This window comes from Streptomyces sp. NBC_00212, assembly GCF_045206365.1.
Taxonomy (GTDB): domain Bacteria; phylum Actinomycetota; class Actinomycetes; order Streptomycetales; family Streptomycetaceae; genus Streptomyces.
Window position 1 is genome coordinate 8,297,529 of the sequence record NZ_CP108115.1, and the last position, 55,803, is coordinate 8,353,331.

Annotated in this window: 55 protein-coding genes and 1 pseudogene (2 of these 56 running past the window's edge); 34 read left to right on the forward strand and 22 right to left on the reverse strand. The window is 70.3% G+C overall.

The annotated features are described in order from the left end of the window. Window positions 1–516, reverse strand: partial view of an alpha/beta hydrolase fold domain-containing protein gene (locus tag OHA17_RS37930; protein ID WP_406510309.1) — the 5' portion only. It extends 453 nt beyond the left edge of the window; 516 of the gene's 969 nt are visible here — the first part of the coding sequence; it begins with the start codon at window positions 514–516; its stop codon lies beyond the left edge, outside the window. Window positions 517–824: 308 nt separating this feature from the next. Between OHA17_RS37930 and OHA17_RS37935 the strand changes: the two genes are divergently transcribed. The 10 genes from OHA17_RS37935 to OHA17_RS37980 all read left to right on the forward strand — a co-directional run bounded on the left by OHA17_RS37935 (window position 825) and on the right by OHA17_RS37980 (window position 11,590). Further along, window positions 825–1,292 carry an ATP-binding protein gene (locus OHA17_RS37935; protein WP_406510310.1) on the forward strand — a complete coding sequence of 156 codons (468 nt, stop codon included), beginning with the start codon at window positions 825–827 and terminating at the stop codon, window positions 1,290–1,292. Window positions 1,293–1,435: 143 nt separating this feature from the next. Then, on the forward strand, window positions 1,436–3,061 hold the full coding sequence (locus tag OHA17_RS37940; protein WP_406510311.1) for a benzoate-CoA ligase family protein: 1,626 nt from the start codon (window positions 1,436–1,438) through the stop codon (window positions 3,059–3,061). 64 nt (window positions 3,062–3,125) lie between these two features. Further along, on the forward strand, window positions 3,126–3,599 hold the full coding sequence (locus tag OHA17_RS37945) for an acyl-CoA thioesterase (protein ID WP_406510312.1): 474 nt from the start codon (window positions 3,126–3,128) through the stop codon (window positions 3,597–3,599). An 87-nt stretch (window positions 3,600–3,686) separates the two neighbouring features. Continuing rightward, a complete protein-coding gene (locus OHA17_RS37950) occupies window positions 3,687–6,074 on the forward strand; it encodes an FAD-dependent monooxygenase (RefSeq protein WP_406510313.1) in 2,388 nt (795 codons plus the stop codon). A 13-nt stretch (window positions 6,075–6,087) separates the two neighbouring features. Next, window positions 6,088–7,128: a carbon-nitrogen hydrolase family protein gene (locus OHA17_RS37955; protein WP_406510314.1), complete on the forward strand. Its 1,041-nt coding sequence runs from the start codon at window positions 6,088–6,090 to the stop codon at window positions 7,126–7,128. After that, the gene (locus OHA17_RS37960) at window positions 7,125–8,237 is read left to right on the forward strand and encodes a cupin domain-containing protein (RefSeq protein WP_406510315.1); all 1,113 of its coding nucleotides are present in this window, start codon (window positions 7,125–7,127) and stop codon (window positions 8,235–8,237) included. The genes OHA17_RS37955 and OHA17_RS37960 overlap by 4 nt, the downstream gene beginning before the upstream one ends. Before the next feature lie 158 nt (window positions 8,238–8,395). Further along, complete coding sequence (locus OHA17_RS37965; RefSeq protein ID WP_406510316.1) at window positions 8,396–9,301, forward strand: fumarylacetoacetate hydrolase family protein; 906 nt, start codon at window positions 8,396–8,398, stop codon at window positions 9,299–9,301. Between the two features lie 85 nt (window positions 9,302–9,386). Continuing rightward, window positions 9,387–10,130, forward strand: a complete 744-nt coding sequence (locus tag OHA17_RS37970) for an Asp/Glu racemase (protein ID WP_406510923.1) — start codon at window positions 9,387–9,389, stop codon at window positions 10,128–10,130. 81 nt (window positions 10,131–10,211) lie between these two features. Further along, a complete protein-coding gene (locus OHA17_RS37975) occupies window positions 10,212–11,075 on the forward strand; it encodes a PaaX family transcriptional regulator C-terminal domain-containing protein (protein WP_406510317.1) in 864 nt (287 codons plus the stop codon). A 77-nt stretch (window positions 11,076–11,152) separates the two neighbouring features. After that, window positions 11,153–11,590 (forward strand): cytidine deaminase, encoded by a 438-nt coding sequence (locus OHA17_RS37980; RefSeq protein ID WP_406510318.1) that lies wholly within the window; start codon window positions 11,153–11,155, stop codon window positions 11,588–11,590. Here OHA17_RS37980 and OHA17_RS37985 read toward each other — a convergent pair. Then, window positions 11,577–12,191, reverse strand: coding sequence for a TetR/AcrR family transcriptional regulator (locus tag OHA17_RS37985; protein ID WP_406510319.1), 615 nt, complete (start codon window positions 12,189–12,191; stop codon window positions 11,577–11,579). The genes OHA17_RS37980 and OHA17_RS37985 overlap by 14 nt on opposite strands. A gap of 41 nt (window positions 12,192–12,232) precedes the next feature. Between OHA17_RS37985 and OHA17_RS37990 the strand changes: the two genes are divergently transcribed. Then, window positions 12,233–13,144: an alpha/beta fold hydrolase gene (locus OHA17_RS37990; protein ID WP_406510320.1), complete on the forward strand. Its 912-nt coding sequence runs from the start codon at window positions 12,233–12,235 to the stop codon at window positions 13,142–13,144. Window positions 13,145–13,195: 51 nt separating this feature from the next. Here OHA17_RS37990 and OHA17_RS37995 read toward each other — a convergent pair whose 3' ends face one another. Further along, entirely contained in the window at window positions 13,196–13,777 is a 582-nt protein-coding gene (locus OHA17_RS37995) for a helix-turn-helix domain-containing protein (protein WP_406510321.1), read from the reverse strand. Window positions 13,778–13,892: 115 nt separating this feature from the next. Between OHA17_RS37995 and OHA17_RS38000 the strand changes: the two genes are divergently transcribed. Beyond that, window positions 13,893–14,543, forward strand: a complete 651-nt coding sequence (locus tag OHA17_RS38000; RefSeq protein WP_406510322.1) for a class I SAM-dependent methyltransferase — start codon at window positions 13,893–13,895, stop codon at window positions 14,541–14,543. 76 nt (window positions 14,544–14,619) lie between these two features. Here OHA17_RS38000 and OHA17_RS38005 read toward each other — a convergent pair whose 3' ends face one another. The 3 genes and pseudogenes from OHA17_RS38005 to OHA17_RS38015 form a co-directional block, all read right to left on the reverse strand. After that, window positions 14,620–15,537 (reverse strand): endo-beta-N-acetylglucosaminidase H, encoded by a 918-nt coding sequence (locus OHA17_RS38005; RefSeq protein ID WP_406510323.1) that lies wholly within the window; start codon window positions 15,535–15,537, stop codon window positions 14,620–14,622. 135 nt (window positions 15,538–15,672) lie between these two features. Then, a pseudogene (locus OHA17_RS38010) lies at window positions 15,673–16,274 on the reverse strand (TetR/AcrR family transcriptional regulator). A gap of 26 nt (window positions 16,275–16,300) precedes the next feature. Next, window positions 16,301–17,146, reverse strand: coding sequence for an SDR family oxidoreductase (locus OHA17_RS38015; protein ID WP_406510324.1), 846 nt, complete (start codon window positions 17,144–17,146; stop codon window positions 16,301–16,303). A gap of 82 nt (window positions 17,147–17,228) precedes the next feature. On the opposite strand from OHA17_RS38015, the gene OHA17_RS38020 reads away from it, so the two are divergent. After that, window positions 17,229–17,834, forward strand: coding sequence for a TetR/AcrR family transcriptional regulator (locus OHA17_RS38020; protein WP_406510325.1), 606 nt, complete (start codon window positions 17,229–17,231; stop codon window positions 17,832–17,834). A 26-nt stretch (window positions 17,835–17,860) separates the two neighbouring features. Here the strand turns inward: OHA17_RS38020 and OHA17_RS38025 are convergent, their stop codons facing one another. The 3 genes from OHA17_RS38025 to OHA17_RS38035 all read right to left on the reverse strand — a co-directional run bounded on the left by OHA17_RS38025 (window position 17,861) and on the right by OHA17_RS38035 (window position 20,000). Next, a complete protein-coding gene (locus tag OHA17_RS38025) occupies window positions 17,861–18,646 on the reverse strand; it encodes an alpha/beta fold hydrolase (RefSeq protein WP_406510326.1) in 786 nt (261 codons plus the stop codon). Window positions 18,647–18,726: 80 nt separating this feature from the next. After that, window positions 18,727–19,206 (reverse strand): cupin domain-containing protein, encoded by a 480-nt coding sequence (locus OHA17_RS38030; RefSeq protein ID WP_406510327.1) that lies wholly within the window; start codon window positions 19,204–19,206, stop codon window positions 18,727–18,729. Window positions 19,207–19,412: 206 nt separating this feature from the next. After that, entirely contained in the window at window positions 19,413–20,000 is a 588-nt protein-coding gene (locus tag OHA17_RS38035; protein ID WP_406510328.1) for a DUF1062 domain-containing protein, read from the reverse strand. A 307-nt stretch (window positions 20,001–20,307) separates the two neighbouring features. On the opposite strand from OHA17_RS38035, the gene OHA17_RS38040 reads away from it, so the two are divergent. The 4 genes from OHA17_RS38040 (at window position 20,308) to OHA17_RS38055 (ending at window position 24,485) form a co-directional block, all read left to right on the forward strand. Further along, the gene (locus tag OHA17_RS38040) at window positions 20,308–21,120 is read left to right on the forward strand and encodes a DUF6585 family protein (protein WP_406510329.1); all 813 of its coding nucleotides are present in this window, start codon (window positions 20,308–20,310) and stop codon (window positions 21,118–21,120) included. A 147-nt stretch (window positions 21,121–21,267) separates the two neighbouring features. Beyond that, on the forward strand, window positions 21,268–22,488 hold the full coding sequence (locus tag OHA17_RS38045; RefSeq protein WP_406510330.1) for a GNAT family N-acetyltransferase: 1,221 nt from the start codon (window positions 21,268–21,270) through the stop codon (window positions 22,486–22,488). 284 nt (window positions 22,489–22,772) lie between these two features. Next, window positions 22,773–23,762 carry a phospholipase gene (locus OHA17_RS38050; RefSeq protein WP_406510331.1) on the forward strand — a complete coding sequence of 330 codons (990 nt, stop codon included), beginning with the start codon at window positions 22,773–22,775 and terminating at the stop codon, window positions 23,760–23,762. A gap of 111 nt (window positions 23,763–23,873) precedes the next feature. Further along, window positions 23,874–24,485, forward strand: coding sequence for a DUF402 domain-containing protein (locus OHA17_RS38055; RefSeq protein WP_406510332.1), 612 nt, complete (start codon window positions 23,874–23,876; stop codon window positions 24,483–24,485). Between the two features lie 23 nt (window positions 24,486–24,508). Here OHA17_RS38055 and OHA17_RS38060 read toward each other — a convergent pair whose 3' ends face one another. The 4 genes from OHA17_RS38060 to OHA17_RS38075 all read right to left on the reverse strand — a co-directional run bounded on the left by OHA17_RS38060 (window position 24,509) and on the right by OHA17_RS38075 (window position 28,224). Continuing rightward, entirely contained in the window at window positions 24,509–25,459 is a 951-nt protein-coding gene (locus tag OHA17_RS38060) for an NAD(P)-dependent oxidoreductase (protein WP_406510333.1), read from the reverse strand. Window positions 25,460–25,611: 152 nt separating this feature from the next. Beyond that, on the reverse strand, window positions 25,612–26,214 hold the full coding sequence (locus OHA17_RS38065) for a phosphoribosylanthranilate isomerase (RefSeq protein ID WP_406510334.1): 603 nt from the start codon (window positions 26,212–26,214) through the stop codon (window positions 25,612–25,614). Between the two features lie 129 nt (window positions 26,215–26,343). Continuing rightward, window positions 26,344–27,636: a YhgE/Pip domain-containing protein gene (locus OHA17_RS38070; protein ID WP_406510335.1), complete on the reverse strand. Its 1,293-nt coding sequence runs from the start codon at window positions 27,634–27,636 to the stop codon at window positions 26,344–26,346. Window positions 27,637–27,750: 114 nt separating this feature from the next. Continuing rightward, window positions 27,751–28,224, reverse strand: coding sequence for a MarR family winged helix-turn-helix transcriptional regulator (locus OHA17_RS38075; RefSeq protein ID WP_406510336.1), 474 nt, complete (start codon window positions 28,222–28,224; stop codon window positions 27,751–27,753). A 132-nt stretch (window positions 28,225–28,356) separates the two neighbouring features. On the opposite strand from OHA17_RS38075, the gene OHA17_RS38080 reads away from it, so the two are divergent. From OHA17_RS38080 to OHA17_RS38100, 5 genes are all read left to right on the forward strand, one after another. Beyond that, window positions 28,357–29,226, forward strand: coding sequence for a 4Fe-4S domain-containing protein (locus OHA17_RS38080; protein ID WP_406510337.1), 870 nt, complete (start codon window positions 28,357–28,359; stop codon window positions 29,224–29,226). A gap of 250 nt (window positions 29,227–29,476) precedes the next feature. Next, the gene (locus OHA17_RS38085; RefSeq protein ID WP_406510338.1) at window positions 29,477–30,019 is read left to right on the forward strand and encodes a hypothetical protein; all 543 of its coding nucleotides are present in this window, start codon (window positions 29,477–29,479) and stop codon (window positions 30,017–30,019) included. A 107-nt stretch (window positions 30,020–30,126) separates the two neighbouring features. Then, complete coding sequence (locus OHA17_RS38090) at window positions 30,127–31,233, forward strand: sensor histidine kinase (RefSeq protein ID WP_406510924.1); 1,107 nt, start codon at window positions 30,127–30,129, stop codon at window positions 31,231–31,233. Beyond that, window positions 31,230–31,895, forward strand: a complete 666-nt coding sequence (locus OHA17_RS38095; protein WP_406510339.1) for a response regulator — start codon at window positions 31,230–31,232, stop codon at window positions 31,893–31,895. Before OHA17_RS38090 ends, OHA17_RS38095 begins: the two co-directional genes overlap by 4 nt. Window positions 31,896–32,193: 298 nt before the next feature. Next, window positions 32,194–33,807: an FAD-dependent oxidoreductase gene (locus OHA17_RS38100; RefSeq protein WP_406510340.1), complete on the forward strand. Its 1,614-nt coding sequence runs from the start codon at window positions 32,194–32,196 to the stop codon at window positions 33,805–33,807. Window positions 33,808–33,955: 148 nt separating this feature from the next. Here OHA17_RS38100 and OHA17_RS38105 read toward each other — a convergent pair whose 3' ends face one another. The 3 genes from OHA17_RS38105 to OHA17_RS38115 all read right to left on the reverse strand — a co-directional run bounded on the left by OHA17_RS38105 (window position 33,956) and on the right by OHA17_RS38115 (window position 37,437). Next, complete coding sequence (locus OHA17_RS38105; RefSeq protein ID WP_406510341.1) at window positions 33,956–34,585, reverse strand: polysaccharide deacetylase; 630 nt, start codon at window positions 34,583–34,585, stop codon at window positions 33,956–33,958. A 226-nt stretch (window positions 34,586–34,811) separates the two neighbouring features. Next, on the reverse strand, window positions 34,812–36,149 hold the full coding sequence (locus OHA17_RS38110) for a lipase family protein (protein WP_406510342.1): 1,338 nt from the start codon (window positions 36,147–36,149) through the stop codon (window positions 34,812–34,814). Between the two features lie 229 nt (window positions 36,150–36,378). After that, window positions 36,379–37,437 (reverse strand): VWA domain-containing protein, encoded by a 1,059-nt coding sequence (locus OHA17_RS38115; RefSeq protein ID WP_406510343.1) that lies wholly within the window; start codon window positions 37,435–37,437, stop codon window positions 36,379–36,381. A gap of 213 nt (window positions 37,438–37,650) precedes the next feature. Between OHA17_RS38115 and OHA17_RS38120 the strand changes: the two genes are divergently transcribed. Then, the gene (locus OHA17_RS38120; RefSeq protein ID WP_406510344.1) at window positions 37,651–38,574 is read left to right on the forward strand and encodes a hypothetical protein; all 924 of its coding nucleotides are present in this window, start codon (window positions 37,651–37,653) and stop codon (window positions 38,572–38,574) included. A gap of 170 nt (window positions 38,575–38,744) precedes the next feature. Continuing rightward, the gene (locus OHA17_RS38125) at window positions 38,745–38,936 is read left to right on the forward strand and encodes a hypothetical protein (protein ID WP_053730406.1); all 192 of its coding nucleotides are present in this window, start codon (window positions 38,745–38,747) and stop codon (window positions 38,934–38,936) included. On the opposite strand, the gene OHA17_RS38130 is transcribed toward OHA17_RS38125, so the two are convergent. Then, a complete protein-coding gene (locus OHA17_RS38130) occupies window positions 38,926–42,042 on the reverse strand; it encodes an AfsR/SARP family transcriptional regulator (protein ID WP_406510345.1) in 3,117 nt (1,038 codons plus the stop codon). The two genes, OHA17_RS38125 and OHA17_RS38130, sit on opposite strands and share 11 nt — an antisense overlap. Window positions 42,043–42,379: 337 nt before the next feature. On the opposite strand from OHA17_RS38130, the gene OHA17_RS38135 reads away from it, so the two are divergent. The 4 genes from OHA17_RS38135 (at window position 42,380) to OHA17_RS38150 (ending at window position 46,785) form a co-directional block, all read left to right on the forward strand. Then, complete coding sequence (locus OHA17_RS38135) at window positions 42,380–43,444, forward strand: DMT family transporter (protein WP_406510346.1); 1,065 nt, start codon at window positions 42,380–42,382, stop codon at window positions 43,442–43,444. Between the two features lie 100 nt (window positions 43,445–43,544). Beyond that, window positions 43,545–44,726, forward strand: coding sequence for a M20/M25/M40 family metallo-hydrolase (locus OHA17_RS38140; protein ID WP_406510347.1), 1,182 nt, complete (start codon window positions 43,545–43,547; stop codon window positions 44,724–44,726). Between the two features lie 354 nt (window positions 44,727–45,080). Continuing rightward, window positions 45,081–45,977, forward strand: a complete 897-nt coding sequence (locus OHA17_RS38145; RefSeq protein ID WP_406510348.1) for a Rieske 2Fe-2S domain-containing protein — start codon at window positions 45,081–45,083, stop codon at window positions 45,975–45,977. 415 nt (window positions 45,978–46,392) lie between these two features. After that, the gene (locus tag OHA17_RS38150) at window positions 46,393–46,785 is read left to right on the forward strand and encodes a hypothetical protein (protein WP_398876859.1); all 393 of its coding nucleotides are present in this window, start codon (window positions 46,393–46,395) and stop codon (window positions 46,783–46,785) included. Window positions 46,786–47,080: 295 nt separating this feature from the next. Here OHA17_RS38150 and OHA17_RS38155 read toward each other — a convergent pair whose 3' ends face one another. Further along, the gene (locus OHA17_RS38155) at window positions 47,081–47,908 is read right to left on the reverse strand and encodes an SCO6745 family protein (protein ID WP_406510349.1); all 828 of its coding nucleotides are present in this window, start codon (window positions 47,906–47,908) and stop codon (window positions 47,081–47,083) included. Between the two features lie 719 nt (window positions 47,909–48,627). Here OHA17_RS38155 and OHA17_RS38160 point away from each other — a divergent pair. Beyond that, window positions 48,628–48,966, forward strand: coding sequence for a hypothetical protein (locus OHA17_RS38160; RefSeq protein ID WP_406510350.1), 339 nt, complete (start codon window positions 48,628–48,630; stop codon window positions 48,964–48,966). A 76-nt stretch (window positions 48,967–49,042) separates the two neighbouring features. Here the strand turns inward: OHA17_RS38160 and OHA17_RS38165 are convergent, their stop codons facing one another. Further along, complete coding sequence (locus OHA17_RS38165) at window positions 49,043–49,531, reverse strand: MarR family winged helix-turn-helix transcriptional regulator (RefSeq protein ID WP_406510351.1); 489 nt, start codon at window positions 49,529–49,531, stop codon at window positions 49,043–49,045. Window positions 49,532–49,644: 113 nt separating this feature from the next. Between OHA17_RS38165 and OHA17_RS38170 the strand changes: the two genes are divergently transcribed. After that, a complete protein-coding gene (locus OHA17_RS38170) occupies window positions 49,645–49,989 on the forward strand; it encodes an EthD domain-containing protein (protein ID WP_406510352.1) in 345 nt (114 codons plus the stop codon). A 236-nt stretch (window positions 49,990–50,225) separates the two neighbouring features. Here OHA17_RS38170 and OHA17_RS38175 read toward each other — a convergent pair whose 3' ends face one another. After that, entirely contained in the window at window positions 50,226–50,948 is a 723-nt protein-coding gene (locus OHA17_RS38175) for a hypothetical protein (protein WP_406510353.1), read from the reverse strand. 271 nt (window positions 50,949–51,219) lie between these two features. Between OHA17_RS38175 and OHA17_RS38180 the strand changes: the two genes are divergently transcribed. Then, window positions 51,220–51,735: a putative immunity protein gene (locus tag OHA17_RS38180; protein WP_406510354.1), complete on the forward strand. Its 516-nt coding sequence runs from the start codon at window positions 51,220–51,222 to the stop codon at window positions 51,733–51,735. Between the two features lie 140 nt (window positions 51,736–51,875). On the opposite strand, the gene OHA17_RS38185 is transcribed toward OHA17_RS38180, so the two are convergent. After that, window positions 51,876–52,565, reverse strand: a complete 690-nt coding sequence (locus tag OHA17_RS38185; protein ID WP_406510355.1) for a TetR/AcrR family transcriptional regulator — start codon at window positions 52,563–52,565, stop codon at window positions 51,876–51,878. 53 nt (window positions 52,566–52,618) lie between these two features. Between OHA17_RS38185 and OHA17_RS38190 the strand changes: the two genes are divergently transcribed. Beyond that, complete coding sequence (locus OHA17_RS38190; RefSeq protein WP_406510356.1) at window positions 52,619–53,740, forward strand: FAD-dependent oxidoreductase; 1,122 nt, start codon at window positions 52,619–52,621, stop codon at window positions 53,738–53,740. A 129-nt stretch (window positions 53,741–53,869) separates the two neighbouring features. Here the strand turns inward: OHA17_RS38190 and OHA17_RS38195 are convergent, their stop codons facing one another. Further along, window positions 53,870–54,631 (reverse strand): endonuclease/exonuclease/phosphatase family protein, encoded by a 762-nt coding sequence (locus OHA17_RS38195; protein WP_406510357.1) that lies wholly within the window; start codon window positions 54,629–54,631, stop codon window positions 53,870–53,872. A 405-nt stretch (window positions 54,632–55,036) separates the two neighbouring features. Here OHA17_RS38195 and OHA17_RS38200 point away from each other — a divergent pair, with 405 nt between their 5' ends. Both OHA17_RS38200 and OHA17_RS38205 read left to right on the forward strand, forming a co-directional pair. Then, a complete protein-coding gene (locus OHA17_RS38200; protein WP_398881446.1) occupies window positions 55,037–55,222 on the forward strand; it encodes a hypothetical protein in 186 nt (61 codons plus the stop codon). A gap of 217 nt (window positions 55,223–55,439) precedes the next feature. Further along, on the forward strand, window positions 55,440–55,803 hold the start of the coding sequence (locus OHA17_RS38205) for a molybdopterin-dependent oxidoreductase (RefSeq protein WP_406510925.1). It continues 923 nt past the right edge of the window; only the first 364 of its 1,287 coding nucleotides appear in the window; it begins with the start codon at window positions 55,440–55,442; its stop codon lies beyond the right edge, outside the window.

The window sequence follows — 55,803 nt, forward strand, 5'->3', positions numbered from 1 at the left end:
GTCCGGGCGGGCGAGCCCGGCGAGGGCGGCCAGATGGCCTCCGGCCGACTCGCCCCAGACGCCGATGCGGTCCTTGTCGATGCCGAAGGCGTCGGCGAAGCGCCGCACGTACCGGATGGCGGCCTTCACGTCGTGCAGTTGTGCCGGGAACGGGGCTTCCAGGCTGTGCCGGTAGTCGACGCTGACGAGGGCGAGGCCCGCCCGCAGGACCGCGCCGTGCAGCAGCTCGACGGGCACGGTCGGCGGCGGGTAGCGGCGGTCGCCCTCCAGCCAGCCGCCGCCGTGGATCCACACCACCGCCGGGACCGGGCCGTCGCCGGGCGGTACGTGCACGTCGAGCAGCCGGGGCCGGTAGCCGGGGGTGGTCGCATACGTCACGCCGCCGAAGCCGCGCACCCCGTCCTGCCCGACCCGGGGCGGGGCGGGGGTGCGAAAGGGGGGCGGCGGCCATTCGAGACCGGGCCCGGCCGCCGGGTCGGCCGGGGGCTGCTGGGCCACTGCCGGGGATTGCGTCATGTGTCCGCCTCTTTCTGCTGGGTGTGGGGCCGGTGGGCGACGTGGCGCACAGGCGTCGTGCCAGGTGGTCACGTCGGCGCGGGCGCCGGGCCGAGACTCCTCGGCCTTCGGACCGCGCTTCGAGCTCATGCGGCGTATGTCCGAAATGCCTTGCCAGGATCGAATGAAGCCTCTAGGGTGTTACACGTGTAACGAAATGCCTTGCGACGCATTATGCATCAACTCCAGGGAAACCCCAAGGACTCGATCGCGGGCAGTTACACGAGTGAACAGCGGATGCCATCACCCTCCTCGTAGGGGAGTTCGCCATGCTCAACACCATCCCCATTCCCATACCCGCCCGGCGCGTGAGTGTCCCGCGGCCCTCGTCGCCGGGCTGTCGCCGCGCCCGCTGGGTGGCGCGACCGACGGTCGCCGTCGTCCCGAGGCTCCGCGTGTCGGTCCGTGTCGTCCTCGATGACTGGCGCGTCGCGCCGGAACGCGGGGAGCTGCTGCTCCTCGCCGCGAGTGAGCTCGTCACGAACGCCGTATGTCATGCCGGTGCGGTCACGAGCCGGCTGAGTGCCACGCTCGCGCTCGGCGGCGGCTGGCTGCGGTTCGAGGTGGCCGACGGCGATCCCGCTCTGCCGGATTTCGGCCAGGGCGGCGATGTCGAGGCCGAGGGTGGTCGCGGACTCATGATCGTCGGCCTGCTCGCCGCCGAGGCCGGTGGGGGCCTGGTGGCGTTCCCCGTCGGTGCGGGCAAGGTCGTCGGGATTCGCGTCCCCGCTGTGTGACTTCTCGGCGCCGGGCCCTCGGTCGCCGGATTCTGTGTGACGCACCGTCAGTAAAAATCTCTATCGCGAAAGATTGACGGTCGCCATTTTAGCGCCATACTGGCTCCACTCCCTCTGCTGCCCCCGAGATTGAGGTGCGCCCCATGGAGCTCTCCCCGTCCGCCCATGTGGACACGTTCTGCCGCGACCGGCTCCCCGCCTTCCACCTCTGGCCCCAACTGCACTACGACCTGCCGGAGTTGGCGTATCCGGACCGCCTCAACTGTGCCCAGCATCTGCTCGACGATGCCATCGAACGCTGGGGTGCCGACCGGCCGTGCCTGCTGACGCCCGCCGGTTGCTGGAGCTACGGCGACCTCCTGCGGCGCGCCAATCAAGTGGCACGGGTCCTCGTCGAGGACTTCGGACTGCGCCCCGGAAACCGAGTCCTGCTGCGCGGCCCCAACAACCCGTGGCTCGTGGCGGCCTGGTTCGGGGTGCTCAAGGCGGGTGGTGTCGCCGTCACGACGATGCCGCTGCTGCGCGCCGCCGAGCTCGCCCAACTGCACGACATCAGCCGCCCCGCCGTCGCCCTGTGCGACCACCGCTACGTCGGCGAACTGGGCGCCGCGGACACGCCGGGCCTGCCCGTCCTCGCCTACGGCGGAGACGGCGACGACGACTTGGTGCGGCGCTGCGAGACCAAGGAGGGCACCTTCTCGAACGTCGTCACCGCCGCCGACGACGTCGCCCTGATCGCCTTCACGTCCGGCACGACGGGACGGCCCAAGGCGACCCTGCACTTCCACCGCGACGTACTCGCCAATGCCGACACCTTCTCGCGGCACGTCCTGAAACCACGTCAGGACGATGTGTTCACCGGGACACCGCCGCTGGCCTTCACCTTCGGGCTCGGCGGTCTGGTGGTCTTCCCGCTCCATGTGGGGGCGGCGACGCTGCTGATCGAGCAGGCCTCGCCGGAACGCCTTGCCGACCTCGTCGCGGAGCACGGCGTCACCGTGCTGTTCACCGCACCCACCGCCTACCGGGCGATGCTGGCGGCCGGAGTGGCCGACCGCCTGGCGGGCCTGCGCCGGTGCGTATCGGCCGGAGAGGCCATGCCCGCCCAGGTCTGGGAGGAGTTCCGCGCCGCGACGGGCGTACGCGTCATCGACGGCATCGGTGCCACCGAGATGCTCCATGTGTTCATCTCGGCGGCGGACGACGCCATCCGGCCCGGCGCCACCGGCAAGCCGGTCCCCGGCTACCGGGCGAAAATCGTCGACGAGGCGGGCGATCCCGTGCCCGACGGGGAACCCGGCCTCCTCGCGGTCACCGGCCCCACCGGCTGCCGCTACCTCGACGACCCGCGCCAGACCGCCTACGTCAGGAACGGCTGGAACATCACGGGCGACACCTACGTACGGGACCGGGACGGCTACTTCTGGTACGTGGCCCGCAGCGACGACATGATCGTCACCTCCGGCTACAACGTCGCCGGTCCCGAAGTCGAGAAGGCGCTCGTCACGCACCCCTACGTCCTGGAGTGCGGTGTCGTCGGAGCGCCCGACGACAGGCGCGGAATGATCGTCAAGGCGTACGTGGTCCTGCGTGCGGGTGTTGCCCCCGACGAGGTCGCCGTCAAGGAACTCCAGAACCACGTCAAGCAGACCATCGCGCCCTACAAGTACCCGCGCGCCGTCGAGTTCGTCGCCGAACTCCCGCGCACCAGCAACGGAAAGCTCCGGCGCGGCGCCCTGCGCGAGCGGGCCGCGCGCGCTGCCGGCTAGGGCGCGCTCGCCACCACACCACCTCCCGGCCTGAGTGCCGCATGTCCCGACGAAAGGCACCCTGATGGACACCCCACCGGACGACGGCTGCGCCGCCGGAATCCCGCAAGCCCAAGAGACGAATCTGCCCAGCGTCGTCATCGAGCGGCGCGTCGAGTGGCCCGACACCGATGCCGCCGGCCACTACCACCACTCCACCGTCGTGCGCTGGGTCGAGGCGGCCGAGGCCGTCCTGCTGCGGCGCCTGGGTCTGGCCCACCTCTTCGGGAGCACGCCGCGCGTCCACTTCGAGGCCGACTACCGCGCCCGGCTGTGGTTCGGGGACCTCGTCCGCATCGAGCTGCGCGTCGACCGGGTCGGCACCTCCTCCCTGCGGTACGCCTTCACGGTCCACGGCCGGGGCGAGGAGGCCGCGGCCACGGGTCGCATGGCGATCGCCCACTCGGCCGCGCGGGCGAGCGGATCCACGCCCTGGCCGGACGAAGTGCGTGAACTCCTGGTCAAGGCCGGTCCCCAGGTCCCCGAACTCCTCACCTGAGGTGGGCAGTTCACATCTTTATATAGTTTTCTTGACGATCGCAGGAATGACGCCATACGTTGTTTCTGGAACCACGAGGAGGACGCCGTGCGTGTAGCGGTCATCGGTGGAGGGCCCGGCGGGCTGTACTTCGCGGCCCTGGCCAAGCAGCTCTCGCCGAGCTGGGAGATAACGGTCTGGGAGCGCAACGCGGCCGACGGCACCTTCGGATTCGGCGTGGTGTTCTCCGACGAGACCCTCGACGGCATCGCGCAGGCCGACCCGGAGATCTTCGCGGCGATGTCCGCGGAGTTCGCCCGCTGGAGCGACATCGACGTCCGCTACCGGGGCCAGGTGCTCACCTCCGGCGGCCACGGCTTCGCGGCCCTGGGGCGCAAGCGCCTGCTGCGGATCCTGCAGGGGCGGTGCGCCGCACTTCAGGTGGACGTCCGGTACCGCACCCAGGCCCCGCCCGCCGGCCAACTGGCCGCCGAATACGACCTGGTGGTGGCGAGCGACGGCGTGCGGTCGGCGACGCGCGCGGCCTACGCGGACACCTTCACCGCGGACCTCGACGAGCGGCACTGCCGTTACATGTGGCTGGCCACGGACAAGGTCTTCGAGGCCTTCACCTTCATCGTCGCCGAAGGCGACTTCGGGACGCTCCAGGTCCACGCCTATCCGTTCGACGCCGCGCGCAGCACGTTCATCGTCGAGATGGACGAGGACTCCTGGCGGCGCGCGGGATTCGAGGAGTTCGCCGACCGTGACTTCCCGCCCGGAACCAGCGACGACGCCAGCATCCGCCGGTGCGAGGAGCTGCTCGTCGGCCATCTCGACGGCCACCGGCTGATTCCCAACGGCTCCAAGTGGATCCGGTTCACCACGGTCCGCAACACGACATGGCGCCACGACAACGTGGTGCTGCTCGGGGACGCCGCCCACACCGCCCACTTCTCCATAGGCTCCGGCACCAAGCTCGCGATGGAGGACGCACTGGCCCTCGCGGCATGCCTCCACGAGCACCCCGATGTGCCCGCCGCGCTCGCCGCGTACGAGGCCGAACGCAAGCCGGTCGTGGAGTCCACCCAGCGCGCGGCGCAGGCCAGCCTCGAATGGTTCGAGAACGTCGGCCGCTACACCGGGCAGGAGGCCCCGCAGTTCGCCTTCAACCTGCTGACCCGCAGCCGCCGCGTCACGTACGACAACCTGCGCGTCCGTGACCAGCGGTTCACCGATGCCGTGGCTGGGTGGCACGCCGCGGAGGGGGTGGGCGACGCCGCCACGCCACCGATGTTCAGGCCCTCCCGCCTCGGCGGCCTGCGGCTGCGCAACCGCGTCGTCGTCCCGCCGACCGCCCTGTACGCCGCCGTGGACGGCGTGCCCGGCGACTTCGACCTCCTGCACCTGAGCACTCAGGCGCTCGGCGGCTCGGCACTGGTCATCGCGGGCATGACGGCCGTCAGCGCCGACGGCCGGGCCACCCTCGGCTGCCCAGGCCTCTATACCGACGAACAGGAAGCGGCCTGGCGGCGGATCACCGACTTCGTCCACCGGCAGTCGGACACCTGCCTGGGCGTCCAGCTCACCCACGCGGGGCGCCGCGCCGCCACCAGCCCCCCGCGCGCGGACGGGACGTCCGTCCCGCTCGGCGAAGGCGAAGGCGAAGGCGAAAGCGGATGGCCGCTGATCGCCGCCTCCCCGCTCGCCTGGGACGCGGCGAGCACCACCCCGCGCGAAGCGACCCGCGAGGACATGGACACCGTCGTCCAGAACTTCGTCGAAGCGGCCCGCCGGGCCGACCGCGCGGGATTCGACGCCCTTCAACTCCAGTACGGGCACGGCCAGTTGATGTCAGGATTCCTGTCGCCGCTGACCAATCTCCGCACCGACGCGTACGGAGGCGAACTGGCCGGGCGGCTGCGCTTCCCCCTCGAAGTGCTGCGGGCGGTCCGCGCGGTGTGGCCCGATGGCAAGGCGCTGATCGTGCGGATCTCGGCGGCCGACTGGGCCGAGGGAGGCATCGGTGAGGCGGACGTCGTCGAGCTGTGCCGCGCGCTGGCGGACGGGGGAGCGGACGCGATCGACGTGTCCACGGGCGAGGTCGTCGCCCACGAGCGGCCAAGGTACGGCCGCAGCTACCAGACGCCCTACGCCGACCTGATCCGCAACGCCACCGGGATCCCCACCATCGCCGTCGGCGCCATCTCCACGTACGACGACGTCAACTCGATCATCCTGGCCGGCCGGGCCGACCTGTGCGCCGTCGGCCGGGCCCAGCTCCACGACCCGCTGTGGACGTTGCACGCCGCCGCGGCGCAGAACTACACCGGACCCGGAGCTCCCTGGCCCGCGCAGTGGAAGGCGGGCAGCGCCCGGCAACCGGGCGCCCGCACCGACCGCATCCCGCCCCGCCTCCACCTGCTCCGGACGATCGACACCCCCGTACACCAGCGCTGGCTGCCACGGCCGGCCGCTGCCACGACGGCCCCGTGACATGGAGGAACCCATGGAGAAACTGCCCCGCTTCAAGGCCGCCGCCGTGCAGTCCTCGCCCGTCTTCCTCGATCCGGCGGCCACGGTCGACAAGGCCGTGGCCCTGGTGGCCGAGGCCGCCGCCAACGGCGCCGAACTCGTCGTGTTCCCCGAGGTATTCGTGCCCGGCTACCCGTACTGGAACTGGACCATGACGCCGGTCCAGGGCTCCCCGTGGTTCGAGCGCCTCCAACGGGCGTCCGTCGACATCCCCGGGCCGCAGGTGGACGCCCTGCGCGCGGCGGCCCGCCAGTACGGCGTCGTCCTCGTCATCGGGGTCAACGAACGCAGCCCGTACAGCCTCGGCATCCTCTACAACACGATGCTCACCATCGGGCAGGACGGCGAACTGCTCGGCGTGCACCGCAAACTCGTCCCCACCTGGGCCGAGAAGCTCACCTGGACCGGCGGGGACGGCAGTTCGCTCAGGGTCCACCAGACTCCCGTCGGGCCGCTGGGTGTGCTTGCCTGCGGAGAGAACACCAACACGCTCGCCCGGTTCACCCTGCTCGCCCAGGGAGAGCTGGTCCACGCGGCGAGTTACATCGCACTGCCCGTCGCCCCCGATGACTACGACATGGCGGACGCCATCGCCGTACGCACCGCAGCCCATTGCTTCGAGGGCAAGGTGTTCTCCGTGGTGGCCTGTTCCACCATCTCGCCCGAGATCGTGGACACCGTCGCCGGTGACGACGAGGACGTACGGCGCATGCTCGCGCGTCCGCGCAGCGCCCTGTCCGGGATCTTCGGCCCCGACGGCCGGCCCGTCACCGACCCGCTCATCGACGACGAGGGCATCGTCTACGCCGACATCGACCTGGCCAAGTGTGTCCAGCCCAAGCAGATGCACGACATCCTCGGCCACTACAACCGCTTCGACGTGTTCCGGTTGCACGTCGACAACACCCCGCGCACCCCCGTGACGTTCGCGACACCACCCGGGTCCCTCGATGCCGCACCCACCGTCGCGCCCCTGTCCACCGACAGCACCGGCAACCCGCAGGAGGAGTCATGACCACCGAGTACGACGACGAGCGACTGGGCCGGGCACGCGTGTCCGACACCCCCGAACTCACCGCGTATTACGACGAACTCGCCCAGCTGGAGGCGGGGGCCCTGTGGACCGTCGCCAACGACATCGAACCCTGGTACCCCCAGCCGAAGTCCGTGCCCGTCCTGTGGCGTTACCGCGAGATCCGGCCTCTGGTGCGCAAGGCCCTCGACCTGGTCAAGGCCGATGACGCGGGCCGCCGGGTGGTCATGCTCGTCAATCCCGGCCGCAAGGACGTGAGCGCCGCCGTCGGGCTCCTCTACACCGGCCTCCAGATCATGGGGCCCGGCGAGGCCATGACCGCCCACCGCCACCAGGCCGCGGCCCTCCGCTTCGTCCACGAGGGAACCGGCGCCTGGACCATCGTCGACGGACAGAAACTCAAGGTCGGCCCGCGCGACTTCGCCATCACACCCAACGGCACCTGGCACGAACACGGCAACGACTCCGACGAGGCCCCCGTCATCTGGCAGGACGGCCTCGACATACCCCTCGTCAACGCCCACGACGCGGGATTCTACGAAGTCCACCCGGACCTGTACCAGCAGCCCGGAAAGGTGATCAACCCCTCCGTGCTCAGCTACGGCGCCAACCTGCTGCCGTACGGCGCCGAGAAGTGGACCCGACCCTACTCGCCGCTGCTCGCCTACCCGTGGGAGCAGACGTACGAGTCGCTGCGCAACCTTGCCCGGGCGACGGAGGGCTCGCCCTACGACGGCGTGATCGCCGAGTACACCAACCCGGTCACCGGGGGATCCGTCATGCCCACCATGGGCGCCCACATGCAACTGCTCAGGCCCGGCCAGGCCACCCAGGCCCACCGCCACACCGGATCGGTCATCTACACGGCCGCCAAGGGCCACGGGTATTCGGTCGTCGCCGGACAACGCCTCACCTGGCAGCAGGGCGACATCTTCTGCGTCCCCTCCTGGGCCTGGCACGAGCACCACAACCTCGACCAGGACGACGACGCCTGCCTGTTCTCCTTCAACGACTTCCCCGTGATGCGCTCCCTCGGCTTCTACCGCGAAGAGGCCTACACCGACAACGGCGGACACCAGCCCACCGCGTAGACCGCGGGACATCAGACCCGCCTCCGCGCCGCGACCGCCGGCCCTGACACCGGTTACCGGCGCGGAGGCGCCCCCGGGAGCGGGTCGAACCCGCCCCGCACGACCCGCTCCCGGGTCTCCCGGGGCCACCAACTCCCGCTATCCATATAGGAGTTCACATGCGACTGGTGACCTACACCGTCGACGGCACCTCCGCCCGCCTGGGCGCCCAACTCGACGACCACGTGATCGACCTCGCCGCACTGGCCGCCCACCACGGCACCGAACTGCCCCACGACCTGCTGTCCTTCATCCAGGCAGGGCCCGCCGCCCAGGAGACCGCCCAGCGCCTGCTCGCCGGGGACGGGACCACCTGGCCGACGGGGGTACGACACCGGCTCGGCGACGTCTCGCTGCGCGCCCCGCTGCGCCCGGGGAAGATCATCGGTGTCGGCCTGAACTACGTCGAGCACGTCGAGGAGTCCAGCCGCAGCCTGGACACCGACAAGGAACTGCCGCCGCGCCCGGTGCTGTTCAGCAAGCCCGCCACCGCGGTGACCGGACCCGGGCAGCCCATCCTGCACAACGCCGACCTGACCGCCCAGCTCGACTGGGAGTGCGAACTCGCCGTCGTCATCGGCCGCACCGCGTTCCGCGTCAGCGAACAGGACGCGTACGACCACGTCTTCGGCTACAGCATCGTCAACGACATCAGCGCCCGCGACCAGCGCCGCTCCGGCCAGTGGTTCTTCTCCAAGGGACAGGACTCCTACGCCCCCTTCGGCCCCGCGGTCGTCACTGCGGACGACATCGCAGACCCGATGACACTCGACCTTTCGCTGCGGGTCAACGGGGTGACGAAGCAGAAGTCCAACACCCGGCACATGCTCTTCCCGATCGCCCGCCTCATCGCCGACATCAGCTCGGGCGTGACCCTGGAGCCCGGCGACGTCATCGCCACCGGGTCACCCTCCGGCGTCGGCGCGGGCATGGTGCCCCCGGAATTCCTCACCCCCGGCGACCTCGTCGAAGCCACCGTCGAAGGCATCGGCACCCTCACCAACCCCGTCGTCGACGCCCGCTGAACGCCCACCCAGACCAGGCCCAGGAGCCCCCGTGTCCCACCGCACCTACCGGATCGGGCAGATCGTGCCCAGCTCCAACGTCACGATGGAAACCGAGATACCGGCCATCCTGCGCGCGCGGGAGAGCGTCGCGCCCGAGCGGTTCACCTTCCACTCCAGCCGGATGCGCATGACCCATGTCACCCCCGAGCAGCTCAAGGCGATGGACGCCGACTCCGACCGCTGCGCCGTCGAACTCTCCGACGCCCGCGTGGACGTCCTCGGCTACGCCTGCCTCGTCGCCATCATGAGCATGGGTCTCGGCTACCACCGAACGTCCGAGGAGCGCCTGCACACCCGCACGGTCGAGAACAAGGCCCCGGCCCCCGTCGTCACCAGTGCCGGCGCCCTCGTTCATGGCCTGCACACCCTCGGCGCGGGCAAGATCGCGCTCATCGCCCCGTACCTGCGGCCGCTGACGCGGACGGTGGTGGAGTACCTGACCCACGAAGGCATCGAGGTGCTCGACTACGAGGCGCTGGAGATCCCCGACAACCTCGACGTCGCCGCACACGACCCGGCCCAACTGCCCGGTATCGCCAAGGCACTTCAGTACTCCGACGCGGACGTCGTGGTCCTCTCGGCCTGCGTGCAGATGCCTTCGCTCGGCGCCGTCGAGGAGGCCGAGCAACTGCTCGGGAAGCCGGTCGTCTCCGCCGCGATCTGCACCGCGCACCAGATGCTGCGCGCGCTCGGCCTGCCGGCCGTGGCACCCGGTGCCGGCCACCTGCTGTCGGGCGCGTACGCCGAGACGCCGTGGGCCCCGGGGGCGGTGGCCACCGCTGACTGACCGTACGGCTCCGGCCGACCGGCCCGGCGGGCAGGGCCGGTTGCTCGATAGGATCGCCACCGCACACCACGGAAGGCGATCATGTCGGACAGTCTCCTCAGGCCCAGCTCGTTGATCAACACGGTCTACGGGGCGTTTCTGCGCGGGCTCGGCGGATGGATCTCCATCGCCGACCTGATCGTTGTGATGGGCGAGCTCGACGTGGAGGGCCCGGCCGTGCGCTCGGCGATCTCCCGCCTGAAGAAGCGGGGCATCCTCGAACCCGAACGGCGGGGCGTCAACGGCTACCGGCTCAGCCCCGCCGTGCACGAGGTCTTCGACGAGGGCGACCGTCGCATCTTCGGCAGCCTGGAACCGGCGGACCTGGCCGACGGCTGGGTGATGGCGGTCTTCTCGGTACCGGAGTCCGAGCGCGCGTACCGCTACCAGCTCCGCACCCGACTGACATGGCTCGGGTTCGGGAACATGGCACCCGGGGTGTGGCTGGCTCCCGGGCGCCTGCTCGACGACGCCCGCGGAGCGCTGGTCCGGCTCGGACTGAGCGAGTACGCGCACCTCTTCACCTCGCAGTACGCGGCCTTCAGCGACCTGCGTGCGTCGGTGAGCTCCTGGTGGGACTTCCCGGCGATCCAGGCCCAGTACGCCGCGTTCACCGACACCTACGGGCCGGTGGCGCAGCGCCTGACCCAAGAGGAAGACCTCGATGACACGGAGGCCTTCCGTCACTACGTCCCGCTGCTGACCCAGTGGCGCCGCCTCCCGTACCTGGACCCGGGGCTGCCGAAGGAGCTCCTGCCCGACGACTGGAACGCGATCGCCGCACGTCAGCTCTTCCAGCAGCTGCGCGCCGCCCTCGCCGGACCGAGCCTGCGCCATGTGCGGACGGTGACCGGCCTCGACGAGCCGCCGGCCATGGACGGCACACCCTCAGGAACTGCTTCCTGAAGCGCGCAACGGCCCCGGTGTCCCGCCACCGGGACTTGTTGGCTGTCCGCCCCCCGACCCCGTACTAAGGCAAGAACATGACGACACGTCCCCAGCCGGTCGACCACGAACTCATCGAGGCCGCGGCCCACGTCGCGCGTACTCGGTGCCGCGGCGACAACCACACCATGGCGGCCGCGGCCCGTGCCCGGGACGGCCGGATCGTCACGGCGGTGAACGCCTACCACTTCACCGGCGGCCCCTGCGCCGAGCTGGTCGTCATCGGCACGGCGGCCGCCCAGGGCGCGTACGAGCTGGACACGATCGTCGCCGTGGGGGACCGTGACCGGGGGGTCGTTTCCCCCTGCGGCCGGTGCCGCCAAGTCCTGCTCGACTACTTCCCGGCCCTGAAGGTCATCGTCGGATCGGGCGATCGGCTCCGAACCGTCTCCATCACCGACCTGCTCCCGGAAAGCTACGTCTGGGCCGACCACCAACTGGACGCCGGGCCGGCCACTCCGCTCAGCGCGAGCTGACACCGGCAACGGTCGCGCGCAGGGTCTCGGTCCACCAGTCGAGCATGCGGTCGCGCGCGGCCGCGTCAAGGCCCGCGCTTCGGCGGAATTCGCCGCCGAACAGGGGTTCCGTCGCAACGGCCTGATGCAGCGCGGCCACCGTCAGCTGGATCGCCCCACGGGTGGGCGGGGTCCGGTCGGTGGCCGCGCAGTCGGCCAGCGCCTGTGTGTGCAGGCGGTCCACGATCTCGTCGAGCATGCCGCTTCCGGTGTCCCGCCAGCCCGACTGATGCAGCGCGAGGGCCAGTTCGGCGTAGCCGTCGGCGTAGAGCGCGGCCAGCACGCGTACGAGTTCGGCAGGGTCGGCCGGACCCTCGGTCAACTTGCCCAGGACGGCGTGCAGTTGAGCCTTGAGCTTGGCCCCGCCGAAGCGCAGGAGCGCCGACAGCAACTGTTCGCGGGTGCCGAAGTGGTGGTTGACCGCGGCATCGGACACCCCGATCTCGGCGGCCACGGCCCGCACCTGCACGGCCGCGGGACCGCCCGCGGCGAGCAGTCTGCCCGCGGCTTCCAGGATCAGTCGCTTGGCCTCATCGGGTGTGCGTCGTACGCGGTTGGCCACGCCCCAACCTTACCTTGACCCGTCAAGGCAGGAGGCTTACCTTGGAGAGCCAAGGTAAGAGGGTGGGTGTCGCGATGGACGGGCAGAGCACGGCCTTGTCGATGACCGAGCTGGCGGTGTCCCTGGGGGTCCGGATCCACGATCCGGCACCGCCGTCCGAGATCTTCCACTCCCGCGCGGGCTGCCGGTTGCACGGATTCGACTGGGGCGGAACGGGACCCCCGGTGATCCTCTTGCACGGCGGTGGACTGAGCGCGCACACCTGGGACTTCGTCTGCCTCGGCCTGCGCGGCGTCGCGCGGCTCGTCGCACTGGACCTGCGCGGCCACGGCGACAGCGACTGGTCCGACGACTACCGCATCGCCACGATGGCCGAGGACGTCGTCGCCGCGGCCGATCACCTCGGCTTCGGCCGGGTGCGACTGGTCGGCATGTCGCTCGGAGGCGTGGTCGCCGCCCATGTCGCCGACGCGTACCCCGGTCGCGTCGAGCGGCTGGCGCTGATCGATGTCGCACCCGGCGTCGACTTCGAGAGCACCGGAAGGATGCGGGCCTTCATGACCGGACTCGGCCCGGTCGCCGAACTCGACGCGGTCGTGGATGCCGCGATGCGGGTCAATCCCCGGGCCGACCGCGCGAGCGTCGCCTATCGCATGAACACCCTGTTCCGCCGTGTGCCCAACGGCGATTGGGTGCCGAAGGGCGATCCGCGACCGCCCGACTTCCCCGCGATCCTCGCCGCCATCGAACACCTCGCCGCGCACCTCACGGGCCTTCCAGTACTGCTCGTACGCGGCGGGCGAAGCAGGGTGCTGCCGCAGTCCACCGCCGAACGCCTGGTGGGGCGCATTCCCGACGGCGAACTCGTGGTGGTGCCGGGCGCGGGACACAACGTGCAGGAGGACAATCCAGCGGCGCTGATCACCGCGCTGCGCGCCTTCCTGACAGGCTGACGGCGCAGGGCTCGCGGCACTTGAGTGCGTCGCACGGCCGCCCCCGCGAGGCTACGGATGTGGCCCGGTGCGCACGTGCGCACGCACCCCTTGCAGGCCGAACAGGATGAGGAGCTCGACCGCGGCGCCGTCCGCGCTGCCCAGCCAGTGCGGCATGGACGTGTCGAACTCGGCTGCCTCACCCGGCGCCAACGTCAGGTCGCGCTCGCCCAGTAGGAGCCGTAGCCGCCCATTGAGCACATACAGCCACTCGAAGCCTTCGTGCGTCTGCGGGGTCGGTGCGAGCGGCTCCGGCCGAGCCGGGATGATCATCTTGAACGCGTGCACCCCGCCCGGCCGTCGGGACAACGGAACGAAGACCGACCCGAACCGCTGGATCGGCTTCAGATGAATCCGGGGGTCGCCCGTGCGCGGGGCACCGACGAGGTCGTCCAGCGGAACGTCGTAGATCCGGGCCAGCGGCAGCAGCAACTCCAAGGTCGCCCGGCGCTGCCCGCTCTCCAAGCGGGACAGGGTGCTCTCCGAAACCCCGGTCGTCGCCGCGAGGTCGGCGAGGGTCATGCCGCGGTCGCGGCGCAGCGCACGCAGTCGGGGCCCCACCGCGTCGAGCACGTCTTCCGTCCCACGGTCCACACGACCAGCTTGCCAGAACCGCAAGTTTCCGTGCCAGGTCGCGGTGAGCCCGGCAAGACTGAGCGCATCCCGACCAAACGTCCCGACCAAACGTTCCGACTGAAGGAGCACCTCGATGAGCAGCACCACCGATGCGGTCACGTACTGGCAAGACGTCTATGCGGCCCGGCCGGCGGCCACCGATCCACGGCCGAACGTCCGCCTCACCGAAACGGTCACGAGCCTGCCGCCGGGCGACGCGCTGGACCTCGGCTGCGGCAACGGCGGCGACGCATTGTGGCTCGCCCGGCAGGGGTGGCATGTCACCGCCGTCGACATCTCGGCCGTGGCGGTCGAGCGGCTCGCCGGGCTTGCCCGCTCACACGGCCTGGGCGACCGGCTCACCTCCGTACAACATGACCTGGCCGTACAGCCTGACCTGCACGACTCCTTCCCGCAGGGCGAGTTCGACCTGATCTGCGCCCACTACCTGCACACCCCCTTCGACCTGGACAGGGCAACCGTCCTGCGCAGGGCCGCGCACGCGCTGCGGGTGGGCGGGCAGTTGCTGGTCGTCGACCATGGCTCGACCGCGCCGTGGTCGTGGAACCAGGATCCCGACGTCCACTACCCGACCCCCGCGGAGGTCGCCGCGGGCATCGATCTGGACTCGGCGACGTGGACGGTCGAGCGGGCCGAGTCACCCCGCCGGATCGCCACCGGACCGGACGGGCAGACCGCCGAGGTCACCGACCATGTCCTGCTCGTCCGCCGAGGTCGGCGCTGAACTGACCGACGGCACGACCGGTCGCTGATTCCCAAGTCACTTGGAAACCAGGGAAGTTGGCGGCCGACCTGCGCCCTTACGGGGTGTAGACGGCGCCGCTTCCGTACAACTGCTGGGTGAAGCTCGAAATGTAGGTGTGTCGGTCGGAGCCGTCCAGGTTGTAGGTGAGGTACACGCCGTAGCCTTCGCTGACCGTGCGCTGGGCGAGGCTCGCCGCGGTGCTCGTGGGCGTCGCTGTGATGTCGATGGCGGCGGGCGACAGGGCCGACTTGGGCAGGGCGATGCCCGGGACGCCCCAGGTGCCGTAGTACGGGTTCCAGGCGTAGTTGAACTTCGACGAGATGTTCACGCCGCCGTAGGACAGTCGCGACGCCGCGGGGCCGATGTTGTACAGGGAGATGAGTTTGCCGGGCATGCTGTCGCGCAACGCGGAGACCAGGTAGACGAACGAGCTGCTGTTGGGCTGGCCGGTGCCGTTGTTGCCGTACTCGGCGTACTCGTCGTCGAAGTCGATGCCGTCAAGGCCGTACTTGGTGACGGCGTCGGACAGTTGCTTGGCGAACGCCGTGGCCGCCGTCTTGGAGGGGAAGTTGGCGAAGCCCGCACCTTGATGGTTGCCGAGTACGGACAGCATGACCTTGATGCCCTTGGCCTGCAGCGGGCGGATCTGGGTCTGCGCGTTGTCGAGGACGCGTTGCACGTTGTCGTTGAAGTACAGGTACGCCGACTTCTTCGTGGTGTCGTAGTTGATGTTGGCCGCGAAAATGACGGCAATGTCGAATACGTTGCCGCCGCCGTTGGCCAGCGTGTACTTGCCGGCGTTGAGCATGCTGTTGCTGTTCACCTCGATGTAGGCCACCGAGGTCGGCCCCTTCTTGGCGGCCTGCGCGGCCGCGGCTGCGGGAGTGGTCGCAGTCGCGCCGCCCGCCAGGGCCGCTGCCGCCAGGAGCGCGAGTGCGGCCGTCCGCACTCTGCCCCAACCGAATATGCGCATGTTCATCAGCCTCCTGTCGCGTGGACTTGCCTCATGAACCCATTCGCAGGAAGAGTGGCAGGCTCATGCCAAACCTGCCAGGGGAAGCGTGCGGCAGCGGTCGGCGCGGCGGGGGCGGAATTCGATAAGGGACCCCTATCGGGTGGTGGTGATCCCCGTCAGGATGAGGTCGATGCCGGCGAGGAACTGCTCGCGGTCGTCGTGCTCGGGCAGCTGCGTCGCCACGTGGCGCATGAACGGGTACTGCGCGGGGTCGAGTTGGGCCCCCGTGCGGCGACGGCGGTGAGGAACGCCGTGCGATCCGTCTCGGGCGCGATGATGCGGGCGTTCGCGGCGTTCTGCCCGGCGACGCCGAGAACGTAGTTCAGGAGCACCGACGCGGAGTCGAACTGCGAGCGTTCGGGAACGCCGAGCGCCTGGAGCTGCCCGCCGATGCCTTCGAAGATCTGCAGCAGAGCAGACTGCCAAGGCTCGCACGCGAGTTGGGTGCCCACCCAAGGGTGCGCGTCGATCGCGTCGAACACCCCGCGGGCGATGGCCCGGATCGCCTCCCGAGGCTCCGACCCACCGGCCACGTCGGTCATGACGCGGCCGATGACGTCGTCGGTGGCGGCCGCGAGCAGGTCGTTCTTGTTAGTGACATGCCAGTAGATCGCCCCGGCGCCGGTGGCCAGACGTGCCGTGTCCAGGGGAGCGGGCAACCCGGTGCCGTCTCGGGCGCGCGCCGCCTCCCGCACGTCAACTTCCGGGCCGGGTACGGGTTCTACTGGAACGCGGGCAGGTTGCGGGCGACCCACTTGCCGAAGGTGTTGGCCGGCCGGTGGAGGACCTTCTCCACGTCGGGGCTGATCTCCTGCTCGGCCGGCAGCGGCACGCCGAGGATGTCCAGGGTGCCGTTGATGACCTCCTGAGGCATGAAGCGCGCCATGTGGGCATGGGCGTCCTCGCGGGACAGCTCCACGAAGGTCACCGCCTCGCCCAGCGCCTCGGAGATCACCGCGGCTTGTTGGCGCGGGCTGATGGCTTCGGGGCCGGTCAGCTCGTAGGTAAGGCCCGTGTGGCAGTCTTCGAGCAGGGCGGCCGCAGCGACCGCGGCGATGTCCGCCGGGTCGATGACGGGCAGTGCCACATCACCGAACGGGGCGAAGATCATCCGCTTCGTACGGACCGGCTCGGTCCAGGCGAAGGCGTTGGAGGCGAAACCGCTCGGGCGCAGGATGGTGAAGTCCAGTGCGGACGCGCGCGCGGCAGCCTCGAACTCGCGCAGGCGGGTGTGCGAAAGGGCCTGTGGGCGGGTGGAGTTGATCTGCGAGGACAGTAGGACGACCCGCTCGACCCCGGCTTTCTCGGCCACGTCCAACAAGGCGCCCGGGCTCTCGCCCCGGCTGTTGAGTTCACCGCCAAGGAGCACGAAGAGGGCGTTGGCGCCTTCGAGGGCCGGCCGCATGCTCGCGGAATCCCCGACGTCGGCCCGGGCGTGCCGGACCCCGGCCGGAAGCCCCGTCAGCTGCGGACGCCGCGAGACGGCCACGGTTTCCTTACCCGCCTCGGCCAGCAGCCCCGCCAGCGTCCGCCCTACGTTGCCGGTCGCACCCGTCACCACGATCATTGCGATCCCCAAGAGTTAGTTAGTTGGCTGACTTGGTTGGACCGTAGCACGAGCCCGCCGAGGGTTGTCTATAGTTAGTTGGGTGACTGACTCAGCAAAGCCGCGAGTGCGGGCATCCGACAAGCGCCGACGGCTCACGACAGCGGCGGCCCAGGTCCTGCACGAGCAGGGCGTCGAACGCACCACCCTCGCCGACATCGCGCGCGCGGCCGACGTCCCCGTCGGGAACGTCTACTACTACTTCAAGACCAAGGACGAACTGGTCAGGGCCGCACTGTCCGAGCACAGCGCGCACCTGGACGAACTCGCCGGCCGACTGGGCGAGTTGTCCGACCCGCGCGACCGCCTCAAGGCCCTGGTCGCAGGCTGGGTCGACCGGCGCGATGTGGCCGCCCGCTACGGGTGCCCCACCGGCACCCTGGCCGTCGAGCTCGACAAGCGCGCCGACGGGGGCCTCGACGCGGAGGCCGGAGCGGTGATCCGGCGGCTGCTCGACTGGGCCGGGGACCAGTTCCGTCTCCTGGGCCTGCCCGACCCGGACGGCCTCGCCGTCACCCTCGTCTCCGGCTATCAAGGCATGTCGCTCCTGGCCAATGCCCTGCGCGACCCGGACATCATGACCCGCGAGGGCGCCCGCCTCGTGGCTTGGCTCGACTCCCTGAAGGCTCCGGCCCACCCGACGCACTGACCTGGGCCGGCACCGTGCTTACCGTGTCAACGGGCGAGGAACGGACCCAGTACCGCGGTGAGTTCGGTGGGTGTGTCCAGTGCGATGAGGTGGGCGGCGGCGGGGAATTCGACCAGGGTGGCGTCGGGGATCTCGGTGGCGTACCGGCGGGCGATGTCCTGGAAGTCGGGTACGTCGAGCTTGCCGATGCCCACCAGGGTGGGAACGGAGATGGCGGCGAGGTCACCATGGACGGGGCCCCTGGAGTGCTCGCCCACGATGTCCTGGTTCACCAGGGACGTCCTTACCGCGCCGCGGAGTTGGTCGGCCAGTCCCGCGGCGACGTCGTCCCACCCACGGGCAGGCCCGCGCAGCCACATGTCCAGGTTCACTTGGACGGCGGCGTCCAGGTCGTGCGCGTCCAAGGCCGCTGTTTCCGCCTCGTCGTAGGCGACCATGTCCGCGGACCAGTCGTATCCCCGCCATGGCGGGGCGAGCAGCGCCAGGGAGTGCACTCGGTCCGGGTCGGTGAGGGTGAAGTCCAGGGCCACGCGCCCGCCCCAGGACGCGCCGACGAGCCGCACACGTTCGTGGCCGAGGTGGTCCAGGAGGCGGCGCAGGTCGTCGGCCTCGCTGAACGGTCCGGTCGGGGGCGCTGACTCGCCGAAGCCGCGCAAGTCGTAGCGGATGACCGCGTGCCGCTCCGTGAGGGCGGGCACGACCGCGTCCCACATACGGTGATCGGCGACGCCGGCGTGCACGAGCACGACGGGCGGTCCTTCGCCGGTGAGGACGTAGGAAAGGTGGCCGAGATCGTCCGGGCATATGAGCATCGGCCGATGCTCGCAGAACGACGGTGCGGCCGCCACTCGATTCGGGGCGCCCAGCTTTCGCTTCGCTTACGGGACAACGCTCAGAGTGGATCGGACACCGCGAGCGGCGGGCCGACGAAGCTCACCCCGACGGCATGGCCCAACTCGGCCAGGGCAGCCTGGTCGGCCGGGTCCGGCAGCAGGTGCGTGTAATTCTGGAAGAACTCCTCCATGCCCGCCGGGGCGGACACCACCAGTAGCCGGCCCGGAGTGTGGCCCACGTTCTGGAACGTGTGCGGTACGTCGCGTGGGCCGAAGGCCAGACCACCCTCCGCAGCCGAGAACATGGCGTTGCCCGCGCGGAAACGGAACTCGCCCTCCAGGACGTACCACACCTCGTCCTCGCGACTGTGGATGTGCAGGCCCGGCCCCTGCATGGACGGCACGACGAGTTCCATGATGACGAGCGCCCCGTCGGTCCGGGCGCCGTCCGCCATGATCGTGCCGCTGCCGCCGATCGGCAGGGAGACCGGTGTACCGTCGCCCGGCCCGACGACGAAGGGGTGTGCGGTTGCGGCCATGGAGACTCCCTGTGCCTGTCGGGGGCATGTTTCAGCCGCGCCTTGGAACAAGTGCCTACCAGCGACTCTGCGCCTGCGCTCACGAGACCGCCAGTCGGTCGTGCCGGCCGGTCCGGGGCGAAGGCGCGCGTACGGTCGTTGACCTGGGGCTTTGGGGCCCGTCCGGCGAGGATCTTGCCGGACGGGCCCCGCGTACGGAGAAGGGCTCAGCGCTTCAGCATGAAGGTGAAGTCGCCGGAGAGCTTGCCGCTCAGCCGGACCGCCGAAACGAGTTTCCCTTCCACGATCAGTCTCTCGACCTCAGCACGTGAAAGGCCGAAACCTTCGGCGATCAGGCGCACCGGCCGGACAGGTATCCGAGCCGCGAAGCGGACCGATACGTCGGTCTTCCCCAAGCCCTCGGCCTCGCTTGAGCAGGGGAGACCTCCTCGGCGGTCCGGGTGATCCGATCCGCCGGTGTCGAGGCGCCAGGCGTCGTCCCAGTCGAGAGCGATGCGATTGCGGCGCCGCACGACCGGATCCTGGAGCAACTCGGCTGCCAGAGCGGGGTCGTTGTCATGCATCCGGTCCAGCAGCTCAGGTCGTACGGAGCGCGCGTTCATCCGCTCCAGAACCGTGAGCTTCGTCGTCTCCCCGCACGCGGTGCAGAGCGCGAGGAGCCAGGCGTCGATGAGCTTGTGGTTCGCATTGACGCGAAATTTACCGTTGGCCCGGAAGCGCCCGGACGCGCACGTGTGGCAACGGCGGAGAACGAGTGGCAGGCAGGTGGGGGTGACCACCCAGTTTTCGAGCACAGAAGTACACCGATCTCAGTGAGAAGTCCGCAGCAAAAAGCAGCGCGGCGCACATGCGCGACGCGCGACAAATCAGCACTCGGGAGGTCTCACACGGTGTACAACGGCACGTCCTTGCCCAGACGAATCGGATCGGCAGCACGATAGGGCCGCACAGTGGCGCGGCTCCACCGATTTTCGCGCGCCTCACCTCCGGTGGAACCGACGGCACGGCAACTCCGTCCGTATCAGTGGTTGTTGATGTGTCTCTGCCACAACAACTCCGTTTCGTGGCAGGGCAGTTCTCGCAGGCTCACAGGGGGCATGGATGAGTGGGGATTCAGCGCCGTACCAGGGTCACCTCGACCGGGACGGGGTGGTGCAGCAGGTCGGCGCGGCGGCGGCGCGGGAGGGGCTGGGGGCGCATCGCGCGGCCTATCCGTCGATCGCGCAGGCTCAGCGTCAGCACGTCAAGCGCGTCCGGATCGCGGCCGCGGTGCTGGCCGTCCTCGTGGTGATCTGCCTGGCGACCGGCTACGTTCCGCTCGCCTTCGTCGTGGGGCTGCCGCTGCTGATGTGCCTGTACGCGATCATGAAGTACAGCAGCGCCGCCAACGGGAACGAGGGGTCCCGCCTCGACCTGTTCGAGCACGGGCTCACCTCGGTCCACCGAGGTGCTGTACGAGTGGTCCGCTACGCCGACACGACCGTGCTGCAGAACAACGTCCGGCACACCCAGTACGGCCAGACCACCAGGATCAGCTACGCGTACACCGTCACCGACACCACGGGTACGCAGGTGACCCTCCGGGAGGGCTACGCGCAGCCCCACGAGTGGGGCCCCGCGATCCAGCAGGCCGTCACTCAGGCCCAACTGCCCCAGGCGGTCGCCGAGTTGAACGCAGGACGCCGACTGGAGTTCGGCCCGCTGTGGCTGACACCCACGGAGATCGGGTCGGGCAACAAGTCCACGCCATGGCCACAGGTCGAGGAGGTCGCGGTGAAGGACGGATACGTACGGATCCGCGTCGCCGGGCGGTGGAGTGCCCTGTCGATGACGGCGGTGAGCCGCATCCCCAACTTCCTCGTGTTCCACGCCCTGGCCGATCACCTGCGACGAGGCTCGGCCTCCAGCGGGTGAGTGACCCCAACTCGCCCCCTGGGCTGGGCTGTTACCGTCTGCGGGGTCCCGACTGAAATTCGCTTGACCTGGTCGTGGGGGCAACGCTGCACTGTGGCCGGGCATCACGCGTCGTGGTGTCGCCATCCCAAGGAGGCAGCGCCAGCAATGGAGATCCGTCCCACCACCGACCAGGACCTCGACGTCTTCGTCGACACACTCCATGCCGCGTTCGGGCGCTTCCCGGAAACCCCGAAGGACGGCGCCGGAGCCTGGTGGTCGGCCCTCGAAATGGACCGCAACCTGCTCGCCATGACGGCGGACGGGCGGCCCGTCGGTACCACCGGCGCGTACTCCTTCGAGCTCACCCTGCCCGGCGAGATCCTCGTCCCGGCCGCCGGGGTGACCGGCGTCGGCGTGCTGCCCTCGCACCGACGTCAGGGCGTGCTCAGCGCGATGATGCGGCATCAGCTCGCCGAGCTGCGGGCCCGGGGGGAGTTCCTCTCCGTACTACTGGCCTCCGAGGCCCTGATCTACCGCAGGTTCGGCTACGGACCGGCGACCTACACGCAGCGGCTGACGGTGCCGCGCCACCAGGGCGCCCTCGCCCGTCCCCGCGCGGGCACGACGGCCGACGCCCCGACGACAGGCTCCGTCGAGGTGCTGCGGCGGGCCGAGTGCGCGGAGATCCTGGAAGAGATCTACGACCGGTACCGCCGCGCACAGCCCGGCGCGCTGTCCCGGCCGCACCGCTGGTGGGCCCTGGGCGCGGGGCAGCCCCCGGTCTCTCAGGCGCCGCGCTACGTCGCCGTCCACCGTGACGCCGACGGCGTACCGGACGGGTATGCCAGCTACTCGCTCGGCGAGCCCGAGACTTTGACGGTCGACGAGACCATCGCCCTCGACGACGACGTCTTCACGGCCCTGGCCCGGTGCATGCTCGGACACGACCTGGTCGCTCAGGTCGTGTTCAAACATGTCCCGCCCCAACACCCGCTGCGCTGGCAGCTCGCGGACTTCCGCGCGGGCCAGGTGAGCGGCGACACCGACTGGCTCTGGGTGCGGCTGCTCGACGTGCCGCGGGCGCTGACCTCGCGCGGCTGGTTCACCGACGGTGAGCTCGTCCTCGACGTCGACGACCCGTTCCTCGGTGAGCACGGCCGCTACCTGCTGACCGTCCGGGACGGCAAGGCCGACTGCGCCGCGACGGACCGGGAGCCCGACCTGTCCCTGGACGTGAGCGACCTGGGCTCGGTCTACCTCGGCGGCACCGCCCCGAGCACGCTCGTGCGGGCCGGACACATCCGCGCCCACCGCCCGGGCGCGGCCGCCCTCGCGGACGCCCTGTTCCGCGCCGAGCGCCCGCCGCACTGCCTGCACTGGTTCTGACCGCACGCTCCCGGTGGCCACTATGGCCATTTGATGAGGGAAGCAGGCCGAGAACATGTCATGAAATCTGCCCTGGGCGCGCTACTTTTTGGGATAGATCGACGGCTTGGTGACGTCACGCGTGGCGGCGGGGGAGCCCCACGGCTCAGGCGTCGGCACACCTCGTGTTCGCCGGTGCCCGCACACCGCCGCAGCCGGATGCGTCACCGCACTACCTCGTCACCTAGCCGCCCTACGTGCACATCTGCCCGCTTCAAGGCAGAGACTTGAAGGAGTCCCCTCTCTTGACCGCTCACCTCCAACACGACGTCGGTCGCCGTACGTTACGGGCCCTCATCGCCGCACTGTGCGGGATCGTCGCTGTCACCGCGCTCGGTACGACCCCGGCGGCGGCAGCCGATCAGCGGCACGCGATCTATGCCGTCGCGCACCGGGTCGACACCCTGGACGGCGTGGACGCCGCGCTCAACCACGGCGCGAACGGCATCGAGATCGACGTCTGCGCCTGGTGGAACCCGAACGAATGGCGTGCCTATCACGACTGTTCCTCAGCCGGTGACAACCGCTACGGCCCCAGCTTCGACAGCATGATCGACCGCATCCTTTCCAACGCCAAGGCGGGGCGCCGCCTCGCGCTGGTCTGGCTGGACATCAAGGACCCCAACTACTGCGGAGAAGCGCCGAACCGCGCGTGCAGCGTCGCCGGGCTGCGCGACAAGGCACAGCGGCTGACGGCTGCCGGGATCCAGGTGCTGTACGGGTTTTACGAGTACCACGGCGGCAGCACCCCCGACGTCGGCGGCCGGGGCTGGAAGAGCCTGGAAGGCAAGCTCGGCAGCCTTGAGGGCATCACGAGCACCGGCACCCGCGACCAGGTCGTCGGCGCCTTCGACCGGTCCGGTTCCGGATTCCCGACCGGGCACCGGGCGATGGACTACGGCGACTCCGACATCACCAAGGGATTCGGCAACTGCACGGAAGCCACCTGGAACACGTGCGCGGAACTGAAGAAGGGCGCCCAGGACCGTGCCGCGGGAAGGCTCGCGGCCACGCTGTCCTGGACGACCACCTACAACGACCCCTGGTACGTCGACAAACTGCTGGGCGATGCGCGCGTGGACGGCATCATCGCGGGCTACGGCGCCTTCAACGGAGTGAAGGAGTACGACAACACCTGGCAGTGCGCCAATGCCATCAAGCTCGTCCGCGACTGGGTGAACCAGCACAGCGCCACGCACCGCATGGCCACCAGCGGTGACCGCCTCTTCAGGTAGCCCCGAGGAACGCCGTCGGCCGGGACCCCGGCCGACGGTCGTCGGGCTGCTCGGAGGGGTGTGAGCATCCCCACGTCAGGGGGGCAGGGTGCGGTTATAGGGTGGCTCGGCATGGAGCCACGATTCATCAGCGGTGACGTCATCGTCAGGAGAGAGATCCTCGACGGGCGGGAGTGGATGGTCTATCCGCTGCGCGTCGTCGCCGACGACAGTCATCTCCTCGCCGCGTATCTGGCGAAGGGCACGCCGATCGCCTTCGGCGGCGGCGAGTTCAAGTGGGGACTCCACCCCTGGGTTCATTTCGATCACACCTGGCAGTCGGACGGGGTGCTGCAACTGCAGCGGCCCGGCGACGGGTATTCCGTGTGGGCCCGGCTGAAAGACGGTGAACTCCAGGACTGGTACGTCAACTTCCAGGAGCCCATGCGCCGGACCCGGCGCGGCTTCGACACGCTCGACCAGGAACTCGACCTGGTGATCGCGGCTGACGGTTCGGCCTACGAGTGGAAGGACGTCGACCACTTCGAGGAGCGGGTACGCACGGGCGGCTTCGGGCCCGGCGAGGCGGAGGCCGTACGACGTGCCGCGGCCGAGGTCGTCCGGCTGATCGAGCGGGGCGAGCGCTGGTGGGAGGAGTGGCGGGACTGGCGCCCGGCGGCCGGGTTCCTCGACGTGCCCGGCCCGGTCGCCATCTCGGATGCCCCCACGGGCGGGGCTTCGTAGGGCGTGGGCCGGGGCGGTCATGGTCAGCACACCCTGTTCTCGGCGGAGCCGCCGGCCAGAGCCGCGTTGAGGTCGCGGACCAGGATGCGGCCGACCTCGGCCTGCGCGTCCGTCGTGCTGGCGCCGATGTGCGGAGTCAGGACCACGTTGTCCAGAGCGGCGAACTCCGGGGTGCCGCTCTCCTGGCTGTGGACGTCGAGGGCGGCGCCCGCGATGGTCTTCTCGCGCAGCGCCCGCAGCAGCGCGGCCTCGTCGACGACGCCGCCGCGGGACACGTCGATCAGGTAGGAGCCGGTGCCCATCAGGGCGAGTTCCGCCTCGCCGATCAGCCCGCGCGTGTGCTCCGTGAGCGGCACGGACAGGCACACCGCGTCGGCGGTGGTGAGCAGCTCGGGCAGCTCGACCCGTTCGACGCCGCGCTCGCGCAGCGCGGCGTCCCGCTCGGGCGAGGGCCGGGCCACGCAGGCGAGGACGCGCATGCCGAGGGCGTTCGCGAGCTCGGCGATGCGCGACCCGATCGAGCCCTGGCCGACCACCCCGAGGACATGGTCGCGCAGCTCGGGGCCCGCCAGGTTCGGCTTGTCCCAGATGCCGTCCCTGATCTGCCGGTCGGCCCGGGCGATGTTGCGGGTCACCGCGAGGAGCAGACCGAGGGCGAGTTCGGCGACGGCTTCCGCCGAGGCGCCGGGGACGTTGAGCACCTGGACGCCGGCTTCCCGGGCGGCTTCCAGGTCGATGTTCTCGGTGCCGGCGCCGGCCCGCGCCACCACCCTCAGACGCTGCCCCGCGCTGATGACGTCGGCCGTGACGCGTACGCCGCTGCGCACCACGAGGGCATCGGCCCCGGCGGCGAGGGCCAGGAGTTCGGCGTGGCCGGGGCGGATCCGCACCTCGACCTCGTGGGCCTCGGCCAGGGCGGCCAGGGCGTCCGGGTCGACCGGATCGAGTACGACGACGCGCGCTCGCTTTGTCATTGCTCGCTGTCCATTCCTCGTCAGGCTTCCAACACGGCTCGATCCTGCCCGACGGCCACCGGCGCGAAGGCGCACACCATGCGTACGCTGCCGAACAACTTGGCTCCATCCCCAGCCGGGGTCCTCCTCGGCAGAGCAGGGCGGGTGCGATGTCAGTGGCGGGCCGCCGAGATGAACGAGCGGATCAACTCCGTTGATTTGACGCCGCGTTCACTCTCCACGCCACTGGAGACGTCCACTCCCCAGGCGCCGGTGACGTCGGCGGCCCGGCGGACGTTGCCCGGGTGCAGCCCACCCGCAAGGAGCCAGCGCCCGGCGGGGGCGGCGAACTCGGGGGATGCCCAGTTCCACGGTTTGCCCGAACCGGGGTCGGGCGCGTCGAGGAGCAGCAGGTCCTCACCCAGCTCGCCGAGCCGTGCCGGGATCTCGGTGGCGGTCGTGGCCCGGATCAGCGCGCGGCCCTGCGACCGCAGCGCCTCGTAGTACTCCGAGCCCTCGTCGCCGTGCAACTGGACCGCACAGACGCCGCTCTCCTCCGTGAGGCGGCGGACCTCGTCGAGCGGCTGGCCGCGGAAGACCCCCACCGTGAGAACGTGCGCCGGTACGCGTTCGGCGAGCCCCCGCGCGGTTGCGGCGTCGACCGTGCGCGCACTGGTCGCGAAGACGAACCCGACCGCGTCCGCGCCCGCCTCGACGCAGGTGTCGACGTCCTGTGCGGTCCGCAGACCGCAGATCTTGACGAAGAGATCACTCATACCCTGAGTCAATCAAACCGCCTGACCGCCCGACTTCCACGGGGGCGCCCGGACGAGCTGCGTGCTGTCGGCCCGATCGCCCAGGGACCACGGATCCGGCGCGCACACCGCACGCGACCGAACACTCCGTCAGGAGTCCTTCGGCACCATCCGGTGCAGGCCCTTGCGGTCGTAGTAGGAGGCCGCGGCCAGGCCGAAGGCCAGAGCCACCACCACCCCGATGGAGATCATGATCCAGGCGCGGGTGAGGCCTGCCTCGGCACGGGCGTCGAAATAGAGGATGGCGCGCACCCCTCCGCCGAGCTGTCGCATCGGTTCGAACACGGCAAGCCAGCGGTAGAAGCCGGGCAACGCCTCCAGCGGAATCGTCGTACCGGAGGAGGGCAGGGCGAGCACGATGAAGACGAACATGCTGACGAGCTGCCCGATGCCGCCGAACGCCGCGTTGACGGACTGCACTCCGAGACCCACGGTGGCGCTGGCGCAGAACGAGAACACCCACAGCAGCCACAGGTGTGAGGCGTCCATTCCCAGGATCACCACGCAGGCCAGCATGATCAGAGCGGATGTCAGCGCGGCGATCGCGACGGACATGACCCACTTGATGATCAGCGTCCGGGTGCGATTGATCGGTACCACCGGGCGGCGGGTGTGCCAGGGGCCGATCTCGCTGTCCGCGTAGCCCAGGCCCACATCGACGCCGTTGCTGATGATGTTGCCGCCCATGAAGCCGGCGAGCACCAGCAGCAGCGCGTAGTAGAAGGCGGTCAGACCCAGACCGCTGTGCGACCCGATGGGGTGACCGACCTTGACCGTGACGCTGATCGGGTCGGCGAGCAGCAGCCGTGCCGTGCCGTTCGCACCGGCGGCGGCCGCGGTGAGCGTCTTGCCGAGTTGCAGCGAGGCCTGGTGAGCGGCCGTCTGGTTGATGTTGCTGGCGAAGGAGGAGGCGAGGCTGCCCACGCCGGGGTTGGTGAGGACGACCATGGTGGGCCGTGCCGGGGTCGCCGCCGTGCCGCCGGGGAGCGCCGCCACGGCCGCGGTGAAGCCCTCGGGAACCTCCAGGACTCCGTAGAGCCTGCCCGTGGCCAGCTGCTGCTGGGCCGCGCCCCGCTCCAGCTGTTTCCAGGACACCCGCTCGCCGGGGGCCTTGGCGATCGAGTCGGTGATCTGCGCACCCAGATTGGTGTGTTGCCCGGCCATGACGGCACCGCGGTCGGCGTTGACCAGACCGATGGGCAGCCGGTGCATGTGGCCGTTGGGGTCGACGATGCCGCCCATGTACAGGAGCGAGAGCAGCAGCACGGCCAGCGAGACGATGACCGTGGGGAACTTCCAGATCTTGGGGTTGCGCAGCACCTGGCCCGGGCGTGCCTGGCCCGGCTTCGCCTTGGCTGCAGAGGGCTGGACAGGGGAAGACATGGCTCTCCAGGGGCTTCGGTGGGCAGCACGGGCAACCTAACTGCGGCCGCGCCCCCGAGCCTGTCGCCCCGCGCTCGCCCCGCCCGCCGGTTCCACCCGACGGCGGAGCGCGGGCTACCGGATCAGCCGGTCGCACTCTTCGACGGTGCTGTCGTAACTGCCCTGAAGGAAGGCGCAGATCGCGGCGAGCTGGTCGTCGGAGAAGGTGGCCGTCAGCCGGCGGCTGCGGGCGTCCATCTGCTCGTAGAACGAGGCGATCCGTTCGAGTCCCGGAGCGAAGGCTTCGACGAGTACGCGGCGGCGGTCCCGCGGGTCGGGCTTCCGCTGGACGTAACCCGCCTTCTCCAAGCGGTCGATCATGTGCGTGACCGCGCCGGTGGAGCGCCCGAGTCGGGAGCCGAGTGCACCGGCGGTGCAGGCTCCGGCGCGGTTGAGCACGTGCAGGCACAGCAGATCGGTCTGCGCGATGCCAAGACGCTGGGCGATCAGGTCGTTGAGTCGCCCCAGGGCTCCGGCGAGGTCCGTCAGCGACGCGATGATCCGGTCGGCCGGTTCGCCGGGCTGGTCGTCCTGGTGATTGACGCGCATGCGGGCTTCCATTTACCTTCGCGATTAAGATACTTAGTGATACAGCTACTGTATCCGACGCGCTGCTCCCTCGACTTGGAGGGAGCAGCGACGGTCCTGGTCTGATGCGCCCTCTTTGGAAGGAGTCCTGCCATGGACGGCTGGTACGTGGACGACCGCTGCACCAACTGCGACGTCGCCCGGCAACTCGCGCCCGATCTGATCGCCGAGGCCGACGGAAAGTCGCGGATTCTGCGCACCCCACGCGACGAGGCGGAGACACGGAGCCTCCACGCGGCGGCCTTCGCCTGCCCCACACGCTCGATCCGTCCGGCGTCCGGGACCATCGACCGGGCGCTCGACCCGTTTCCGATGGCCTTGGACGACGGCGTACTGATCTGCGGACACAACTCCCAGCACACCGCCGGGGCCAACTCCTATCTCCTGCTGCGACCGTCCGGCGCGGCCATGATGATCGACACGCCGCGCTGGAGCCGCGGACTCGCCGAGCGTTACGCGGCATCGAGCCCGGTCACCGATGTGCTGCTCACACACCGGGACCACGCCGCACATGGCCGCCGTTACGCGGACCACTTCGGCGCCCGCCTGTGGATCCACGAGGGAGACCTCGACGCGGCACCGGACGCCGACCAGGTGATCCGGGGCCGCGAACCCGTTGAGATCGGCGAGGGGGTCGTCGCCCACCCCCTGCCCGGCCACACCCGGGGGAGCGTGCTCTACGTCGCGGACGACCGGTACTGCTTCAGTGGTGACAGCTTCTACTGGTCGCGCGCCACCGGCGATCTGGAGGTCGCGGACAGCGTGACCTGGTACTCCATCGAGGAGTTGGCCAACTCTCTGATCAGGACGGCTGGACGGCTGCGATTCGAGTGGGTCCTGGCCGGCCATGGTGACCGCCACCGGCTGTCCGGCGACGAGATGTCCCACCGGCTGCGGGCGCTGGCAGAACGCACGAGACTGCTCCGGCCCCGGCCGAGCGACTTCACGGCCGTCCGCTGGTGAGGCAAGGACACCACGTGACGATTCTCTGACCCCTCCCTGGCGATGAGTTTCGCCAGCGTGCCGGGTCCAGCTGTGTGGCAGCCTCCGAAACCAGGCCAAGAAAGATCGTGAGCCTGCCCGCCGCGCTGGTCCACCGCCTGCGGGCATGCGCAGGCCTCCGGGGTGGAGACGTGGCGTTGAGGCGATCTCCACCCCCGGTTCCACCCGTGGGTCCAGGTGCGTGAGGCCGGGCGGCAGCAGTCTTGAGGGCATGACAACGACCGACTGGATCACTGACATAGCGCTCGTCCTCGTCGTCTTCCGGCAACTGCGGGAAGGCCGCCTCGACCTCAAGACCTTCCTGATCCCGCTGGGGATCGTGGCCTTTGTCGCCCACACCTACCTCGACTCCATCCCCACCGCCGGCAACGACCTGCTGCTCATCGGAGCGCTGATGGCCGTGGGCGCGGCGCTCGGCATCGCGGGCGGCGTCTACACCCGGATCCGCGTCGCGGGGGAGCACCTGCTGATCAAGGCCGGCGCGGTCTCCGCGATCCTGTGGGTGCTCGGCATGGGCGCCCGCATGGGCTTCCAGGTGTGGGTCGAGCACGGCGGCGCCGACAACGTCGCCCGGTTCAGCATCGCCCACCACATCACCACGGATCAGGCGTGGGTCGCCGCCTTCGTCCTGATGGCGCTCACCGAGGTGGTCACGCGGCTCGCCACGATCTTCCTCCGCGGCCGGATGGTCGCCCGCCGGCAGCCGCTCGCGTCGGTGGCCCGTACCGCCCGCACGCTCGACCGCACGGCCTGACCGTGGGCTATGGTCGCGCCGTGCCCGAAGCCCAGAACGCCCCGGCCCCCGGGCCGGCTTCGCACCACGAGGCCGGCCCGCGGGCCGTGCCCGGCCAGGACCCGCGCATGCAGTGGGTGCTGACCCTGTTCGTCATCGGTTCCGCGATCTGGACGGTCCGGCCGCTGGACCTCAGCGGCCGGGGCCTGGCATGCGGGGCGCTGCTCCTGGTGAACTGTGTCGCCCTGGCGGCCCGGCACCTGCCCGAGGACAGGGTTCCCCCACGCGTCGCCCTGGTGTGGCTGACCGCCGGCATCGTCGCAGCGGCGGCACTGCTCGGCGTCAGCAGCAGCGGATCGGGCTACCTCTTCGCGTACTTCCTCGTCGGGCACATCGGGTTCCGCCTTGAGACCGGACGGGCCCTCACTCTCGCGGCGCTGTGCAGCGTGCTGTGCACCGGCGTGCTGTACCTCCGCCTCGGCTCCGGCCACGATCTGCTGCCCTGGACGCTCGGCCTGACCACCGGCGGCCCGGTCCTGATCGGCATCCTCAACCGCAGCAGTCGGCAGGCCGTACTGGCGGCGATCTCGGCGGCCGAGTCCGCGGAGCGGGCCGCCCGCGCCGAGGCCCGGACCGCCGTACTGACCGAACGCGGCAGGATCGCCCGCGACGTGCACGACGTCCTGGCTCACTCGTTGGCAGGCATCAACATGCAGCTGGAGCTGGCGGACGCGCTGATCGACACCGGCGACCTGGAGAAGGTCCGCGAGGCGAACCAGAAGGCGCACAGCATGGTCAAGGAGAGCCTGAAACAGGCCCAGTGGACCGTGCACGCGCTGCGTGAGGACTCCCTGCCGCTGGTGGAGAGCCTGGCCGCGATGCTGGAGTCGTCCGGCCACCGCGACGGCCTGACCATTACGGGGACCGCCCGCGAAGTGCCGTCCCGGGTGACCCAGAACCTGCTGCGGATCGCTCAGGAAGCGCTGACCAACGCGGCCCGGCACGCGCCGGGCGGTGATGTCCGCGTGGAGCTGAGGTATGCCGCGGAGTCCATGACACTGACGGTGAGCAACAGTCCGGCAACCCGTAAGGTGAGCCCGGGTGTTGGCAGCGGGATGGGGCTGATCGGCATGCGTGAACGGGTCGCCCTGCTTGGCGGAACGATCACGGCCGGCCCGGTCGTCACCGGCCCGGACGAAGGCGGCTGGCAAGTGGAGGCAGTGATCCCGGGATGAGCGAACCGACACAGAACGCACAGCGGTTGAGGGTGATCGTGGCCGACGACCAGGCCGCCGTACGGGAGCCGCTGGCCGCGGTCCTGGGCCTGGCGCAGGACATCGACGTCGTCGCGGCCGCCGCCGACGGGGCCGAGGTGCTCGCCGCGGTCGCCGCGGGGCCGGTGGACGTCGTCCTGATGGACTTGCGCATGCCCGTGATGGACGGCATCGAGGCAACGCGACGGCTGACCGAGGAGCACCCGGAGGTGGCCGTGGTCGTACTGACCACGTTCGCCGACGACGACTCGATTCTCGCCGCGCTGAGCGCCGGGGCCCGCGGATACCTGACGAAGAACGCGGGGCGCGAGGACATCGCCCGCGCCATCCGCGCGGCCGCGGCGGGACAGTCGGTCCTCGACCGCGAGGTCCAGGACCGGCTCCTGGCCACGGCCCGCACCAAGGCTCCGACGCCCGAACAGCCGCTGCCCGGCGACATCACACCGCGCGAACGCGAGGTGCTGACCCTGATCGGCCAGGGACTGCCGAACCGGGCGATCGCCGAGAAGCTCTTCATCAGCGAGGCCACGGTCAAGACCCACATCAACAACCTGTTCGCCAAGGCCGACATCAGAGACCGCGCCGACGCCGTACGCCGCGCCATCACAGCGGGCCTGGCCTGACCCGGCTACGCCACTCGCGCCGCCGTAGCCGTCCGTGTGTCCGTCGACAAGGGGTGGGGCGGAATGCGGTAAGGCGGCATGATGAGACGTCAACAACCGTACTGAGAAATGGAGTTGACATGTGTCACGCGGACAGACGCGCCCGTCGGGCACCTCGCCCCTGCGGCGGGCGTCGTGAGTTACGGAGGATGCCTCAACGTCGCCTCGGCGCAGGCGGGCGGTCGACGGCGCCGACAGAGCTGATCGCAGGGGTCGGCCCGGGCGGGAGGCCGTGGTGAGCGGAGCGGATCAGAATCGGTTGAACCGCCGTGGGCTGCTCGCGGCAGGTGCGGTGGCCGCGGCGGCGAGCGTGGTCGGCCCGCCGGCTTCCGCGGCTGCCGTGGATACCGGCGCGGCGACGGGGGAGTGGACAGGCTTCGGGCCGGTGACGGTCCGTCCGGGGGACACTCGGTACGAAAGCCTGCTGCGCGGCAACAACTTCCGCTTCGTGGGGCGGCCGGACGAGATCCGCGTCGTCGGGTCGACCGAGCAGGTGGTGCGCGCGGTCGCCGATGCCGTACGGTCCGGGCGCCGGGTGGCTGTGCGCAGCGGCGGACACTGCTTCGAGAACTTCACCGCCGATCCGGCCGTGCGGCTGCTCCTGGACATGTCGCCCATGGACGCCGTCGGCTACGACGCCGCGCGCGGCGCGTTCGCGGTGCAGCCGGGCGCCACGCTCGGGCACGTCTACCGGACGCTGTTCAAGGGCTGGGGCGTGACCGTCCCCGCAGGCGGCTGCCCGGAGGTGGGCGCGGGCGGACACTTCGCCGGCGGCGGGTACGGGCCGCTGTCCCGCCGGTACGGATCGGTGGTGGACCACCTCTACGGCGTCGAGGTGGTGGTGGTCGACCAGGACGGCACCGCCCGCGCGGTGGTGGCGACGCGCGAGCCGGACGATCCGCACCGCGACCTGTTCTGGGCGCACACGGGCGGAGGCGGCGGGAACTTCGGGGTGGTCACCCGGTACTGGCTGCGTTCCCCCGGCCCGCGCGGGAGCGACCCGTCCCGGCTCCTGCCCGCCGCTCCGCGCGAGCAGTTGGCGTACCTGGTCACCTGGCCCTGGGACGAGAAGATGACCCGGCAGGCGTTCACCAGGCTGCTGCACAACTTCGGTACCTGGCACGAACGCAACAGCGCGCCCGGCTCGCCGTACGCCGGCCTGTACGCGATCCTCATCCCGATGCACCACAGCGCGGGCGGCTTCCTGATGACCGTGCAGATCGACGCGGACATTCCGGGTGCCCAGAACCTGGTGCGTGAGTTCGCGAACGCGGTCACCGCGGGCACCGGGCTCGCGGGCCAGGAGACCTGGCTTTCGATGCCCTGGCTGCACCCGACGACCTGGCCGGGTACCGGCGAGCCCGGCAACGTCGGCACCCGCCGCTACAAGATCAAGGCGGGCTATCTGCGCCGCTCGCTCACCGAGGCGCAACTCGACGCCGTCCACCGGAACTTGACCAACAGCTCGGGTACGGCGGGCGGTGGCATGCTCCTGATCGGGTACGGGGGCCAGGTCGGCGCCGTGGCGGCCGACGCCACGGCCGTCGCCCAACGAGATGTGATCATGAAGGCCGTCTACCAGACGATCTGGTCCGACGAGCGCGACGACGCCACCAACCTCGCCTGGGTCCGCGCCTTCTACCGTGACGTGTACGCGGACACCGGCGGCGTCCCCGTGCCCGGCGCGGTCAGCGACGGCGCCTACATCAACTACCCGGACACCGACCTGGCCGATCCCGAGTGGAACACCTCCGGCGTGCCTTGGCACACCCTCTACTACAAGGACAACTATCCGCGTCTCCAACAGGTCAAGGCCCGTTGGGACCCGCGCGACGTCTTTCACCACGCACTGTCGATCCGGCCGTCCACCTGACCGGGGCGGCCGGGTCCGGTTATGCGCGGCTCTGATGCACAGCCGCATTCGTGCTGACGGGGATGGCTGTTCTGTCGCGGGGGTGGTGCCGGCCGCGGTCCGGCACCACCCCCGCCAGGCATCAGGCATCAGGCGTAGACGCCGGGCCTCAGACCCAGATGCGTACGGCTTCCATACGCCGTGACTGACCCGTCGTCCCCACATAGACCGGGTTTCCGGTGACCGAGCTCAGCCAGCCGTACCCCTCCACATGTGCCTGCGCGCCCACGCTGCCCGTCCCGACCTGGACGCCCAGCGCCTCCATCCGCCGCGACTGGCCGGTGGTGCCGACGGTCACGACAGTGCCGTCCCCGCCGCACCTCCAGCCCTGCCAGCCGATGTCGGCCAGGTGGGCGTCGGCGCAGACGCCGCCGACGCCGCTGGTCGAGATCGCCAGCGCCTCCATGCGGCGGCTCTGGCCGGTCGTGCCCGCCACGCTGCCGTCGCAGACCGCCGACTGCCAGCCGATGTCCTGGACGTGGGCGGCGTAACAGATCACCCGGGCGTTCGGGGAGAGCGAGGCGCGCGCTCTGCTGGTCGCCGCCTTCAGCTCCGCGACCACCGAGGCGGGCGCCTCGACGGTCGAACTGCCGGTGTCCACCGCGCTGATGGCCGGGGCGGCGGCCGGAGCCGGGACCGACGGCTGAGCCTGAGCCTCGGCCACCCCGGTGGCTCCCAGGGCGCCCGCCAGCGCCAGCCCCACGATGACACCGGCGGTCTTCCTCATGGTCTTCTTCATGATTTTCCCCTCCTTGTACCGACTGGTCGCGCATATCTGTATCCGCGTTCCGAGGAGGGGAACAACCATTTGCCGCGGTTACGGCTGAGAGCAGTCCCGGCATGGCGCGCTCCGCGAGCTTGTGCCGGCACCGCTCGGTGTGCGTCGGCCACTGGCGAGCCAACTGGGTTGGCAATACAGGGAGTTGGAGGACACCGTGGCCGTTTATGTGTGTGCCGCTGTGGCGTTACGACACCGAGGTCGGCGACTCCGGAGCCAGTGAGTTGCCCGGCGGTATGTGCCCGCAGTCGGACGGGGCCGGCCTGCCCGCGAACCGGTCCCCGAGCCAGCCGATCGCGCCCGGGGCCCAGGCCGCGGCCACCGGGACGTGGCCGAGCAGGTCGTACTGGTGGAAGGCGAAGGAGCCGTTGCCGGAGGAGCAGTACTGCCGGGCGAGGGCGCGGACGTCCCCGGCAACCATGACCCCGTCACCTCTCCCGATGCCAGGCGGGTTGCCGAAGGTCCCCTCGACGACGCCTCCGGCGCCCTGGGCGATGAACCCGGGAACGGTCGGGGTCGCGGCCGAACCCAGGTTGATCTTGTTGACCGCCTCGACGAACGCGGTCACCGAGTTCGGATCGGCGTACTGCGGCTTCGCCAGCTTCTTCCACGTCAACCCGGGGTAGTGGCCCAGAGCGTCGAGGAGCGAGCCGTGCTCCAGGTCCTGGTACACCTGCTGGCCGTAGCTGTTCAGGTACTGCTTCAGGTCGATGCCGTACGACCGGGCGACCCCGATGATCGCCATGGGGATGACGCCGGACCACACGACCGAGCCGTCCACGTACTTGAGGTTGTGCGCCGGATCCACGAGCAGGCCGCCCTCGGCGAAGCCCACCAGCCGCTTGTTGACGTCGGGCGCGTACGCCGGTGCGAGCGCGGCCGCCCAGCCGGTCGCGATGGCACCGCCGGAGTAGCCCATCAGGCCGACCCGGGTGTCGGCGTCCATGCCGGTCCCGGCCTCGGGGGCGGTCGCGGCCCGGATCGAGTCCAGCGTGTTGGCCGCGTACTCCGGTCCGGCCGCGAAGTCGGCCCGCTGCCCCTCGGTGTCGGGGATGACGACGTTGTAGCCCTGCGCCACCAGGGGCGCCAGGAAGAGGTTCTCACTGTTCGCGAGGATGCCGCCCAGCGTGACATCACCGGCGATGGCGCGGGAGGGCCCGTCCTTGGGGTTGAGGGAGTCGTAGAACGACTGGTAGGACACTGCCTTGCCGCTGTCGCCCTTGATGCTGCGCACCACGGTGGTCACGTTGGCGGCCGGGCGCCCCTGAGCGTCACGGGTGCGGTAGAGCAGCTGGACTGCCTTGACCGGAGTGGGTAAACCCACGATGTGGTACTGCAACGTCCGCTTCTTCAGCACGGTGCCCGGCGCGTACGAGGACAACGGCGTGCTGCTGTCGTAGGTGTAGAACGGGTCGCTGGAACCGGCCGTCGACGGCGTGGCGGCGGCTGTGGCCACCGGCGCGAAGGTGGCGGCCAGCACCGTGGCAACTGCGGTCGCCAGCACCCGCTTGGTGTGTCTGAACATGGCTTCCCCGTGGGTCGTGAAGTGAGTGACAGGAGTGACTCCAGGAAAGTTACCTATAGGTAACTGCACTGCATAGAGCCGCGACTGTGACTTTTTCGGATGCGGGCCCGCCAACTGCGTTACACGTACGCCGCCCTGCCGGCGTCGCGGTGCTCGCCGGACAGCGTGCGTCCTGCCGGCCGCCGGAACGAGGGCGGCGCCGGGGCCGGGTCAGGGCACGCTGTTCCGTTCAGAGCATGATGAGCAGACGCGTCTTCGGCTTGAGTTTCCTGTTCACCGACCGGCTCTGCACGTACACCTCCAACGCGGGATTGTTCCCCGCCTTCACGGAGACGGTCCCCTGGATACCGGTGCCGAACAGAAGGCTGCGTGCCGCATCGCCCGTATAGGCGCGGTCGGTGTCCTTCTCGACGACGATGACTTCCTTGTTCTGCTGAACCTGAGCCCGGGCACCCAACTGGTAGTAACACGCGCCACGTTCGTACGTCACGCCCGGATGCGAATCGACGAAGGGGCGAATCTCGACCTCCTTGTCGACCTTCAGGAGCCGGTACTTGTCGGCCGGAATCGGTTCGAGGTTCGCCCGCACCTCGTCCACCGATATGTCCTGACCGACGGCGAACAGGTTCTTCGTGCCGCGCACCCCCTGCTCGCGGCCCCGGAGGAAGCTGGTGGCGGCAGCGCGCACGGTGCCGATCGCCTCCTCCACGCCCTTCTGGGAATCCGCGTCCCAGATCGCGATGTTGCCGGCCGGGAAACCGTAGTTCTGCGCGGTCCGCTTGGCCAGGGAGTTCGGAACGAGGATCGCGGACGTCCAGTGCCCCGGAAGGCCGCCCATCGTCGCCGTGATCCTGTCGAGCCACGGGCCGAGGATGGCCGGGTCGCCGTCGTGCCGCCTGTCTCCGCCGGAGGCGTTCTCCTCGCCGTCCGTCACCACGATCTGCAGGAAGCTGTGCTCGCCGTACTGCTCCCAGATGTGACCCAGGTCGTCCAGAGACTTCAGCGAAGCCTCGATCAGGGCGGTGGCGCCATTGTTGACCCGGTACAGACCCCGCATGGACGGCAAGTGCTTCACGTCCATGTCCCAGACCAGGTTCTCCACCTGGTGGTCGAAGGAGTAGAGGCTGATCCGCGTCTCGTGGCCGAGGCTGTCCGATTCCGCCTTCAGCCCCGCCACGAACTCGTCCACAACGCGGATGAGCTGATTCTGGTGCGGACGCATGGAACCCGAACAGTCCACTACCAACGCGACGTGATTCACCTTGTGCTGGATCTTGTTTACGGACATGCTTTTGCTCCCCCTCCAAGGCTCCCCGAGTGATGTTTTCACTGTAGGTGGAGGCACTGACAACGCCGCCTGACGCCCGATCACCTGCCTTCCCTGGGTGCCGTGCCGGGCGTCGAGGGCCGGGCTGTCGCCGCGCGGGGGATCCGGGCGGGACGGTGACGGGAAGCGCGGGCGGCACTCTCCTGGCATGTCATGTGCTGGGAGGAGGGCGCGATGAACGGGAACGCGCAGCGGGTGCTGCTCGTGCGGCCGGAACCGCGGGTACTGGAGTCGGTCGCGGCCGTGGGGCTCGACGCGTGGCTGGTGCGGGCCGACCACGATCCGCCAGCCCAAGGGGCGTTCTCCGAGCGGCAGTTGGCGGGGGACGTCGACGACGTCGGTGCCCTCCGGGCCCTGCTGGTCCGGGCAGCGCGCGCCTTCGACATCGCGCACGTCCTGTACTTCGGCGACCTGCCCGGCCCCCGGCTGGCGGTCGGGCAGGCGCTCCTTGAGCTGCACCCCGGGCAGGGCAGGGTCCTTGAGGGGCTCCGCGATCCGGCCGTCCTGCGACGGGTGCTCAACCAGAGCGGGGTGTCCGCCGTGCGCGCCGTGCCCGTCACATCGACGGCGATGGCACTGGCCTGGGCGGACGGGTTCCCGTACCCCTTCGTGATCAAGAACGGGACGGGACGGCACCGCGGCGAGGTCATCCGAGGCCGGGCCCAACTGGAGGCCTGGGCCCGGCGGTCGCCCCGCATGCCCTGCGTCGTGGAGGAGTGTCTCGCCGGGCCCGAGGTGGTCGTCGAGACGTTCAGCCATGCGGGGATGCACGAGGTGATCCGGCTGACCGCGCTGGACGGCGCGGTGGTCGGGCCTCGTACGGGACCAGGGCTCGGCGGGCGCTCGACGGACGCCGACGGGGTGGGGGCGCGGGCCGTCGTGCGTGCGCTGCTCGATCTCGTGGGGCTGGAGTTCGGCTTCGTACGGACGCGTGTGGTGCTGACGCGCGAGGGGCCGCGCGTCGCGGACGTGGAGGCGACCGGGGGGTCGGTCCCGCGGGCTCTGGCCGGCAACGGGGCCGGGCGGGACGTCGTGGTGGACGTGTTGGGCGCGCTCGCGGGCCGGCCGCCGTCCGGGCCGTGGCTGCTGTCGGGCTGATTTGTCGATGGCGGGGGGCCTCTCGCCAGCGGTCCGGGCTGTCATCGGAGCGGCCGGGGAACACTGAGGTATCCGCCGGGAACGGGGCAGGACCGGTTCGGGAAGGCGACGCACGAACATCGGTGATGTCAGAGCGACCACGCACCACCACTCACTCGAAGGACGTCACCATGCGCAGCTCCCTCACCAAGTTCGTCGGCGTCTTCGCGGCGGCCGCCCTCGTCCTGGGTCTCGGCGTCGCGGGTGCGGCCTCGACGGGTTCCACCGCCCCGGCGCTCGCGGACAGCAAGGGCCCGACCTCGGTGCGGGCCGACAGCAAGGGCCCGACCGTGGTCGTCCAGTCGCTGCCGGTCAGTCGGTGAGCTGCGGGGCGACACGCCCCATGAAGGCGCTCAGCGCGTCGGCGGCCTCCCGGCGGCGCGCGGACGCCAGCAGGTCCCCCGACGCTTCGGCGGCGTCGGCCAGGCCGTACAGGGCGCCGGCCTCCTCGGCGCGGTAGTGGATCGGCGCCGCCAGCTCATACGCCCGGCGGTGCAGTGCCGCGGCCCGCTCGTGGTCACCGCGGCGCCCGTGGAACCGCCCGACGATGTTCTCGACCTTGGCCTGCCGGGTGGGACTGCCGCCGGCCCGGGCGAGCCGCAGCGCCTCGTCCGCGAAACCCGCGGATCCGTCGGCGTCCCCGAACAGTTCCTCCACCGTGGCGGACAGCGCGAGGGCGAGCGCGACGTCACCGGGCGGGCTCGACGGGTGGCAGCGTTCGCGGGCCCGGCGCAGGCAGTCGCGGGCCTCCTCGTAGGAGCCGAGTCCGACCTGGGCGAATGCCAGGTCGGTGTGAGCCATGACATGACTGTCGCGGTAGTCGAGGCCGTCGTGGACCGAGAGAGCGGCGCGGGCCATGGCGGCCGCCTCGTCGTATTTGCCCCACTGGGCGTACAGGGTGCTGAGGTTCGTGAGCGTCTCGGCCTCGGCGCGCGGGACCTCCAGAGCCCGCTCCAGGCCGAGTGCGCGTTCCAGGCGGGGGAGCGCCTCGGCGTGGCGGCCCAGAGCGGTGAGGAGCAGTCCGATCGTGGACTCGCCGTGTGCCTCGGTGAGTTGGTCGCCGAGCCGGGCGGCGATGTCACGGCCCTCGGTGGCGGACTGGATGCCCTCTTCGAGATGGCCGAGCTTCCAGCAGGCCACGCTCAGGTTGGAGAGGGTGAAGCCGAGCACGGCGAGGTCCCCCGTGCGCCGGGCCGCGACGACAGCGGTTTGGCTGAGGTCCTTGAACTCGTCGTAGCGGCCGAGGGCGTTGAGCCGGAACACGATGTTGCGGGTGAGGCTGACGGTGTGCCGGTCGAACCCGTGCCGGTCGGCGAGGGACACCGATGCGACGAGGCTCGCGTGTTCGTGGTCGAACCACCGGCGGGTCTGCTCCATGTCGGCGAAGCGGGGCACCTCCCCTTCATAGGGCGCGAGTTGAGTGGGGCGCGGGCTGCGGCCCGGGAACAGACGGGTACAGGCGGTCTCGGTCGCCGTGAGGTAGTAGTCGAGCAGCCGCCGTACGGCCGCCGTGTCGTCCTGTTCGGTGGCGGGCCGGCTCTGGCTCTGCGCGAAGGTCCGTACGAGATCGTGGAAGCGGTACAGGCCGATGTCGGGCTGCTGGAGCAGCTGGACGTCCAGGAGCCGTTCGAGGACCGTCTCCGCGCTGCGCGTGTCCGTCCCCAGGAGCGCGGCGGCGGCGTGCGCGTCCACGTCCGCGCCGGGGTGCAGGCCAAGGACGCGGAACGCCGCGCGATGCCCCTCCTCCATGGCCTGGTACGACAGCTGCAGGGTGGCGGCGACGCTGCGCTCGCCCGCGCTGAGTTCCTCCAGGCGGTACGTCTCGTCGCGTAGCCGGTCCACGAGGTAACTCAGCGTCCAGCGCGGCCTGTTGCGCAGGCGTGCGGTGACGATGCGCAGCGCGAGGGGAAGCCTGCCGCAGAGCAGCACGAGCTCCGCGGCGGCCTCCGGCTCCGCCGCGACGCGGGCCCGGCCGAGGACCTCCTCGATGAGCAGGGTGCCGTCCTCGGGCGACATGGGGCCCACGGAGAGCCAGTCGGCGCCGTCGAGGTCGAGCAGGCGTTCCCGGCTGGTGACCAGTACCAGGCAGCCCGGCGAGGCGGGCAGCAGCGGCAGCACCTGTGCGGCGTCCGCGGCGTTGTCGAGCAGGAGGAGCACGCGGCGGCCCGCGAGCGTGGAGCGCCAGAGCGCGGCGCGTCCCGGGACGTCGTCGGGGATGTGGTCGCTGGACGTGCCGAGGGCGCGCAGCAGGCTGTCGAGCGCGGCGGCCGGTGTCATCGGGGTCTCGCCGGGAGTGAACCCGCGCAGGTCGATGTGGAGTTGGCCGTCCGGGAAGTCGGCGGCGGCCGTATGGGCGGCGTGCACGGCGAGGGAGGTCTTGCCGCTGCCGCCCATGCCGTCGATCGCCACGATGGCGCTGGTGCGACCGGGTTCGCCGCGGCCGCTCGTGGAGGATCCGGCGCCGGTCATGGAGGCGAGCAGCGTGGAGAGCTCCCGGTCGCGGCCGGTGAAGTCCGCCAGGTCGTAGGGCAGGGTGCAGGGCGCCTCGGACGGATCGTCCTGCTTCGGGTGATCCCGTGGCGCCGGCTCCTTGGCCGGGGCGGCGGTCGGGGAGTGCTCGGCGGGCGCGTTGTCCCGCGGCGCCGTTGGGCGGGGGGCCGGGGCTTGTACTTCGGGCGCTTCGCGCAATATCGCTTCGTACAGCTCGCTCAGCCGGGAGCTGGGGTCGATGCCGAGCTCCTCGACGAGGAGGTCGCGGACCTTGTGGTACTCCTCCAGGGCCTCGGCCTGCCGGCCGCCGCGGTACAGGGCGAGCATCAGGTGGCCCCGCAGGGTCTCCCGCAGCGGGTTCTGGGCGACGAGATCACGCAGGTCGGCGACGAGGTCGCCGGTCTCGCCGGCGGACAGGCGCAGCTCCGTGAGCTGCTCGGCGGCGGCGACGCGGCGCTCCTCCAGCATGGTCGCGGCGGCTTCGAGGAGGTCGCTGCCCGTTCCCGACAGGGCGGGCCCGCGCCACAGGTCGAGCGCCCGGCGCAGCGCGTCGGCCGCTTCGGCGGGCTGCCCCTCACCGCCGGCGAGGCTCGCCCGGCGCACCTGGGCGCTGAACTCGGTGAGGTCCAGCTCCACCGCACCGAGGGCCACTTGGTAGCCGGGCCCGTCGGTGACGACGACCTCGCCGCCGCCCGGAATGCGCCGGCGCAGTTCGGCGACGGCCTTGCGCACCTGGTGGGCGGCTGTCGCGGGCGGGTTGTCGTTCCATGCCGCCTCGACCAGACGGGTCACGGGGACGGTGCGGCCCGCCTCCAGGAGCAGGCTCGCGAGCACGCGTTCGTGGATCGCGCCGCCGAGGCGCAGTCGTTTCCCGTCCGCCCAACCCTCAAGCGGACCAAGGATGTTGAAGCGTGGATTCCCGCCGTCGTACCCCGTCATTACCTTCCCCGTTCCGCCCTGAAAATCCCTGGCCAGGGCATTACTCGGCGATCATAGGGGTTGCCCACGGGACGGTACAGAGTGGTCTTGACCTGTAGGACGGCACGCGCGTTCCCCCCAGGTTCCCCTCGCCGGGGCGGCGCGGTCCCGGGGGCGGGAGCGGGGCGGTAACGGAACGGGAGCGCGGCCGTGGAGTCTTCAGGCATCGAGAGCCCCGGCCAGCGGCCAGGAGCGGCCGACCCCGACGGTTCATCCGTCGCGACGGCCCCACTGCCGCCCGTACGAAAGGCGCCCTCGACCGCCCTTACCGGACCCACCGAAAGAAACGAGAACCACCGTGGCCCTCGATACGAAAGCCGCCGAGACGGAACCCGTGAGCGCGCCGTCGAAGAAGGCGGCGGCGCCGTTCGGACCCCGGTCCGCGAAGCGCTCGCTCGCCGTGTGGCTGGGGCCGATCCTGGCAACCGCGGCCACCCTCATCTGGTCGGGCAACTTCGTCATAGCGCGCGCCCTGCACGAGACGGTGCCTCCGGTCCAGACCGCCTTCTGGCGGTGGACGATCGCGATGCTGGCGGTGGCACCGCTGGCCGCCGCGCAGACATGGCGGCAGCGGGCCCTGATCCGCAAGCACCTGGGCTTCCTCACGCTCGCGGCACTGCTCGGGGTGACGCTGTTCAACAGCCTCATCTACCAGGCGGGCCGCACCACTTCGGCCACCAACCTGGCGCTGATAGCTGCCACGTCGCCCGCGATGATCGTCGCCTTCGGAGTGCTGACCGGCGGTGAACGAGTCTCACGACGGCGGGCCGCCGGTCTGGTCATCGCGCTCCTGGGCGTGATCGCGCTCGTCAGCAAGGCCTCCCTGTCGGTGCTCCTGGGCCTGGAGTTCTCCACGGGCGACCTGTGGATGCTGGTGGCCACGGCGACGTTCGCCGGGTACAGCGCGATGGTGCGCCGCAAGCCGGCCGGCCTGACGGGGCTCGCGTTCCTCTTCACCACGTTCGTGCTGGGCACGCTGATGCTGGTGCCCGCATACGCGGTGAGCCTCAGCGTCCAGGGCGGGTTCACGCCGACCGGCGGAACGCTCGGAGCCCTCTTCTACATCGGCGTGTGCTCGTCCGCCGTCGCCTACTTCACCTGGAACAAGGCCATCGACCTGATCGGTGCCACCCGCGCCGGGTTCATCTACTACCTGCAGCCCGTGTTCGTCGCCGTCGTCTCGTACTTCGCCCTCGGTGAGCCGACGACGCCGATCCAGGTGGCGTGCATGGGACTGATCATCGTGGGGATCGCGCTGGGATCGGGTGCGACGGCCAAGCGCGCCGAGCCTGCCGCCCAGACAGAACAGACCGCACCCACCCCGCACGCCGCACAGCCGCAGTCGTCACCCACGGCCGCCTGAACTTCCCTTCGTCAGGGCGCGTTTGACGACGATCGCTCCGACCCTCTCGAACGCCCACCGGCGTAATCCACTTCCGCTCAACGAACAAGGAATCAGGATCATGTCCTTCCCGACCATCAACGCCGAGCGCCTGCTGTCCGACATCACCCACCTCGGCCAGATCGGCGCCGACCCCAAGGGAAGCATCTACCGGGTGGCCGGCTCAGCGGCCGATCTCGCCGGGCGTGACTGGATCGACAAGACGATGCGCGTCGCCGGGCTCGACACCTGGCGGGACGACATCGGCAACGTATTCAGCCGTCGCGCCGCCAGCGAGGGCCCCTGGCTGCTCATCGGTTCCCACGCCGACACCGTCCCGGGCGGCGGCCGGCTGGACGGGGCGTACGGAGTGATCGCGGCCATGGAGGTGCTGCGCACCCTGCACGAAGCGAACCACTCGGCAGCCGACTACTTGGAGACGGTCGCGTTCTACGACGAGGAGGGCGTCACCCTCCAGTCGAACGGCGGCCTCGTCGGATCGACGGCCCTGAGCCACAACCCGCACGTGACGGAACTGCTGGGCTACCTCGAACTGCACGTCGAGCAGGGGCCGCGCATGGAACGCGCCCAGCTGGACCTGAGCGCTGTGACCGGCATCGTCGGAGTGCGCCGCTACATGATCGGGATCGAGGGCCAGGAGAACCACGCGGGCACGACGCCGTTCGAGCTGCGCGCCGACGCGGGACGGGTCGCGACCCGCTTCGGAGCACTGGTGCGGGACGTGTGCCAGCAGGTCGATCCGGCCTCCATCGGCAACGTGGGCTCGATCGTCCTGGAGCCGAACGCGCCGAACGTGGTGCCGGGCGCGGCCACCGTGCAGGTGGAGGTGCGCGCCGGAACGGAAAAGGCCCTCGACGCGATCGAGGAACTCCTGGCCGAGGAGCTGCGGCTGATCGCAGGGGAGGAGCAGTGCACGGCGGAGCTGCGCACCACGTCGGCGAAGCCCGTCGCTGACTTCGACACCCGGCTGGTCGATGCGGTGGAGCAGGTGTGCGTGCGCAACTCCGAGCGTTTCCAGCGGATGCTGAGCTACGCCGGACATGACGCGAGCGTGATGAGCACGAAGGTCCCGACGGCGATGATCTTCGTGCCGAGCACGGGCGGCTACAGCCACTCCAACCTGGAGCACACTCCGGACGAGCAACTGGTCCTGGGCACGCAAGCCCTCCTGGAGAGCGTCGTCGCGGTGGTGAACCTGATGCTCGCGACGGACGTCTCGGAGCGCCACGCGCTGGCCGCCTGACGCAGCCGGCCCCGTATCCGGTCTCGGCCGAAGACCCCGGTTCCCGCGCAGAGTTGCGGGGGCCGGGGCCTTTCCGGTCTGCTCTGCGGGCACGGGCAGGCTCGGGCATCGCAAGGAGCCGCTCGCCCGGTCGAGCGCTGAGTGCCGTGAGCCCTAGTACCAGCCCGCCGTCGAACCCGCCAGCGGACGGGGGCCGGTGCGCGGACGCTACTCGTGTACGGGTAGAACCGGCCGGCCGACCGTTTGGCTCGGGGCCGCGAGGGTTAACCGGATCCCATGCGATTCCTGTCAGCGAAGAAGGCGCCGGCCGGGTTGGGCGCTCCGGGACGAAGCGATGGCAACGGATGTGATGCCATGGCTCAGGCCCTGCTCAAAGCCCTCGACGCGCTCGGCGAGGCCCAGCAGCTGGACAAGATCACCGGCTGGTTGCAGAAGGCTGTCCGCGCGTTGCCCCTGGGACCGTACCGCGCTGTCCTCCAGGGGCGGCCGCTCGGACACCCGCTGCACCCCGTGCTCGTACAGGTGCCGATCGGTGCGTGGACGTCCGCCGCGGTGCTCGATCTCGTGCCGGGCGCCGGGCGCAACGCGCGTCTCCTGGTGGGCATGGGGGTCGTCTCCGCCGTGCCGGCCGCGTGGGCGGGGTGGGTGGACTGGGCGGAGCAGCCCGAGCGGCAGCTGCGTACGGGAGTGGTGCACGCCGCGTCGAACGGCGTGGCCATCGGTCTGTACGCCGGCTCCTGGGTCGTGCGGGGCCGCGGCAGGCCGGCGCTCGGTCGGCTCCTCGCGTTCGCCGGGCTGACGGTGGCCAGCGCCGCCGGAATGATCGGAGGCCATCTCGCCTACCGGCAGGCGGCCGGCGCCAACAAGACCGAGCCGATCCATCACCTGGTGGAGCCGGGTTGGCACGCGGTGGGCAGCGCCGCGGAGTTCTCCGAGGGGCAGGCGGCCCGGCGGATGCTGGGAGCGGTGCCGCTGCTCGTGGTGCGGGAGCCGGACGGTGGGTTCCACGTCCTGGTCGACCGGTGCAGCCACATGGCGGGTCCGCTGTCCGAGGGCACAGTGGCCGACGGATGCGTCGAGTGCCCGTGGCACGGCAGTGTCTTCCGCTTGGCGGACGGCCAGAACGTAGGAGGCCCTGCCACGGCACCCCAGCCCGTCTTCGAAACCCGGCTGACCGGGCAGGGCGTGCTGGAAGTCAGGCTCCCGGGTGCGGTCCAGCGGGCCACCGGAAGAGCCGACGGGGCAAGCTGAACGAGCAGCGGTTCGCGGGGCTCGCCGGGCTCGGAATGGTCTGGGTGGGGGAAGGTGGGTGACCGGGGGCGGCGGCGAGTCGTTGCGCCCGGCGCATATGGAGAGTGCACACGGGTCCCGGAGCCTGACAAGCCCCGGGACCCGGCACACTCGATACCCTGCCGCCCGGCCGGGGCATCGGTCACGCGTGTCCGACGCCGGCGGCGGCGACGGTCGAGAGGTTCGCTCTTGGGGGCGGCTGCGGCCGCCTCGGGAGGCCTCTGGCGGACCGCGGCCGTACCAGCCTCCACTGCGGCGCATTGGTCTGAATGGGCGCAATTTGTGACGTGTTCTGCATGTTCTTCGTTCTAGGGGCGGCAGGTTTCACAGGGCGGGCCTGTCACCCCTAACTAACCCACCGAATGGGAGCACAACCGTGATCAAGCAGGTTCTCGCCGGCGCGGCCTTCGCCACCGCCGCAACGATGGCCGTCGCCATGCCCGCCTCGGCACACACCACCGCGCAGGCGCACAGGAGCCCCACCGACGCGCTCCAGAAGGTCCTCGCCACCCAGGTCGGACAGGGCCCGACCGCGAGCGGCCAGGGGGGTACCACCAGCTTCGGTACCCGCAACGGTGACACCGCCGTCACGGGCGAGTCGGGCGGCATCCTCAACAACCACGGTGCCCCGCTCGGAAACGTGGACGGACGCTGCCTGGTGCCGCTGCCCGAGGGCGAGGGCATCGGCGGACACCTGCTCGGCACGATCAAGAATGACTGCAACATCGCGCCCGTCGACCAGTTCCAGGCCCCGCAGAAGCTGCTCTGACGTACGCCGTCATGCCGTCCGACAGGACATGAAAAGCGGGGCCGCTGCCTTACAGCAGCGGCCCCGTCGGCTTTAATTGCGGTGCCGGAGCCCGGCTCGACGGGTGCTCGCGTCCGCTCCGTATGGGTACACGCAGATGCAGGCTGGCCCGGCGGTGCCCAGGTCGGCCGGCTCGTCGGCATCGCGATGCGGCCAGGAACTCGACGGTCGGGTCGAGCGCTTCGGGCACGCGAGCGCCGGGCCGAGGATTCGCCGTACCGGACGGCGGGCTCCTCGTTCCGTCAGTGGCTGCTCGTCACCGCGACCCGGCGGCCACCAGCGTCGCGGTGATGGGTTCGAGTTCGGCGACCAACTCGTCGAGCTCGACGGGAGTCAGGGCGTCGTACGGCGCGGCGGCGAGCTCGTCGGTAAGGGCCTCGATGCGTTGTTTGGTCTCGCGGCCGGCGTCGGTGAACCGGTCGTCGGAGTCGATGAGTCCGCGCTCGCGCAAGCCGTCCATGACCGCGGCCAGCCGCTCCTTCGGCAGGTGGTGGATGCGCCCGAACGACTGCGGCGGATGGATGCCCATGTCCAGCGCGCTGAGGACGTGGGCCTCCGTGCCGCCGATGCGCGCGCCGACGAGGGCCGCGACGTGCCCGTCACCGCGGTGCTCGCGCAGCATGGTCGCGGAATGCCACAGCCGGGCGACCGGATCGCTCGGCACCGCAAGGGTGCGCATCCCGGCGTACATCACCCGGCCTTCTGTGGGCGCGCTCGTCGCGGCTTTGGTGGTCAGGTCGGCGGCGCGCAACAGGCCCGGGGAGTCGGCCAGTTCGTCGCCGAGGATCCGCCGTACGGAGGCCGCGCTGCCCCGCTCCCGCGCGGCGACGGACGCCTCGGGCGGGATCGTCTCCCACGCGCTCGGGATGTGCCGCGCGGCCTCCCCGTCGGCGAAGCTGTAGAAAGCCGCGTGCACGACCTCCGCCGGTACCCGCCCCAGCGGAGCGGCGCGGCTGGCGAAGTAGCCGTCCCAGTAGGTGCGGTGGCCGAGCGCGGCCAGCTCCTCGTTGCACTCGTCGGCGAAGAAGGTGACCAGGCAGATCGGCTCCAAGAGCTCGAACATGCGGCGGGCGGTGTGAGTCATGGCTCACATAATGCCCGCGGTCACATACCCGCGGAGCAGAACGAGCCGCCGGATCACCTCCTGGACGCGGCAGGCGTACGTCCGGCTCTCCGGTGGCTCGACTTGGTCTTGGTCGAACGCTCCGGTCGCGAAGGCTTGGGCCAGGACGAACAGCAGCTTGCGATGATGCCCGCCGAGTTGGGGGTGGGTGGGGTTTGGCCGGTGTGGTGGCTTGGGGTCTGGTCGTGGGTGTGTGGGGGGGGTGTTGGTTTCCGGGTGTGTGTGGGGAGAGGCTGACCATGAACGACAGGGTCAAGGCTGGCTGTCCTGGCCTGGAGTGCCTTTGCCAGCGTGAGCCCGGACTGGTCTGGGTGGGGGAAGGTGGGTGACCGGGGTGGTGGCGAGTCGTTGAGCCCGGCGCATATGGAGAGTGCACACGGGTCCCGGAGCCTGACCAGCCCCGGGACCCGGCACCCTCACCCCCCACGCCCTCAACCGGCCGGACGCGGACACCAGCCGTCGGGGAACGGGGGCGGCGAGGCCCGGCCGATCTCGGGCCGGCGGGGCGGGGGCTGGTCCGAATGGGGGCACTTTGTGACGCCTTCTGCCCGTTCCTCGTTTCCAGAGGCGGCAGGCTGCCCCTCCGGGCAGACCCGCCACCACCCCCACCGACCCACCGACCCACCGAATGGGAGCTCAAGCAGGTTCTCGCCGGGGCGGTCTTCGCCACCGCCGCAACGATGGCCGTCGCCGCGCCCGCCTCGGCACACACCACGGGAACCGAGGCCAGGAGCATCCCCACCAGCGCGCACGAGAGCATCCGCACCGCCCACACCTCGGGCAACTCCATGAGCGGCGGCGCCAAGGACTTCGCAACCCGCAACGGCGACACCGCCATCACCGGCGACGCAGGCGGCATCCTCAACACCTACGGCGCCCCCCTCATCAACGTCGACGGACGCTGCGTCGTCCCCCTGCCCGAAGGCGAAGGCATCGGCGGACACCTCCTCGGCAGCCCCAAGGCAGCCTGCAACATCGCACCCGTCGACCAGTACCAAGCCCCCCAGAAGCTCCTCTAACCCCACCCCGCACCACCAGCCCCACCCCACAGCCCCCTGCCACCCAGGGGGCTGTCCCACATCCAGCACCCAGCGTTCAGAGACTCCCGGTGGGGCCGCCTGCGGCCTCCCGGCGTACGGTCTCGGCGACGCTGGACAGTGCTGCGCCGAGGTGGCGGCGCTGCGCGGCGGTCAGAGGGTCGAAAACGAGTCGGCGCACCTGCGCGACGTGCCCCGGTGCGCTGTCGACCACCTTCTGCCGACCGCCTTCGGTCAGGGTGGCCAGGGTGTACCGACCGTCCGCCGGGTCAATGCGACGGACGATCCACTTCCGTGCCTCAAAGCGGTCCATGAGCTTCGACAGCCGCGGGAGAGTGCTGTCGCAGCCCCGGGCCAACTCGCTGAGGCGCATGGTGACTTGAGGTGCCATCGACAACCGGGCGAGCACGCTGTACTCGAAGTTGGAGATGCCCGCGTCGCGCTGCAACTGACGGTCCAGGGCCGCAGGCAGCGCGATCACGACGGTGAGAAGGTCCTGCCAAAGTTCCTGCTGCTCGGTGTCGAGCCACGGTGACGGTGCGTCCATGCGACCCATCGTACTTGCCCGGGCAAGAGATTTCTGTTGCCTGGGCAAGTCAATGCGGTCTATCTTGTGAGTTGCCCAGGCAAGTGAACCTCGGCCTCATCAAGGAGCCCTTTGTGACCAAGATCAGCATTTTCCTGACCCGGCGGGCAGACCTCACCCACGCGGAGTTCGTGGACTATTGGACGCAGAAGCACAACGCACTGATCGCGAGCCTGCCCGCCGGAGAGGTCCCGGTCCGGCGGTACGTCCAGCTCCTGCCCACCAACGACGAGATCCCCGGCGTGAGCAACGCCGTCTACGACGGTGTCGCCGAGGTGTGGGTCGATGACGTCGCCGATGCCGCCCGCTGGTTCACGTCCGACACGTACACCACGGTCGTCGCCGAGGACGAGGAGAAATTCCTCGACCGTTCTCGGACCCGCTTCCTCTACACCACCGAGAGCCCGGTCTTCGGTTGAGCACCGCCAGTGGCGACACTCTGCCGCCCTGACGACGCTGATGATCGTGGCACCGACGAACAGTAAATAGGTAGTTGGTTCGGGGTTCTCGATGCCGCCCGGATTCCGAGCCTCAGACCGGTGTCACCCGTGTCATTACCCACGGGCTGACTGCGTACTTCGGGGTCAGCCGGGATCGCGTCGCGGGCCCACCGACGTCCAACAAACACGTCCGGCCCGGCCCGGCATGGCGGTGGTCATGCCGGGCGCGGTGCCCACAGCCGTTCGAGGTCATGGCGGTTGCGGCGGGCGGGGAGTTGATCGCCGAGGAGGGCGACGGCGAACGCGAGGCGCCGGTCCAGCCAGTCGGTGCAGATCCGGTAGGGGTGGGCGCCACCTGACGTCATGACCACCTCTGCGCCGCCCTTCCACACGAGGACGCGCGGCGGGCCCTGGCCGGGGTCGACGTCGTCGCTGGCCAGCAGGGAGCTGAAGGCGGCGACGACGACTTCGCCTCCGGCCCGGACGGCGAGACTACGGGCGTCGATGCCGGACCACTCGTTGCGGCCGGCGATCTCGGGCCGGTCCGGCTGGTCGATGCGCCAGGTGTGCCTGAAGGGCCGGGACTTCGGCGGGACCTTGCGGATCGTACCGATGGGTGTGTCGTGTGTGTCCAGGACGCGGAAGTGATGCTGACCGTCGACCTCCTGGCCATCCTCGACGGTGAGCAGGACGCGGGTGCAATCCCGGTCCTCGAAGAGTTGTTGAGGGCCGTTCACGAAGGCCGAGGTGTTGAGGAACGCGCACGGAGCGTACGTCAGCTTCTTGCCGATCATCCGCGGGGTCCGCAGAGCCCACATGTCGCGTTCGGCCTCGCGGCCGTTGAGCCGCGACATGTTGCTGATCGAAAACTGCTCGACGCTGTGCCAGTCGGCCACCGGCACCATGTCCGCCGTCAGTTTCGGCTTACGAAAACCCATCTCGCCCCTCCCCGCGCCTCTACCGTAACGAACCCGAACATGCAGGCAGCGAGCGGCTGATGCTCCATGCACGGAGCCGTCGGCGGACGAGCGGACGAGCGGACCGTGTCGGACAGTGCACGCCTGCTCCCGGATCACCGCCAGGGACCGCGAGCGACGTGGTCGGCGACTGAGAACTCGCCCCGTCCGGCGGGGAGATGGTAGCCGGGCTTGCGGATCGACCACCGGGTTTGCAGGCTTCGCTTCATACCAGCAGGAAGGAATGCCAACCATGATCCTCCCGAAGGTCAGGGACCCTCGCTTCGTGACGATCCGCCGTGGTGGGACCCTCACTGATCCGGATCACCATCTGCTCGCCCTTTGGGCAGCGGCTTGCGCGGAGCACGTCCTTGATCACTTCGAGTCCGCTCAGCCCGAGGACCCACGGCCGCGCCAGGCGATCGAGCATGCCCGCGCCTGGGTGCGTGGCGAGGTCAAGATGATGCAGGCCCGCGCGGCGGGCGGCCACGCAATGGGAGCGGCGCGAGACCTATGCGGTGCAGCACGGCATGCTGCCTACGCCGCTGGCCAGGCCGCAGGCGTCGCACACGTCGCCGCGCACGAGCTCGGTGCGGCCGCCTATGCGATCAAGGCCGCACGCGCTGCCACGCCGAAAGAGGAGAGTGAGGCCGCAGGGCGACGCGAGTGCCAGTGGCAGCGCGACCAGCTCCCGGAGGCGATTCGCGAGCTCGTACTTGACGACCAGCGATTGCGGAACGACATCTGCTGGTCGGTGTTTGACTGCTGAGCGCGCGTCCGGCGCCAGCACCGCCGACACGAAGCCGATCACCGCCAGCGCCTCTTGGTCTCCGAGCCGTCGGAGCCGCGCGCGGCGGTGCCGTCCCCGCGCCGACCCCGGCCTCGCTCACATGCGGCAAGAGCTGAGAGTCACGCGGGCGGGGTGAGCTTGGCGGACACCGCGTCGAGGACCCAGTCCAGGCCGGTCGCGAAGGATGTCTCGGCGTCCACGTCCGTGCCGTCGTACACGGCCTTGGCCAGGGCCGGGAAGCGGCCCGTGGCCAGCATTCTCGTCACATGCGGGCCGGAGGCGCGCCGCCACTCGTGCTTGGACAGGCCCGTGGCGCGCTCGGCCCGCACGTTCGCGATCTCGCGCCTGATCGCACCAGTGAAGTAGGAACTGACCGTCTCGACAGCGCGCATGACGGTGTCGACGTCGGCGAGTCCGTCGAGGGCGGCCAGCTTGGCCTCGGTCACGGCAAGGCCGTTCGGACCCAGGGTCGGGCGGCCGCCGAGCAGGTCGGCCAGCCATTCGTGACGGAGAGCCGCCTGCCTGGTGCGGTGGGCGAGTACGCGCAGCGCCTCCCGCCAGTCACCGGGCTGCTCCTCGGGGAGGATCTCGGCCTGGACCTCGTCCACCATGAGGTCGAACAGCTCCTGCTTGGTGGAGATGTATCCGTACAGCCGCATCGGGCCGGCGTTCAGCCGGGCGGCCACCTTACGCAACGACACCGCCTCAAGCCCGCCCTCGTCGGCCAGCGCGATGGCGGCGGCGACGATCCGCTCCCGGTCGAGCGGCACGGGGCGAGCCGGCGGCTCCGGGCGGTCCCAGACAGTCATGGTCACACCGTTCTCTTGCGATGCATCATATTGGGGAAATACAGTGTATCGACATGAGACATCGTATCGCTGTTGTCGGGGCCGGCCCCGGTGGCCTTGCCTTCGCCCGTGTCCTGCACCGCCATGGCTACCCCGTCGCCGTCCTTGAACGCGATCCCGCCCCCGACGCCCGCCCCCCGGGCGGCACGCTGGACCTCCATGAAGGGCTGGGCCAGCTCGCGCTGGACAAGGCGGGGTTGCTGACGGAGTTCCAGGAGCTGTCTCGCCCCGAGGGACAGGCCATGCGCATCCTGGACACGGACGGGACGGTCCTGCGCGACTGGCCGGCGCGGCCGGACGAGCGGGCCAATCCCGAGATCGACCGCGGGCAACTGCGTGACCTGCTGCTCGGCCCCTTGGACGTCCAGTGGGGCCGGGACGTGACGCAGGTGGTGCCGGGGAAGGACGGGGACGGCGTCCTGGTCCGTTTCGCGGACGGCGGGCAGGAGACCTTCGACCTCGTGGTCGGCGCGGACGGCGCCTGGTCCCGGATCCGCCCGGCAGTGTCGTCGGTGACGCCGCACTACACCGGCGTCACCTCGGTCGAGACATCCCTCGACGACGTCGACACCCGCCACCCCGACCTCGCCCGCTTGATCGGCGACGGCTCCGTGGCTGCGTACGGCGTGAACCGCTCCCTCGTCGCCCAGCGCAACAGCGGCGGCCACGTCAAGGTGTACGCCAAGTTCCGTGCGCCGCTGGACTGGCACGCGAACCTGGACCTGGCCGACGACGAGGCCGTGCGATCGGGCCTGCTGGCCCTGTTCGAGGGCTGGGCCGCTCCCGTCCTCGACCTCCTCCGCCACGGCACCGCTTTCGTCCACCGCCCGTTCTACGTCCTGCCCGTGTCCCACACCTGGACCCACGTCCCCGGCGTGACGCTACTGGGCGACGCCGCCCATCTGATGCCCCCGTTGGGGGCGGGCGCGAACCTCGCGATGCTGGAAGGCGCCGAACTCGCCGAGGCCATCGCCACCGGCCCCGACGATCTGGACGAGGCGGTCCGCGCCTTCGAGGAACAGATGTGGGCACGGGCCGGCAAGTGGGCGAAGATCACCACGGCCGGTCTGGAACGCCTCGTGAGCCCGGACCCCGCCGAAGCCCTCGCCCTCTTCGACCAAGTCCAGCCATCCTGACTGCCCAGCGCGAGAGCACCAGCCTTGAAGTCTCGCCATGGCTTCACGGGACAGTAGGGCATGACACCGCTCCGGTCGATTTTGGCAGGCGGGGGAGTTCGAGGAGCGGGGGTGCGATGCGGTGCTGTGCTACGCGGCGGGCACTCGCAGCGCGGCCAGCACGGGCAGGTGATCTGTGGCTGCCCGGAGGTCTCGTACAAAGACGCCGGGGAGCCCCATCGGGACCCCACACCCCAGCACTTCCAGCCCGTCCGTCGCGAAGACCGCGTCGATCCTCTGCAGCGGATCGCCCAGCCGGGTCGTGTGCTCTCGCCCCCACGGCTTCGTCGCCCAGCCGTCCTGCAGGGCGTCCGCGAGCAGCCCGAAGGTACGGCCGTCGGGCCGGTCGTTGAAGTCGCCCCCGACGACGGCGTACGGCACGTTCAAGTCGGACAGCTTCTCCAGGAGCAGTCGGCCCTGCCCGTGGCGTTCCTGGGCGTTGACGCTCAGATGGCAGCTGAGGACCCCGAGCCGGGCGGGGCCGAACCGCAGCACGGCGGTCGAGAAACCGCGCTGGTGCAGGCCGGGGGTGCGAGGCAGCAGGACGTCCTCGGTGCGCTCCACGTGGGCACGCAGCGAGGAGAGGATCATGGGGCCGGAGGCGGTGGCGCCGCCCGCGACGTACACGAGCCCGGAGGTCCGGGCGAGGCGGGCGGCGGCTTTGCGCCAGCGGAAGAACCGCGGCGCCTCCTGAACGCAGACGACGTCGGGCTCGCAGGCCCGGATCACCCGGGCGAGGGCTTCGACATCGTCGCGCATGGAACGGACGTTGTAACTGAGCACGCGCACGATCGCGGAACCATCGGGCTCCGTCGCCGACTTGGGCAGATCCTGCAAGCTTCCCCTCTCCACGCTTCCCCTCTCCTCGCTTTCTTCTTACCGCTAAGACGGTGCCATGCGGACGGTGGTGTACGGCGGTGCCGAGCCCAGCTGAACCGGTTCGGCTCCGCTGGAACGCACCGTAGTGGTTCATGTCCGCTGTGGCGGAGCACATGCCTGGTCCCGTAGCAGTTACTGAAGTTGGGGCGCCGCGTCGGTGGTGAAGGGTGGGGCAGAGTTGCGGTGGGTGTCTGTTTCGGAACTCGCGGCCTGTGGCGTTGTGCGGCCGTGTGTGTGGGTGCGGGGTGGGTCCTCATGGCCGTCATTTGATGGGCTGGGCCATACCGGGGAACCTGATGGCAAACCGCGAGTGGGGGTCGGGGAGGGGGCACTGTCCGGGAAGCGCCACATCCGTGGGCCCCTCACACTGGAGACATCGTGCGATCCATCAGACGAGCCGTCACCGTCGCTGTTCTGACCGCTGTAGTGCTGTGCACCGCCTCGCTCACACCAGCCTTCGCCGATGATGACGACAGCCCCCTGTCCGTCAGCGGACTCGGGGGTCTGGGCACCGGTGCCGATGCGCTGACAAGAGCCGTCGGCGCGGTCGCCGGTCTAGGTTAGGCGGAAGGGATTCTGGCGGTCGAACGCTCGTCCTTGACGGCGTGCCTCGATGCGGAGGAGATGGCTGATGGGCGGTGGCGGACGGCCGCCGGACTCCGGTCCGTCCGGCGGATCGAGGCGCTCGCCGCTGGACATGACACACGCGTGGCGGCGTCTCAAACGGCTCGGCGCCGCGATGGCAGCCCGTGCGGCCGCGGCTGCGGCCGGTACCCGGGCCATGGCGCAGCAGATCGGCCGGACGCCGCCGCCCCCAGGGCCCTTCCGCCCCGGATTCTGGCGCAGTCCGATCCGCGGTCCCTGGCTGACATCGGTGTTCGGCTTGCTGCTGCTGGTCGGCATCCCGGTGCTCTTCGTCACCGGCATGCTCTCGTACGCCGCCTACAACCCGGATCTGGGCCCGCTCAACGACCAGACCCCCGACAAGGGCCTGCTCGGCTTCTACCTCTTCGACTGGCCCACGCACCCCTACTGGCTCTACCGGCTGACCCAGGGTGTGCACATCACACTCGGCGTGGTCCTCGTGCCGGTGCTCCTCGCCAAACTGTGGTCGGTCATCCCGAAGCTGTTCGAGTGGCTTCCGG

Excerpts from the sequence above, each read along its gene's own strand:
- OHA17_RS37935 (WP_406510310.1), top strand. The coding sequence starts at position 825 with ATGCTCAACACCATCCCCATTCCCATACCCGCCCGGCGCGTGAGTGTC.
- OHA17_RS37940 (WP_406510311.1), top strand. The coding sequence starts at position 1,436 with ATGGAGCTCTCCCCGTCCGCCCATGTGGACACGTTCTGCCGCGACCGG.
- OHA17_RS37945 (WP_406510312.1), top strand. The coding sequence starts at position 3,126 with ATGGACACCCCACCGGACGACGGCTGCGCCGCCGGAATCCCGCAAGCC.
- OHA17_RS37955 (WP_406510314.1), top strand. The coding sequence starts at position 6,088 with ATGGAGAAACTGCCCCGCTTCAAGGCCGCCGCCGTGCAGTCCTCGCCC.
- OHA17_RS37960 (WP_406510315.1), top strand. The coding sequence starts at position 7,125 with ATGACCACCGAGTACGACGACGAGCGACTGGGCCGGGCACGCGTGTCC.
- OHA17_RS37965 (WP_406510316.1), top strand. The coding sequence starts at position 8,396 with ATGCGACTGGTGACCTACACCGTCGACGGCACCTCCGCCCGCCTGGGC.
- OHA17_RS37970 (WP_406510923.1), top strand. The coding sequence starts at position 9,387 with ATGGAAACCGAGATACCGGCCATCCTGCGCGCGCGGGAGAGCGTCGCG.
- OHA17_RS37975 (WP_406510317.1), top strand. The coding sequence starts at position 10,212 with ATGTCGGACAGTCTCCTCAGGCCCAGCTCGTTGATCAACACGGTCTAC.
- OHA17_RS37980 (WP_406510318.1), top strand. The coding sequence starts at position 11,153 with ATGACGACACGTCCCCAGCCGGTCGACCACGAACTCATCGAGGCCGCG.
- OHA17_RS38000 (WP_406510322.1), top strand. The coding sequence starts at position 13,893 with ATGAGCAGCACCACCGATGCGGTCACGTACTGGCAAGACGTCTATGCG.
- OHA17_RS38005 (WP_406510323.1), bottom strand. The coding sequence starts at position 15,537 with ATGCGCATATTCGGTTGGGGCAGAGTGCGGACGGCCGCACTCGCGCTC.
- OHA17_RS38015 (WP_406510324.1), bottom strand. The coding sequence starts at position 17,146 with ATGATCGTGGTGACGGGTGCGACCGGCAACGTAGGGCGGACGCTGGCG.
- OHA17_RS38025 (WP_406510326.1), bottom strand. The coding sequence starts at position 18,646 with ATGCTCATATGCCCGGACGATCTCGGCCACCTTTCCTACGTCCTCACC.
- OHA17_RS38030 (WP_406510327.1), bottom strand. The coding sequence starts at position 19,206 with ATGGCCGCAACCGCACACCCCTTCGTCGTCGGGCCGGGCGACGGTACA.
- OHA17_RS38040 (WP_406510329.1), top strand. The coding sequence starts at position 20,308 with ATGAGTGGGGATTCAGCGCCGTACCAGGGTCACCTCGACCGGGACGGG.
- OHA17_RS38045 (WP_406510330.1), top strand. The coding sequence starts at position 21,268 with ATGGAGATCCGTCCCACCACCGACCAGGACCTCGACGTCTTCGTCGAC.
- OHA17_RS38055 (WP_406510332.1), top strand. The coding sequence starts at position 23,874 with ATGGAGCCACGATTCATCAGCGGTGACGTCATCGTCAGGAGAGAGATC.
- OHA17_RS38060 (WP_406510333.1), bottom strand. The coding sequence starts at position 25,459 with ATGACAAAGCGAGCGCGCGTCGTCGTACTCGATCCGGTCGACCCGGAC.
- OHA17_RS38065 (WP_406510334.1), bottom strand. The coding sequence starts at position 26,214 with ATGAGTGATCTCTTCGTCAAGATCTGCGGTCTGCGGACCGCACAGGAC.
- OHA17_RS38070 (WP_406510335.1), bottom strand. The coding sequence starts at position 27,636 with ATGTCTTCCCCTGTCCAGCCCTCTGCAGCCAAGGCGAAGCCGGGCCAG.
- OHA17_RS38075 (WP_406510336.1), bottom strand. The coding sequence starts at position 28,224 with ATGCGCGTCAATCACCAGGACGACCAGCCCGGCGAACCGGCCGACCGG.
- OHA17_RS38080 (WP_406510337.1), top strand. The coding sequence starts at position 28,357 with ATGGACGGCTGGTACGTGGACGACCGCTGCACCAACTGCGACGTCGCC.
- OHA17_RS38085 (WP_406510338.1), top strand. The coding sequence starts at position 29,477 with ATGACAACGACCGACTGGATCACTGACATAGCGCTCGTCCTCGTCGTC.
- OHA17_RS38090 (WP_406510924.1), top strand. The coding sequence starts at position 30,127 with ATGCAGTGGGTGCTGACCCTGTTCGTCATCGGTTCCGCGATCTGGACG.
- OHA17_RS38095 (WP_406510339.1), top strand. The coding sequence starts at position 31,230 with ATGAGCGAACCGACACAGAACGCACAGCGGTTGAGGGTGATCGTGGCC.
- OHA17_RS38105 (WP_406510341.1), bottom strand. The coding sequence starts at position 34,585 with ATGAAGAAGACCATGAGGAAGACCGCCGGTGTCATCGTGGGGCTGGCG.
- OHA17_RS38110 (WP_406510342.1), bottom strand. The coding sequence starts at position 36,149 with ATGTTCAGACACACCAAGCGGGTGCTGGCGACCGCAGTTGCCACGGTG.
- OHA17_RS38115 (WP_406510343.1), bottom strand. The coding sequence starts at position 37,437 with ATGTCCGTAAACAAGATCCAGCACAAGGTGAATCACGTCGCGTTGGTA.
- OHA17_RS38120 (WP_406510344.1), top strand. The coding sequence starts at position 37,651 with ATGAACGGGAACGCGCAGCGGGTGCTGCTCGTGCGGCCGGAACCGCGG.
- OHA17_RS38125 (WP_053730406.1), top strand. The coding sequence starts at position 38,745 with ATGCGCAGCTCCCTCACCAAGTTCGTCGGCGTCTTCGCGGCGGCCGCC.
- OHA17_RS38130 (WP_406510345.1), bottom strand. The coding sequence starts at position 42,042 with ATGACGGGGTACGACGGCGGGAATCCACGCTTCAACATCCTTGGTCCG.
- OHA17_RS38140 (WP_406510347.1), top strand. The coding sequence starts at position 43,545 with ATGTCCTTCCCGACCATCAACGCCGAGCGCCTGCTGTCCGACATCACC.
- OHA17_RS38145 (WP_406510348.1), top strand. The coding sequence starts at position 45,081 with ATGGCTCAGGCCCTGCTCAAAGCCCTCGACGCGCTCGGCGAGGCCCAG.
- OHA17_RS38155 (WP_406510349.1), bottom strand. The coding sequence starts at position 47,908 with ATGACTCACACCGCCCGCCGCATGTTCGAGCTCTTGGAGCCGATCTGC.
- OHA17_RS38160 (WP_406510350.1), top strand. The coding sequence starts at position 48,628 with ATGGCCGTCGCCGCGCCCGCCTCGGCACACACCACGGGAACCGAGGCC.
- OHA17_RS38165 (WP_406510351.1), bottom strand. The coding sequence starts at position 49,531 with ATGGACGCACCGTCACCGTGGCTCGACACCGAGCAGCAGGAACTTTGG.
- OHA17_RS38175 (WP_406510353.1), bottom strand. The coding sequence starts at position 50,948 with ATGGGTTTTCGTAAGCCGAAACTGACGGCGGACATGGTGCCGGTGGCC.
- OHA17_RS38180 (WP_406510354.1), top strand. The coding sequence starts at position 51,220 with ATGATCCTCCCGAAGGTCAGGGACCCTCGCTTCGTGACGATCCGCCGT.
- OHA17_RS38185 (WP_406510355.1), bottom strand. The coding sequence starts at position 52,565 with ATGACTGTCTGGGACCGCCCGGAGCCGCCGGCTCGCCCCGTGCCGCTC.
- OHA17_RS38190 (WP_406510356.1), top strand. The coding sequence starts at position 52,619 with ATGAGACATCGTATCGCTGTTGTCGGGGCCGGCCCCGGTGGCCTTGCC.